This is a genomic window from Pseudomonas sp. GYB4201, assembly GCF_056312595.1.
Genome location: NZ_JBWGIG010000044.1, coordinates 1 through 53,082 on the forward strand (window position 1 = coordinate 1; position 53,082 = coordinate 53,082).

46 protein-coding genes and 3 pseudogenes are annotated in these 53,082 nt (G+C 66.3%); 16 read left to right on the forward strand and 33 right to left on the reverse strand.

The genetic code is table 11. From position 1 onward, the window contains the following. Positions 1-129 (forward strand): annotated as a pseudogene (locus tag AC0Z2B_RS27935) (IS110 family transposase); the annotation flags it as partial. 101 nt (positions 130-230) lie between these two features. Here the strand turns inward: AC0Z2B_RS27935 and AC0Z2B_RS27940 are convergent. Together AC0Z2B_RS27940 and AC0Z2B_RS27945 are read right to left on the reverse strand one after the other, a co-directional pair. Continuing rightward, positions 231-1,229, reverse strand: a complete 999-nt coding sequence (locus AC0Z2B_RS27940) for an ABC transporter substrate-binding protein (protein ID WP_476300959.1) — start codon at positions 1,227-1,229, stop codon at positions 231-233. 53 nt (positions 1,230-1,282) lie between these two features. Then, a complete protein-coding gene (locus tag AC0Z2B_RS27945) occupies positions 1,283-1,750 on the reverse strand; it encodes a hypothetical protein (RefSeq protein WP_473006184.1) in 468 nt (155 codons plus the stop codon). Between the two features lie 354 nt (positions 1,751-2,104). Between AC0Z2B_RS27945 and AC0Z2B_RS27950 the strand changes: the two genes are divergently transcribed. From AC0Z2B_RS27950 to AC0Z2B_RS27960, 3 genes are all read left to right on the forward strand, one after another. Further along, positions 2,105-2,383, forward strand: coding sequence for a hypothetical protein (locus tag AC0Z2B_RS27950; RefSeq protein ID WP_473006182.1), 279 nt, complete (start codon positions 2,105-2,107; stop codon positions 2,381-2,383). A 25-nt stretch (positions 2,384-2,408) separates the two neighbouring features. Then, on the forward strand, positions 2,409-2,798 hold the full coding sequence (locus tag AC0Z2B_RS27955) for a hypothetical protein (protein ID WP_476300961.1): 390 nt from the start codon (positions 2,409-2,411) through the stop codon (positions 2,796-2,798). 75 nt (positions 2,799-2,873) lie between these two features. After that, positions 2,874-3,113, forward strand: coding sequence for a DUF2789 family protein (locus AC0Z2B_RS27960; RefSeq protein WP_473006179.1), 240 nt, complete (start codon positions 2,874-2,876; stop codon positions 3,111-3,113). On the opposite strand, the gene AC0Z2B_RS27965 is transcribed toward AC0Z2B_RS27960, so the two are convergent. The 12 genes from AC0Z2B_RS27965 to AC0Z2B_RS28020 form a co-directional block, all read right to left on the reverse strand. Beyond that, a complete protein-coding gene (locus AC0Z2B_RS27965) occupies positions 3,101-3,316 on the reverse strand; it encodes a hypothetical protein (protein WP_476300963.1) in 216 nt (71 codons plus the stop codon). The two genes, AC0Z2B_RS27960 and AC0Z2B_RS27965, sit on opposite strands and share 13 nt — an antisense overlap. A gap of 118 nt (positions 3,317-3,434) precedes the next feature. Further along, positions 3,435-4,928 (reverse strand): methyl-accepting chemotaxis protein, encoded by a 1,494-nt coding sequence (locus AC0Z2B_RS27970; RefSeq protein WP_476300965.1) that lies wholly within the window; start codon positions 4,926-4,928, stop codon positions 3,435-3,437. Positions 4,929-5,608: 680 nt separating this feature from the next. Then, complete coding sequence (locus tag AC0Z2B_RS27975; RefSeq protein WP_027979546.1) at positions 5,609-6,013, reverse strand: TraR/DksA family transcriptional regulator; 405 nt, start codon at positions 6,011-6,013, stop codon at positions 5,609-5,611. A 349-nt stretch (positions 6,014-6,362) separates the two neighbouring features. Next, positions 6,363-7,388 (reverse strand): ABC transporter permease, encoded by a 1,026-nt coding sequence (locus AC0Z2B_RS27980; RefSeq protein WP_416423617.1) that lies wholly within the window; start codon positions 7,386-7,388, stop codon positions 6,363-6,365. Between the two features lie 11 nt (positions 7,389-7,399). Continuing rightward, entirely contained in the window at positions 7,400-8,956 is a 1,557-nt protein-coding gene (locus AC0Z2B_RS27985) for a sugar ABC transporter ATP-binding protein (RefSeq protein WP_476300967.1), read from the reverse strand. 30 nt (positions 8,957-8,986) lie between these two features. Beyond that, positions 8,987-9,871: a sugar ABC transporter substrate-binding protein gene (locus AC0Z2B_RS27990; protein ID WP_476301030.1), complete on the reverse strand. Its 885-nt coding sequence runs from the start codon at positions 9,869-9,871 to the stop codon at positions 8,987-8,989. 227 nt (positions 9,872-10,098) lie between these two features. After that, positions 10,099-11,115, reverse strand: a complete 1,017-nt coding sequence (locus AC0Z2B_RS27995; RefSeq protein WP_476300969.1) for a Gfo/Idh/MocA family protein — start codon at positions 11,113-11,115, stop codon at positions 10,099-10,101. 24 nt (positions 11,116-11,139) lie between these two features. Then, positions 11,140-13,077, reverse strand: coding sequence for a 3D-(3,5/4)-trihydroxycyclohexane-1,2-dione acylhydrolase (decyclizing) (iolD, locus tag AC0Z2B_RS28000; protein ID WP_476300971.1), 1,938 nt, complete (start codon positions 13,075-13,077; stop codon positions 11,140-11,142). Positions 13,078-13,187: 110 nt separating this feature from the next. After that, on the reverse strand, positions 13,188-14,033 hold the full coding sequence (locus AC0Z2B_RS28005) for a TIM barrel protein (protein ID WP_476300973.1): 846 nt from the start codon (positions 14,031-14,033) through the stop codon (positions 13,188-13,190). 51 nt (positions 14,034-14,084) lie between these two features. Further along, positions 14,085-14,894 carry a 5-deoxy-glucuronate isomerase gene (iolB, locus tag AC0Z2B_RS28010; RefSeq protein WP_473006173.1) on the reverse strand — a complete coding sequence of 270 codons (810 nt, stop codon included), beginning with the start codon at positions 14,892-14,894 and terminating at the stop codon, positions 14,085-14,087. Further along, positions 14,891-15,799, reverse strand: a complete 909-nt coding sequence (gene iolE, locus AC0Z2B_RS28015; RefSeq protein ID WP_416423612.1) for a myo-inosose-2 dehydratase — start codon at positions 15,797-15,799, stop codon at positions 14,891-14,893. The genes iolB and iolE overlap by 4 nt, the downstream gene beginning before the upstream one ends. A 35-nt stretch (positions 15,800-15,834) precedes the next feature. Beyond that, a complete protein-coding gene (locus AC0Z2B_RS28020) occupies positions 15,835-17,778 on the reverse strand; it encodes a bifunctional 5-dehydro-2-deoxygluconokinase/5-dehydro-2-deoxyphosphogluconate aldolase (RefSeq protein WP_476300975.1) in 1,944 nt (647 codons plus the stop codon). A gap of 274 nt (positions 17,779-18,052) precedes the next feature. Between AC0Z2B_RS28020 and AC0Z2B_RS28025 the strand changes: the two genes are divergently transcribed. Beyond that, entirely contained in the window at positions 18,053-18,961 is a 909-nt protein-coding gene (locus AC0Z2B_RS28025; RefSeq protein ID WP_476300978.1) for a MurR/RpiR family transcriptional regulator, read from the forward strand. 332 nt (positions 18,962-19,293) lie between these two features. Beyond that, the gene (locus AC0Z2B_RS28030) at positions 19,294-19,650 is read left to right on the forward strand and encodes a hypothetical protein (protein ID WP_476300981.1); all 357 of its coding nucleotides are present in this window, start codon (positions 19,294-19,296) and stop codon (positions 19,648-19,650) included. On the opposite strand, the gene AC0Z2B_RS28035 is transcribed toward AC0Z2B_RS28030, so the two are convergent. Together AC0Z2B_RS28035 and ercA are read right to left on the reverse strand one after the other, a co-directional pair. Next, on the reverse strand, positions 19,635-20,957 hold the full coding sequence (locus AC0Z2B_RS28035) for a hybrid sensor histidine kinase/response regulator (protein WP_476300984.1): 1,323 nt from the start codon (positions 20,955-20,957) through the stop codon (positions 19,635-19,637). The two genes, AC0Z2B_RS28030 and AC0Z2B_RS28035, sit on opposite strands and share 16 nt — an antisense overlap. Continuing rightward, positions 20,941-22,104: an alcohol dehydrogenase-like regulatory protein ErcA gene (ercA, locus tag AC0Z2B_RS28040; RefSeq protein ID WP_476300987.1), complete on the reverse strand. Its 1,164-nt coding sequence runs from the start codon at positions 22,102-22,104 to the stop codon at positions 20,941-20,943. The genes AC0Z2B_RS28035 and ercA overlap by 17 nt, the downstream gene beginning before the upstream one ends. A gap of 178 nt (positions 22,105-22,282) precedes the next feature. Between ercA and AC0Z2B_RS28045 the strand changes: the two genes are divergently transcribed. Beyond that, the gene (locus AC0Z2B_RS28045) at positions 22,283-22,414 is read left to right on the forward strand and encodes a hypothetical protein (RefSeq protein ID WP_476300990.1); all 132 of its coding nucleotides are present in this window, start codon (positions 22,283-22,285) and stop codon (positions 22,412-22,414) included. Positions 22,415-22,460: 46 nt separating this feature from the next. Further along, positions 22,461-23,126, forward strand: a complete 666-nt coding sequence (locus tag AC0Z2B_RS28050) for a response regulator (protein WP_476300993.1) — start codon at positions 22,461-22,463, stop codon at positions 23,124-23,126. Between the two features lie 47 nt (positions 23,127-23,173). On the opposite strand, the gene AC0Z2B_RS28055 is transcribed toward AC0Z2B_RS28050, so the two are convergent. After that, positions 23,174-24,496, reverse strand: coding sequence for a putative bifunctional diguanylate cyclase/phosphodiesterase (locus AC0Z2B_RS28055; protein WP_476300996.1), 1,323 nt, complete (start codon positions 24,494-24,496; stop codon positions 23,174-23,176). Between the two features lie 176 nt (positions 24,497-24,672). Here AC0Z2B_RS28055 and AC0Z2B_RS28060 point away from each other — a divergent pair, with 176 nt between their 5' ends. Further along, on the forward strand, positions 24,673-25,335 hold the full coding sequence (locus AC0Z2B_RS28060) for an HAD-IA family hydrolase (RefSeq protein ID WP_473006163.1): 663 nt from the start codon (positions 24,673-24,675) through the stop codon (positions 25,333-25,335). Positions 25,336-25,338: 3 nt separating this feature from the next. On the opposite strand, the gene AC0Z2B_RS28065 is transcribed toward AC0Z2B_RS28060, so the two are convergent. The 3 genes and pseudogenes from AC0Z2B_RS28065 to AC0Z2B_RS28075 form a co-directional block, all read right to left on the reverse strand. Next, complete coding sequence (locus tag AC0Z2B_RS28065; protein ID WP_476301033.1) at positions 25,339-26,106, reverse strand: methyl-accepting chemotaxis protein; 768 nt, start codon at positions 26,104-26,106, stop codon at positions 25,339-25,341. Positions 26,107-26,271: 165 nt separating this feature from the next. Continuing rightward, a pseudogene (locus AC0Z2B_RS28070) lies at positions 26,272-27,036 on the reverse strand (methyl-accepting chemotaxis protein); the annotation flags it as partial. Beyond that, positions 26,975-27,313 carry a hypothetical protein gene (locus tag AC0Z2B_RS28075; RefSeq protein ID WP_476301038.1) on the reverse strand — a complete coding sequence of 113 codons (339 nt, stop codon included), beginning with the start codon at positions 27,311-27,313 and terminating at the stop codon, positions 26,975-26,977. The pseudogene AC0Z2B_RS28070 and the gene AC0Z2B_RS28075, both read right to left, overlap by 62 nt. A gap of 699 nt (positions 27,314-28,012) precedes the next feature. Here AC0Z2B_RS28075 and AC0Z2B_RS28080 point away from each other — a divergent pair. Next, positions 28,013-28,495 carry a GNAT family N-acetyltransferase gene (locus tag AC0Z2B_RS28080; RefSeq protein ID WP_416423602.1) on the forward strand — a complete coding sequence of 161 codons (483 nt, stop codon included), beginning with the start codon at positions 28,013-28,015 and terminating at the stop codon, positions 28,493-28,495. Positions 28,496-28,528: 33 nt separating this feature from the next. Beyond that, on the forward strand, positions 28,529-29,068 hold the full coding sequence (locus AC0Z2B_RS28085; protein WP_476300999.1) for a YbhB/YbcL family Raf kinase inhibitor-like protein: 540 nt from the start codon (positions 28,529-28,531) through the stop codon (positions 29,066-29,068). A 105-nt stretch (positions 29,069-29,173) separates the two neighbouring features. Here the strand turns inward: AC0Z2B_RS28085 and eutC are convergent, their stop codons facing one another. The 3 genes from eutC to eat are packed head-to-tail and all read right to left on the reverse strand — an operon-like array spanning position 29,174 to position 32,770. Beyond that, complete coding sequence (gene eutC, locus AC0Z2B_RS28090) at positions 29,174-29,989, reverse strand: ethanolamine ammonia-lyase subunit EutC (RefSeq protein ID WP_476301002.1); 816 nt, start codon at positions 29,987-29,989, stop codon at positions 29,174-29,176. Between the two features lie 9 nt (positions 29,990-29,998). Beyond that, the gene (locus AC0Z2B_RS28095) at positions 29,999-31,393 is read right to left on the reverse strand and encodes an ethanolamine ammonia-lyase subunit EutB (RefSeq protein WP_476301005.1); all 1,395 of its coding nucleotides are present in this window, start codon (positions 31,391-31,393) and stop codon (positions 29,999-30,001) included. Positions 31,394-31,408: 15 nt separating this feature from the next. Next, positions 31,409-32,770: an ethanolamine permease gene (eat, locus tag AC0Z2B_RS28100; protein ID WP_416423598.1), complete on the reverse strand. Its 1,362-nt coding sequence runs from the start codon at positions 32,768-32,770 to the stop codon at positions 31,409-31,411. Positions 32,771-33,156: 386 nt separating this feature from the next. Here eat and qhpR point away from each other — a divergent pair, with 386 nt between their 5' ends. Continuing rightward, positions 33,157-34,212, forward strand: coding sequence for an AraC-like transcriptional regulator QhpR (gene qhpR / locus AC0Z2B_RS28105; protein WP_476301008.1), 1,056 nt, complete (start codon positions 33,157-33,159; stop codon positions 34,210-34,212). A gap of 8 nt (positions 34,213-34,220) precedes the next feature. On the opposite strand, the gene AC0Z2B_RS28110 is transcribed toward qhpR, so the two are convergent. The 3 genes from AC0Z2B_RS28110 to AC0Z2B_RS28120 form a co-directional block, all read right to left on the reverse strand. Continuing rightward, entirely contained in the window at positions 34,221-35,429 is a 1,209-nt protein-coding gene (locus AC0Z2B_RS28110; protein ID WP_476301011.1) for a hypothetical protein, read from the reverse strand. 110 nt (positions 35,430-35,539) lie between these two features. After that, on the reverse strand, positions 35,540-36,013 hold the full coding sequence (locus AC0Z2B_RS28115; protein WP_476301014.1) for a GFA family protein: 474 nt from the start codon (positions 36,011-36,013) through the stop codon (positions 35,540-35,542). Between the two features lie 59 nt (positions 36,014-36,072). After that, on the reverse strand, positions 36,073-37,227 hold the full coding sequence (locus tag AC0Z2B_RS28120) for an MFS transporter (RefSeq protein WP_476301017.1): 1,155 nt from the start codon (positions 37,225-37,227) through the stop codon (positions 36,073-36,075). A gap of 260 nt (positions 37,228-37,487) precedes the next feature. Here AC0Z2B_RS28120 and AC0Z2B_RS28125 point away from each other — a divergent pair, with 260 nt between their 5' ends. Continuing rightward, complete coding sequence (locus tag AC0Z2B_RS28125; RefSeq protein WP_476301020.1) at positions 37,488-39,506, forward strand: mechanosensitive ion channel family protein; 2,019 nt, start codon at positions 37,488-37,490, stop codon at positions 39,504-39,506. Here AC0Z2B_RS28125 and AC0Z2B_RS28130 read toward each other — a convergent pair whose 3' ends face one another. The 3 genes and pseudogenes from AC0Z2B_RS28130 to AC0Z2B_RS28140 form a co-directional block, all read right to left on the reverse strand. Beyond that, on the reverse strand, positions 39,507-39,959 hold the full coding sequence (locus tag AC0Z2B_RS28130; protein WP_476301036.1) for a methyl-accepting chemotaxis protein: 453 nt from the start codon (positions 39,957-39,959) through the stop codon (positions 39,507-39,509). Positions 39,960-40,052: 93 nt separating this feature from the next. After that, positions 40,053-40,823: pseudogene (locus AC0Z2B_RS28135) on the reverse strand (PAS domain-containing protein); the annotation flags it as partial. A 345-nt stretch (positions 40,824-41,168) separates the two neighbouring features. Then, positions 41,169-42,095: a hypothetical protein gene (locus AC0Z2B_RS28140; protein ID WP_475506719.1), complete on the reverse strand. Its 927-nt coding sequence runs from the start codon at positions 42,093-42,095 to the stop codon at positions 41,169-41,171. A gap of 249 nt (positions 42,096-42,344) precedes the next feature. Between AC0Z2B_RS28140 and AC0Z2B_RS28145 the strand changes: the two genes are divergently transcribed. After that, positions 42,345-42,839 carry a DUF1003 domain-containing protein gene (locus tag AC0Z2B_RS28145; RefSeq protein ID WP_416423590.1) on the forward strand — a complete coding sequence of 165 codons (495 nt, stop codon included), beginning with the start codon at positions 42,345-42,347 and terminating at the stop codon, positions 42,837-42,839. 350 nt (positions 42,840-43,189) lie between these two features. Here the strand turns inward: AC0Z2B_RS28145 and AC0Z2B_RS28150 are convergent, their stop codons facing one another. Genes AC0Z2B_RS28150 through AC0Z2B_RS28160 form a run of 3 tightly spaced genes read right to left on the reverse strand, consistent with a single transcriptional unit; the run spans position 43,190 to position 45,596 of the window. Beyond that, positions 43,190-44,062, reverse strand: a complete 873-nt coding sequence (locus AC0Z2B_RS28150; protein WP_416423588.1) for a metal ABC transporter substrate-binding protein — start codon at positions 44,060-44,062, stop codon at positions 43,190-43,192. An 8-nt stretch (positions 44,063-44,070) separates the two neighbouring features. Beyond that, entirely contained in the window at positions 44,071-44,931 is an 861-nt protein-coding gene (locus tag AC0Z2B_RS28155) for a metal ABC transporter permease (protein WP_416423587.1), read from the reverse strand. Then, positions 44,931-45,596: a metal ABC transporter ATP-binding protein gene (locus tag AC0Z2B_RS28160; RefSeq protein ID WP_416423586.1), complete on the reverse strand. Its 666-nt coding sequence runs from the start codon at positions 45,594-45,596 to the stop codon at positions 44,931-44,933. Before AC0Z2B_RS28160 ends, AC0Z2B_RS28155 begins: the two co-directional genes overlap by 1 nt. 227 nt (positions 45,597-45,823) lie before the next feature. Here AC0Z2B_RS28160 and aroQ point away from each other — a divergent pair, with 227 nt between their 5' ends. Both aroQ and AC0Z2B_RS28170 read left to right on the forward strand, forming a co-directional pair. Then, positions 45,824-46,261: a type II 3-dehydroquinate dehydratase gene (gene aroQ, locus AC0Z2B_RS28165; protein ID WP_416423585.1), complete on the forward strand. Its 438-nt coding sequence runs from the start codon at positions 45,824-45,826 to the stop codon at positions 46,259-46,261. Between the two features lie 215 nt (positions 46,262-46,476). Continuing rightward, positions 46,477-47,565 (forward strand): enoyl-CoA hydratase/isomerase family protein, encoded by a 1,089-nt coding sequence (locus AC0Z2B_RS28170; protein ID WP_476301024.1) that lies wholly within the window; start codon positions 46,477-46,479, stop codon positions 47,563-47,565. A gap of 9 nt (positions 47,566-47,574) precedes the next feature. On the opposite strand, the gene AC0Z2B_RS28175 is transcribed toward AC0Z2B_RS28170, so the two are convergent. Further along, the gene (locus AC0Z2B_RS28175) at positions 47,575-52,893 is read right to left on the reverse strand and encodes a dermonecrotic toxin domain-containing protein (RefSeq protein WP_476301027.1); all 5,319 of its coding nucleotides are present in this window, start codon (positions 52,891-52,893) and stop codon (positions 47,575-47,577) included. Positions 52,894-53,082 lie beyond the last annotated feature (189 nt).

A 53,082-nucleotide genomic window follows, 5' to 3' on the forward strand; every position in this document is an offset into this window, starting at 1 on the left:
TTTAAGGCGCGGTATGAAGGGCTATGTGGCAAAGGCAAGAGCGCGAAAGTCGCTCTTGTGGCGTGCATGCGAGTGCTGCTGATCCGGCTCAACGCCATGCTGCGCGACGGCACAGCATGGCGGGCATGAATAACTGGGCAAGACAGTTGCTGCTACGGGCGCGCGCACCCCTTTGCATCGCGGCCAAGGCCGGCTCCAACCACACGCGGCGTTGGGTTACAGGCACAGCGTCAGAGGGCTGCGGCAACTTTCTCGGCCACCGGTGCCGGCACCCAGCTGCGCCACAATTGCGGGTGATCCTTCAGGAACGCCGTGGCCACCTGGCGTGGCGGCAAATGGCCCTCGCTCATGGTCGCCAGCGCCTTGTTGAGGTCGTCGATGGGCAGCTGCACCTGCTGGAAGAACGCCACCAGCTGCGGGTACTGCTGGGCGAACGCCGACGACACCCCTACCGACAAAATCGAGGGCGGTGACCGCGTTGGCTTTGGCGCCGGGTTGTCGGCCTGGGTCAGGGTCTTCCAGGCCTCGGGGTCGAACGGCGGTTCCTGCAGCTGCACCAGCTTGTAGCGGCCCAGCAGCGGCGTCGGCGACCAGTAGTAGAACAGCACCGGCTGGCCGCGCTTGATCTGCGAGGTGATCTCGGCGTCCAGCGCCGCGCCACTGCCGGAGCGGAAATTGCTGTAAGTGTCGGTCAGGCCATAAGCCTTGAGCTTCTGGCCGTTGACCACTTCGGAGGTCCAGCCGATGGGGCTGTTGAGGAAACGCCCCTTGTCGGGGTTTTCCGGGTCGCGGAACACCGCCTTGTAGCGTGGCAGGTCGCTGACGCTGCGCAGGTCCGGCGCCAGCGGCTTGAGGCCGCGCGCGGGGTCGCCCTTGATCACGTATTCAGGCACCCACCAGCCTTCGGTGGCGCCGGCCACCAGGTTGCCCAGGCCCTTGACCTGGCCCGCTGCCTCGGCCTTGACCCACACGGGGCTGCGCCCCGCCCACTCCTCGGCGATCACCTGGATGTCGTTTTTCGCCAGCGCGGTTTCCAGGGTGATGGTAGTGCCCGGCAGGGTGTCGGTGGGAATGTCGTAGCCTTTTTCCACCACGATGCGCAGCAGTTCGGTGATCAGGCTACCGCTTTCCCAGTTCAGGTCGGCGAAGTGCACAGGCGCCGGGGCCGCGCGCAGGGGCGCCACCACCAGTGCCAGGCACCAGAATACAACGGGAACGATCAGTTTCATTGGGCACGGCCTCTACAGTCAGGACTCACTGACTATAGACCAGTGCCAACGGCTTATTCGCTGGGCTTGAAGGTCAACTCGCCCTTGCGCCACTTGGCGGCCTTGGACGAGGCGGCCTTGAGGGTCTTGGCCAGGCCTACCTGCAACTGCTCCTTGGCAGCGAAGACCATGACCACGGTCTGGCTTTCCTTGAACACGATGCCTTCGCCGTCCGCGGTGCTGACAAACGCATATTCACCCAGGCCATACACCGCCAACTTGATCTCGCGAAACTTGATTTCAAACTTGCCGCCTTCGCGGCTGGGCAATACTGCGGCGCGGAAGTGGTCGCCGACCTTGAGTTCCAGGCGCTGCTTGTCATCGACCACCAATGCACTTTCAGTGTCGATCTCGGCCATGTAGATACCTTCGGCCGTTTGCTCGGTGACATACACGAAACGCGATTGAAAGAGTTTCACCAGTTTGGCGCGAAGATCGCCCAGCACGAACAAGGCGTGCATTTCCAGATTACTTACTGCCAATTAAAAAATCCTCGAAATGAAAAACCGCCCGTGAACACGTGGGCAGCTGAACTGAACCTGTCCACACCCGATAACCAAGGTGCGGAACAACATGAAAACAAGTCCATGGGCAGGCGCGCGGCGCAAGCCTACAAGAAAGCCCCCCGGCTGGGACGCTCACGGATAGAGACTGCCCTTGAAGGAAAAGGCACAGGAACGCGTCGGCCATTGCCCAACTGCTGGAATCAGCAATACGCCGCAGGTTAAAGCGCCATTTCCTACATCGTGACGAAGTAAAAAGTGCGATAGCTATGCAACTCGCTCGACCATGAGGGTCAACGCGACAGCAGACAGTCCCCACAGGAAGGAACGAATATGCACGAATCAATGGAAAGCCGTCGAGGGAATATCGACACGGCTGACGCGGCTATCGACTTCGGCGCTGCATTGTACCGGCTGGAGGTCCCGCAGGGCTACCGTAACACGCTGCGTTGTCACGTGATTCCCGCCGGTCGCGACTTTTTTCATATACGCGAACTGGACTCGGGCCGCACCCTGGGGTTTCGCTGCGGGCACCTGGCCGCCTGCGCGCTGGCACGGCAACTGGAAAACACCACGGGCCTCAAGGAGTTTGTAATGACGCCGATACAATGAGCGAACCCCAAGGAGGTGGTCGCCCATGATGGATATCAATCCCGTCGCCGCGCTGTTCGGCCTTGCCCCCGATGACCCGGCCAAAGTGCGCGCCGAAGCCGAGGCGGCCGCCGACAAGGCTGCGGCCGCCAAGCGCCAGGCGCAACAGGCGGCCGCCAACCGGCGCGCGCGCAAACACAACCAGCAGATCGCCGACCTGAAGAGCCAGGCGCGTCATGAGCAGCATGAGTTCATGGCGGTGCAGAACGCCGAGTACCACAGCGTGGCCGAGCGCAACCTGGCGCTGATTCGCGCCAAGGCCAGCATGATGGCCGCCCGCATCGCCAGCAACCTGGCAACCTCGGTGCCCGCCCGGCCGCAGCAGAATGCGCCCATGCAGAACATCGATTCGCGCAGCATCGATACCGACGCGTAGCGTGCAGCGGGGTGAACTCCTGGCTCGCCGACCTTTCAGAGGATAGGTACGGCACCACACAGCCAAGGAGATGACATGGAAACCGAACACACCAACCTGGGTACGCTATTCGAGCAACTGGGCCTGGACGGCGACCCCGCCAGCATCGACCGCTTCATCGCCGCCCACCCTCTGGCGGCGGACGTGAAGCTCATCGATGCCCCCTTCTGGAACGAACGCCAGGCCAGCTTCCTGAAAGAGGAACTACGCGCCGATGGCGGCGACTGGGCCATTCCCATCGACGAACTGAACGTGCGCCTGCATCAGCAGGCCTGACGCGCCGGCATCAGGCTGGGGTCCACCGCCAGCTGCGCCAGCCAGGCCTCGCGGCACTCCACGGCTTCGGCGCGGCTGGCAAAGGCGGTGCCGCGGCGCTCGCCGTTGACCAGCACTACCCAGCACACGCGCTTGCCGATGGCCTGGAGGTTGGCCGGTACACCACTGCCGATCATCACGGCCACATCAACTTGGGTTTGCATGATTTCCCTCCCGAGATTTCATTAGCAACCTAACAATATGGCCATCTTAATGCCTCCATTGCTCAAGAAACAGCCAAACCTGGTACAGCTTCGTTACAGCAACGGTAACAAACGGCCGTTATCCTCGAGCCTTTTGCGGTGTATATCCCAGCCGCAGCCCGCCCCAATGCCGCCCCTTTACGGTTATCGGCACGGACAAGTCGTGCATGAGCTCACCGGTGTCACGGGTGTAGGTTTGCAGCAGTAGCGGCTGCTGATGGCTGCCGCAGCGCGCCCCGGTGCGGTCGTCGAAACGGCGCTTGGTGCGGTTGTGCAACGCATCGTGGGCGACGTCGCCGGTCAACGGCTGGCTGAACGCCCGGTTATGCGTGGGCACGTAGCCCTGGGGCGTACAGGCGATGGCGAACACCAGCCCTTCATGACGCGCCAGCAACGGCTCCTGGATCGCCGGCAGCACCTGGTCGGCGTAGCGGTCGAAACGGGTGTGGAATTTCGTCGGGTGCGTGTTGGCGATGGGCTGGTACTGACGGTCGAACAGCTCGTCGAGGCTGATGCGCCCCTGCTCCACGTCCTGCTCGAAACGCTCGCCAATCTGCCGCGCGCCTTCGCGGGCCAGGTCATAGATGCGCTGGTGGTAGTCATCCATGCCCACCTCGGCCAGGCGCTCGCTGATGCGCTCGGCCTGGGCTTCCATCTGCACGGCGGCGTCGGCCAGGCTGCGGGTCTGGCCGTCGCTCACCGCCAGGTCGCCGCGCACCTGCTCTACCGCCTGGAACAGGCTGGCCAACTGCACGCGGTTGGTCTCGGCGCCGCGGGCAATCTCGCCGACCTGGGTCTCCACCCCGGCGGCCAGCGCCGCGATGGTTTCCAGTTGCTCGCCCGTGCGCTCGACCTGCACCACGCCGGCGCCCAGGTCGCTGGCAAGCTCCCGGATCTGCTCCACCACCTGGGCGGTGCGCAGCTGGATGTCGGCGACCATCTGCCCCACTTCTTCGGTGGCGGTGGCCGTGCGCCCGGCCAGGCCGCGCACCTCATCGGCGACCACGGCGAAGCCACGGCCGTACTCGCCGGCGCGGGCCGCCTCGATGGCGGCGTTGAGGGCCAGCAGGTTGGTCTGGCTGGCGATGGACTGGATCACAGCAGTCACCCGCTGAATGTCTTCGCTGCGCTGGCTCAGGGCCTCGATCAGCTCGCGGCTGGCAGTCGCCCGTGCGCTGAGCTGGTGCATGCGGCTGATGGATTCGGCCAGCACCTCGCGGCCGGCCACGCTGTGGCGGTGGGCTTCGCTGGCGGCGCCCAGGGCTTGCTGGCTGAGTTGCGACGTAATCTGTTCGGTGCCGATCATCACCTCGGCGCTGCTGACGATCTGCGCTGCGGCGCCCAGCTGGGACTGCACGCGCGCGGCCAGCTGGCGCACGGCAAAGGCCACGCCGGCGGCGGACAGGGCGTTGTGGCTGGTGCTATGGGACAGGTCGCGGGTCAGCGCGGCCAGCGGGTCGGGCCCGGCGGCTAGCGGTGCGCTGGCGGGCCTGCGCAGGCGCGACAGCCAGGCGAAAACGCCCCCTGGGGCCGAAGGCCGGGCAGCGTCGAGCAGAGATCCGTCTCTCGTCATGGCAAGTACTCCATAGCTATTGTCGTTGTTTTGACGTCATTAAACGTCAAGTGATGGCAATTAGCTATGACCACTTGGGAGCAACGGGTGGGCGTGTTATGCCCTTTTGACGCGGCCTGCGGCCGCTGCTACGGGGCCCCGTGTACCTCGACGATCGCGTCGCCTGCATCGCGGCCAAGGCCGGCTCCTACCACGGACGGCGTAGGAGCCGACTTCAGTCGCGATGCAGACGGCGCCGTTTCAAGACAGTTGCTGCTACAGGGCCCCGTGTACCTCGTCGAACGCGTCGCCTGCATCGCGGCCAAGGCCGGCTCCTACCACGCACGGCGTAGGAGCTGACTTCAGTCGCGATGCAGACGGCGCCGTTTCAAGACAGTTGCTGCTACAGGGCCCCGTGTACCTCGTCGATCGCGTCGCCTGCATCGCGGCCAAGGCCGGCTCCTACCACGCACGGCGTAGGAGCCGACTTTAGTCGCGATGCAGACGACGCCGTTTCAAGACAGTTGCTGCTACAGGGCCCCGTGTACCTCGTCGAACGCGTCGCCTGCATCGCAGCCAAGGCCGGCTCCTACCACGCACGGCGTAGGAGCCGACTTTAGTCGCGATGCAGACGACGCCGTTTCAAGACAGTTGCTGCTACAGGGCCCCCGTAGCAGCGGCCGCAGGCCGCGTCCGAGGCATCAAGCCTGGCGCTGGTGCTTGTCGATCTGCTCGTGACGTTCCTGCGCTTCAATGCAGTACTTGGTGGTCGGGCTGATCAGCAGGCGTTTCAGGCCGATTGGCTCGCCGCTGTCGTCGCACCAGCCGAAGCTTTCGTCGGCGATACGGCCCAGGGCCTGCTCCAGTTGCGGCAGCGAACGCTGGTCGCGGTCGATGACGTTCACCAGCCAGTGGCGCTCTTCTTCCACGGAAGCGGCGTCGGCCGGGTCAGCCGGGGTGTCCAGGCTTTCGATGGCGATGCGGCTCTGCTCGATGCGCTCGTGGGTTTCCACCTTCAGCGCCTGCAGCAGCTCGGTGAAGAATGCCAGTTGCTCAGCATTCATGTAGTCATCGGCCGGCATGGCCAGCAACTTTTCCTTTGTCATTGATTTCTCTATAAAAAATACGTGCATTAAGGCGAATCAAAAGGTGTGACCGGGCCTTGCCCGACCTCACGGAATTCTTCAAGCGCCAGCTGGCACTCAATTTATGAGGGGCGGCAGTCTAAGGCCGGTTTTCGCGCGCAGCAACTGAATTGACGGTAGATTTGACCAATAACCGCTATATAAACGCAATCGGGTGGATGGCGGAGGCCAAAAATACACCCCACGGGCGAATTGTGCTTGGGAAATTTGCCGGAATTGACGGCGATCAGGCCGGTAACACGTGGCCAAATGTAAAAAAGCCCGCGAGGCACCGGGAGCGGTGCGACGCGGGCGAAAAGCCGCAGCGAAGTCAGCGTTTGAGTATGCGCTTGTTGCGATACTGGTCGATGACCACCGCCACCACGATGATCACGCCCTTGATGATGTCCTGCACGTAGGCATCCACCCCCACGAAGGTGAAGCCCGACGCCATCACCCCGAGGATCAGCGCGCCGATTACCGTGCCGCTGATGCGCCCTACCCCGCCCACCAGGCTGGTGCCGCCGATCACGGCCGCGGCAATGGCGTCCAGCTCGTAGGACATGCCCATGCCGGCCTGGCCGGTGGCCGCCCGCGCCGAGGCCACCACGCCTGCCAGCCCGGCCAGCAGGCCGGCGATGCTGTAGACGATGATCAGGTGGCGCTTGACGTTGATGCCGCTGGTGCGCGCCGCCTGCATGTTGCCGCCGATGGCGTAGGTGTACTTGCCGTAGCGGGTGTAGCGCAGGGCGATGTGGAAGATCACCGCCACCACCAGGAAGATGATCACCGGCATGGCCCCGCGGCCGATGGCCGTGTAGCTGTCCGAGAGCATGCTGATGGGCTGGCCTTCGGTGTACAGGCGCGCCAGGCCGCGGGCCGAGACCATCATGCCGAGGGTGGCGATGAACGGCGGGATGCCGGTCATGGCGATGATGCTGCCGTTGATGGCCCCCGCCAGCAGTCCCACCGCCAGGCCGGCGATCACCGGCGCCCACACGGGCAGGTCGGTGAGGTGCGGGAACACTGCCCGGGCGTAGTCGGAACTCTGCGCCAGGCTGGCGGCGACCATGGCCGACAGCGCCAGCACCGAGCCCGACGACAGGTCGATGCCGGTGGTGATGATCACCTGGGTCACGCCGATGGCGATCAAACCGATGATGGACACCTGCAGAATCATCAGCACCAGGCGCTGGGAGTTCATCAGGAAGCTCTGGTCGCGCACGATCCAGCCGAACACCTCGAACACCAGGCCAATGCCGATCAGCACCAGCAGGATGCTCAGCTCGGTGGGCATGCGGCGCCGCGAGCGGCTGGGCGGTGCGGCGACAGGTTTGTTTTCAGTCAGGGTAGTCATGGGCAGGGTTCCTATTGGGCGTGCGCAGGCGCGGCAGGGTTAGTTGCCGCTGCGGTCACGCCGGAGGCCAGGTGCATGATGCGCTCCTGGGTCGCGTCGGCGCGGTCGAGGATGCCGGTCATGTGGCCTTCGTGCATCACCAGCACACGGTCGCTCATGCCCAGCACTTCCGGTAGTTCCGAAGAGATCATGATCACCGCCAGGCCTTCGTCGGCCAGCTGCGCGATCAGACGGTAGATTTCAGCCTTGGCGCCGACGTCGACGCCACGGGTGGGCTCGTCGAGGATCAGCACCCGCGGGTTGGTCATCAGCCAGCGCGCCAGCAGGGCCTTCTGCTGGTTGCCACCCGAAAGGCTGTCGATGCACTGGTCCAGCGACGGCGTCTTGACCCGCAAACGCTTGCACATGTCCTCGCACAGCAACCGCAGGGTCTTCTCGTGGACGAAACCGTGGCCCACATGGTGTGGCAGCACCGCCACCTGCATGTTCTCCAGCACCGACAGGCACGGGAACAGCCCGGTCAGCTTGCGGTCCTCGGTCAGCAGCGCCAGGCCCAGGTGAATGGCCTGGCCCGGGTCGCTCATGCGCACCGCCTTGCCGTCGACGAAAATCTCACCCTGGGTGGCGGGGGTGATGCCGAACAGGGTCTCGGCGATGTTGGTGCGCCCTGCGCCCATCAGCCCGGCGATGCCCAGCACCTCGCCGGCGTGCAGCTCGAAGGACACGCCCTCGAACACCCCGGCCAGGCCCAGGTTCCGGGCGGCCAGGCGCACCGGCCCCAGCGGCTGGTTGCGCTGGGGGAACAGCTGGGTCAGCTCGCGGCCGACCATCAACGTGATCAACTGATCGCCATCGAGGCTGTGCGCCGGGTACTGGCCGATGAAGCAGCCGTCGCGGAACACCGCCACCTGGTCGGCGATGGCGAACACCTCGTCCATTTTATGGGTGATGTAGACGATGGCCTTACCCTGGGCCTTGAGGTCCTGGATGATGGAGAACAGGTGCGCCACTTCCTTTTCGGTAATGGCCGAGGTGGGCTCGTCCATGATCAGGATGTCGGAGTCGTAGCTCACCGCCTTGGCAATCTCGACCATCTGCCGGGCGGCGATGCTCAGCTCGCCTACCAGGTCGTCGGGCGACAGCGAGATGCGCAGGCGCTCCAGCAGTTGCGCAGTGGCGCGGTGCATGGCGCCGTGGTCCACCAGGTGCCAGGGGGTCAGCGGTTCGCGGCCGATCCAGATGTTCTCGGCGATGCTCATGTGCGGCATCAGGTTGAGTTCCTGGTGGATCATGGCGATGCCGGCCAGCTGCGCCGCCAGCGGGTTGTCCATCACCAGCGGCTCGCCGCGCAGGCGCAGCTCGCCGCTGTCGGGCTGGTGGATACCGGCGATGATCTTCATCAGCGTCGACTTGCCGGCGCCGTTCTCGCCCATCAGCGCCAGCACCTCACCGCGGTGCACGCTCAGGCGGACGTTGTCCAGGGCGGTGACGCCGGGGAAGCGCTTGGTCACGCCGGTCACTTCCAGCAGGCATTCGTGTTCGATTGGATCGTTGGCAAAGGCAAGCATCGAGGTGCACTCCACAGGCTGGGCGGGCGATCAGTGTTTGAACTGGTCGGCGTTGTCCGCGGTAATCAGCTGGTACGGAACCATGAGCCGGGGCGCCACGGTTTCCTTGTGGGCCATTTTCACCGCGGCTTCCACCGAGGCGTCGGCCTGCCCTTTCGCGTCCTGGTACACGGACACGGCCAAGTCACCCTTCTTCACCGCGTTGAGGCCGTCGGGCGTACCGTCGACCCCGCCGATCAGCACCTTGCCTTTCTCCACGCCCGCCTGCTTGAGCGCCATGGCGGCGCCGATGGCCATCTCGTCGTTGTTGGAGAGCACGGCGTTGAATTCGCGGCCCTGGGTGATCCAGTCATTGACCAGGTCCATGCCTTTCTGGCGCAGCCAGATGCCGGTCTGTTCCTGGTCGATCTTGATGCCGGGGTATTTGGCCAGCACTTCCTTCACGCCCTTGGTGCGGTTCTGGGTGGAGTTGTTGGCCAGGTCGCCCAGCAGGATCACCACGTTGCCCTTGCCGCCCATCTTGTCGGCCAGGTACTGGGCCTGCATTTCGCCGGCCTTGATGTCATCGGAGGCCACCACAACCACGCCCTTGGGCTGGTTGGGGTCGTCGGGGCTGCGGTTGACGTACACCAGCGGGATGCCGGCCTGGGTGGCTTCGTCGGTGATGCGCTTGGTGGCGGCGGTGTCCACCGGGTTGACGATGATGGCGTCGACCTTCTGGCTGATGAAGCTTTCCACCTGGCTGAGCTGCTTGACCACGTCGCCGCGGGCGTCTTCGAACTGCAGCGAGACGCCGTCGGGCATGGCCTTGGCCTTGGCGCCCATGGCTTCACGCAGGTAGGTCAGCCAGGTGTCATCGAACTGCGACATGGCCACGCCGACCTTGATGTCGGCCAGGGCCACGCCACTGGCCATGGTCAGGGCAATTGCCAGGCAGAGACGGCGAACGGGGGACGTGCGGGTGGAGCGCAGCCGGGAGGCTTGCGGGGTGAAGGTTTTCATCGACGGCACCTTTTTATTGTTGTGCTTGGTTTTTTTCATCCGCCGCGCCGGTTGGGCGGCGGATGTGAAAGTCGGAACCTGCAATTGACTCTAGTAGAAAATAAATTCCATATCAAATGAATTTAGAATTTTATTGCATCTTATAATTTCACTACCTCACCCAGGGTTGCGCTGCGCCGCGCGGCGTCCAGCACTACCAGCGCCTGCACCGCGTCGCGGGCGTCCACCGGCAGCTCCGCGCCCTGGTCCACGGCCGCCTGCAACTGCTGGTAGAACTGCAGCCAGTTGCCGCGTTCCGAGGGCACCTTCTCGCGTTCCGCGCCCTGCTCGAACCAGCCCCAGCGCCGGTGCTCTTCCACGCCCCAGTTGTCCCCGGCACTGGCCGGGGTGAGCCCGGCCTCGGCCTGCTCGCTTTGCACGTCCAGGCCCTCGACACTGTAGCTGCCATGCTCGCCGCACACCCGGAAGCGTGGGCGTGGCGCGCTTTGCAGGCCGTTGCCGTGCAGGTGGCTGATGGTGCCGCTGGCGTGGGTAAGGGACACGAAGAAACCGTGGTCGACGGTCTGCCCGGGCGCCAGCGCCAGCTCGGCGTACACTTGGGTCACCGGGCCGAACAGCTGCAGCGCCTGGTCCACCAGGTGGCTGCCCAGGTCACGCAGCCAGCCGCCGCCACTGTCGTTGCCCAGGTTCTGCGGCTCGTAGCGTTCCACCGCCGACTCGAAGCGCTGCACCCGCCCCAGCACGCCGCTGTCCAGCAGCTTGCGCACGGTGAGGAAGTCCGAATCCCAGCGGCGGTTCTGGTAGACGCTGATGGGCACGCCCTGGCGCTCGGCCGACTCCACCAGCACCTGCGCCTGCTGGGCATCGGCGGCGAAGGGCTTGTCGCTGACCACCGCCACGCCATGCTCGATGGCCTCCAGCACCAGCGCCGGGCGGCCCTTGAGCGAGGTGGAGATCACCACCGCGTCAACGCCTGCCTCCACCAGCTGCGCCAGGCTGTCAAAGGCCGGCACGCCGGGGAAATCCGCCGCCAGCTGCGCGCGGCGCTCGGCCGAGCGCGTCACCACGCCCACCCACCGGGCGCCGCCCAGGCTGGCCAACAGCGGTGCATGGAACACGCGGCCGCCGCGGCCGTAACCTACTAATCCGATACGCATGATTCGCTTCTCCTGTGCCACGACTCAGTACTGGCGCGCCTTGGCCAGCTGTTCGTCGAGCGCGCGCCTGGCCTCGGCCGTGCGTGCGCTGGTGGATACTTCGGCCACGCCCACCCGCCACCAGGACAGGTAACCGTGGATCATGGTCTTGGGCAGTACCTTGATATCGATCAGCGTCGACACCGTCTGCTGGCGGGCGTCACGCAGCGCCGCGTGCAACTGCTCCAGGGTGCTGACCTTGTAGGTCTTGCAGCCGTAGGCCGCTGCGCTCATGGCGAAGTCCACCGGCACGAAGCCGCCGTCCAGGTTGCCGGTCTCGGCGTTGCGGTAGCGGAACTCGGTGGCGAAACTGTCCATGCCATGGCCCATCTGCAGGTTGTTGATGCAGCCGAAGGTCATGTTGTCGAGCAGCAGCACGTTGATCTTGCGGCGCTCCTGGATCGAAGTGGCCAGCTCCGAGTGCAGCATCAGGTACGAGCCATCGCCCACCAGTGCGTACACCTCGCGCGCCGGCTCGGCAAGCTTCACCCCCAGCGCCGCGTTGACCTCGTAGCCCATGCACGAGTAGCCGTATTCCAGGTGGTAGCTGTTGACGCTGCGGCTTTGCCACACGCGCTGCAGGTCGCCGGGCAGGCTGCCGGCGGCCGCGACGATCACCGCATCGGCGTCCAGCTCGCGGTTGATCACCCCCAGCACCTGGCTCTGGGTCAGCGCCGAGCCGGTCAGCTCGATGAATTCGCGCAGCACCGCCGGGTCCAGGTGGTCGGTGATTTCGGGGCTGAAGTCCTCGCTACTGTAGTGCGCCGCATACACTCGCTCGACCTCGGCGTGGTACTGGCCGCGCGCCTCCATTACCTGGTTGCCCCAGCCGGCCCGGTAGCCTTGCCGCGCCAGCGCTTCGGCCAGTTGCTGCAGGCCCAGCTTGGCGTCGGCCAGCAGCTGTATGGCGTCGAGCTTGAGCACGTCGCCGCCGTTGATGTTGAGGTTGATGAACTGCACCTCGGGGTGCTGGTACAGCCACTTCGACGAGGTAGTGAAGTCGGTGTAGCGGGTGCCGATGCCGATGATCAGGTCGGCCTCCCTGGCCAGCAGGTTGGCCGCCAGGCAGCCGGTCTCGCCAATGCCGCCCACGTTCAGCGGGTGGCTGGAGACGATGGCGCTCTTGCCCGCCTGGGTCTCGGCGAAGGGAATGTCGAAACGTTCGGCGAAGGCCTGCAGGGTGTCGGCGGCGCCAGAGTACTTCACCCCGCCACCGCAGATGATCAACGGCTTGCGCTTGCCGGCCAGCAGCGCCACCGCATCGGCCAGCGAGGCCTCGCCCGGCTGGCGCCGCTCCACGCGGTGCACGCGCCGGGCCAGGAAGCTGTCGGGGTAGTCGTGGGCTTCGGCCTGCACGTCCTGGGGCAGCGCCAGGGTGACCGCGCCGGTCTCGGCAGGGTCGGTGAGCACGCGCATGGCCTGCAGGGCGGCGCTGATCAGCTGTTCGGGGCGGTTGATGCGGTCCCAGTATTTGCTCACGGCCTTGAACGCATCGTTGGTGCTGATGCTGAGGTCGTGGAACTGCTCGATCTGCTGCAGCACCGGGTCGGGCTGGCGGCTGGCGTAGACGTCGCCGGGCAACAGCAGCAAGGGAATGCGGTTGGCCGTGGCGGTGGCCGCGGCGGTGAGCATGTTCGCCGCGCCAGGCCCTACCGACGAGCTGCAGGCGTAGATCCTGCGGCGCAGGTGCTGCTTGGCGAAGCCGATGGCGGCGTGGGCCATGCCCTGCTCGTTGCGGCCCTGGTGCACCACCAGCTGGCCGCGGTCCTGCTCCAGGGCCTGGCCCAGGCCCAGCACGTTGCCGTGGCCGAAAATGGTGAACACGCCTTCGACGAATTTGCTCTGCACCCCGTCGACTTCAATGTACTGGTTGTCCAGAAAGCGCACCAGGGCCTGGGCCATGGTCAATCGTGTCGTGCTCATGCTTGCACCTTATTATTGTTCAAGAGAAGTGCCCTGGTAGGAGCCGAGCTTGCTCGCGATGAGCCTCCCCGCTCGTTACGCGTAACGGCCATCGCGAGCAAGCTCGGCTCCTACGGGGCGACGTGCGAGGGCGCCAGGGTATCCATCTGGCGATTGAGGTACGCCATGCTCTGCCCCAGCGCCGTGCGGATGTCGGCCAGGTCGTGGACGCTGTCGGCGAACGGCTCCCACGACACGTAGCCGTCGTAGCCGCTGCTGAGCAGGCTGTCGAGCTGCTCGGCGTTGCCAAGGATGTCGCCGTCGCCGATCAGCACCCGGTGGCCGTCGAGAATGCTGGCCAGCGGCGCCTGGCGGTCTTCCACGCCGCTGATGTGCACCAGGCCCGTCAGCGCCGGGAAGAATTCCTGCTCGCCGGCCAGGTGGTGGTGGAAGGTGTCATGCACCAGGCGGAACACGTCCAGGCCGCCGATGGCCTTGATCGCCTCCACCGCAGTGCGCTTGCGGCGCAGGGCCGATTGTTCGAAGCCCAGCGGTTCGACAAAGCCCAGCAGGCCATGCTCGCGCAGGATCGGCGCCAGCTCGGTGAGCGCCGTGCGCAGGCCGGCGGCGCGTTCGGCGCTGCTGCGGCTGTCGGCCTCGTTGAACGGGCACAGCACCAGGCCACGGGCACCGCAGCCACGGGCATAGGCCGCCAGCTTCAGGGCCTGGGCGCGGCGCTGGTCGTTCCAGACATCGAAGGGGTACAGGGCGTTGATCGACAGCACGCTGATGCCCTCGGCCGCGCACAGCTGGCGCACGGTCTCGGCGGGCGTGCCGTCTTCGATCTCGACACCCTTGAGGTCGTTGCGGATCTCGATGGCATCGGCCTTCAGCGCCACCGCCAGCTGGATGAACTCCACCAGGGGCAGGCGCGGGGCAACCATGCGGTTGAGGGCGAAACGCAGGGGCTGGCGCATTCTTGTTGTTCTCCTGAGTTGGCAAACCGTGTGTGGGTCAAGCGGGCGCAGTCAGAGGTCCAGCAGCCATTCGTGCTGCGGGTCATTGTTGAATTGCCATACCCGGCGCGGGCCGGCCATGACGTTCAGGTAGTAGCTCTCGTAGCCATACGGCACGCTGACCGGGTGGTAGCCCTCGGGCACCACCACCAGATCGTTGTTCTCCACGGCCATGGCCTGGTCGATGCTGCGGTCGTCGGTGTACACGCGCTGGAACACGAAGCCCTGGGGCGGGTTGACCTGGTGATAGTAGGTCTCTTCCAGGAAGCTCTCGGCGGGCAGTGCGTCGCGGTCGTGCTTGTGCGGCGGGTAGCTGGAGCTGTGCCCCGACGGCGTGCGCACCTCCACCACCAGCAGCGAATGGGCCACCTCGGTATCCGGCAGGATGTCGCAGACGTAGCGGGTGTTGGCGCCCTTGCCGCGGGTGCTGCGCTTCATGCTCTGGGCGCTGATGACCCGCGCCTGCAACTCGCCGGCCGGCGCACCGGGGGCGGCGCACACCGCCACCTGCACATCGCTCAGCGCCTGCAGGCGCGCCTGGCTGCCGCTGGGCAGGTACACCGCCCACGGCGATTTGTCCTCGAACACCGACTGCCGCTCACCCAGGTTGTCCCAGCTGAACGCGCCCTGCACCGGCGCCTCGCCGGCCACGCTGGCGCGGCCGCTGAGCAGCACCACGCACAGTTCCTGGCTGCCGGCGTGCAGCGGCAGGCTTTCGCCCAGGCTCAGGCGGTGGGCGCTGAAGCCCACGTATTCCAGGGCGCCCTCGGCCAGGCGTACCACTTCCTGGCCCTGCTTATTACTCTTGACCAACAGGCTCATGCTGCGGTCCTCCGTTGCCGGGCCTGGGCAAGCAAGGTGCTCAGGGTGTCGTAGCCTTTCTTGGCGTAGAAGTAGCTGGGGGCCACGGCCGGGTCCTGCTCGGCCTCCACCACCAGCCAGCCGTTGTAGTCCACCGCCAGCAACTCGTCGAGCAGCGGCGCGAAATCGATGTCGCCATCGCCCGGCACGGTGAAGGTGCCGTTGACGATGCAGTCGGGGAAGCTCCAGAGGTTATTGCGCGCCAGCTGCACTACTGGCTGGCGCACGTCCTTGAAGTGCACGTGGCAGACGCGCTTGATGTGCTTGCGCAGCACCGCCAGCGGGTCGCCGCCGCCCATGAAGCAGTGCCCGGCGTCGAACAGCAGGCCCACCTGCTCGCCAGTCAGCGCCATCAGCGTGTCGATGTCCTCGGGCGCCTCCACATAGGCGCCCATGTGGTGGTGGTAGGCCAGGCGCACGCCCTGGCTCAGGGTGTAGCTGGCCAGCTCGTCGAGCTTGGCGGCGTAGGCTTTCCAGGCCGCTTCGCTGTGGAAGCGCGGGCGCTCCACCAGCCGGATGCGGCTGCCCTGAATGGAGTCGGCCACCTCACCGTACACCAGCACATTGGCGCCGTTGGCGGCCAGCAGCTGCACGTGGCTGGCGATGGCGTCGATTTCCTCGGCGGCCGAACGCTGGGCCAGGCGCCCCGAATACCAGCCCGACACCAGCGCCAGGTCATAGGGCTTGAGCACCTGGGCCACGCCCTGGGCGTCCTTGGGGAATTTGCCGTTGAGTTCAAAGCCTGCGTAGCCGATGGCCTTGCCCTCGCTCAAGGCCGTGCTCAGCGGGGTTTCGCCGCCCAGGGACGGCAGGTCGTCGTTGCTCCAGGAAATCGGGTTGATGCCGATACGAATCGCGGATGGCATGGCTGCACCTGTTGTTGTTATCGGTGGGGTGACGCTCAGCGGCCGTGACGGGCCGAGCGCCAGGCTTCGATCAATTGGCTGAACCGCTGGCGCACCGCGGCTATCAGGCCGGCGTCGTCCAGTTCGCCCTGGAACCAGGCGCGGCTGGGCTCATGGAAAATCGTGCGGCCCACGGCAAAGCCGCGGCAGGTGGTGCTGGCGGCCGCCTGGGCAAAGCCCTCGGCAAGGTCGCTGGCCGGCGCGTTCAAGCCCAGCAGCACCAAGCCGCGGCAATAGGGGTCGCGCTCGTTGATCAGCGCGTCGAGGGCCTGCCACTGCGCGGCGTCCTGGGCCTCGATTTTCCACCAGGCCGGGTAGATGCCCAGGTTGTACAGGCGCTTGATGGCGCGGTAGAGCACGTCGGGGTGGGCGCCGGGCAGGTCCTTGGGCGGGATGACTTCCAGCAGCAGCTCGTGGCCGCTGGCGATGGACGCCTCGTACAGGCCGCGAATCTGCGCCTCCTGTTCCAGGCGCAGCAAAGGCTCGTCGTCCGGATGGAATTGCACCAGGCACTTGATGATCTGCTCGCTGGGCCAGGCAATCAGGTTGCTGGCCACCGAACGGCCGTGCTCGAAGGCCAGCGGCCGCGAGCCCTGCACCTCCACCGGCCGGGCCACCCACCAGCCACGACCGGTGGCGGCGTTGAGGCTGTCCTGGCCGAAGCGCTGGTCCGCCAGCAGGCCGACGTCGGCGGCGATGCCGCGCTTGGCCAGGTCGGCTTCCACTTCTTCAATAGCGCGCAGGAACAGCTGCTTCAACGCGGGAATGGTCGCCAGGTCGCGGCCGGCCTGCTGCGCCAGTTCCACCAGCTGGCCGCGGTGGTCGAAGGCGAAGATGAACAGCTGTTGCCACTGCTTGCGCGGCACCGTGACCCGGTGCAGGCGTTGCAGGGTTTCGTCCTTGTCCGGGCGGGTGATGGGCACCGGGCTGTTGAACAGGTAGTCCAGCTCGGCAGGCGTCGGCATGGCCGGGGCGCAGGCGTGGCGCGACACCACCAGGCCACCGCAGGCGTTGGCCAGCTGGCAGCAGCGGGCGTCGTCGGCATCGTTCAGCCAGCCGCTGAGGAAGCCGGACATGAAGGCGTCGCCGGCGCCCAGCACGTTGAGCACTTCGACACGGGTGCCGGGGTGGATCTCGCCGTCGTCAAGGCGCGCCGGAATGGCGCCGTGGATCACCGTGCAGCCCTGGGCGCCGAGCTTCACCACCAGGGTGGCGGCGCTCAGTTCACGCACGGTGCGCAGCGCGGTGAGCAAATCGGTGCTGCCGCCGGCGATGAGGAATTCCTCCTCGGTGCCGACGATCAGGTCAAAGCGCGGCAGGATGCGCTGCACGTGGGCGCTGACCTTGTGGTCGGCGACAAAGCGCGTCTCGCCATCGGCCTTGCCCGCCAGGCCCCACAGCACCGGGCGGTAGTCGATGTCGAGGATGCGCTTGACGTTGTGCCGCTCGGCGTAGTCCAGCGCCTGGCTGCTGGCCTTGAACACGCCGTCGGTGGAGAAATGCGTGCCGGTGATCAGCAGCGCCTTGCTGGCGGCGATGAAGTCCTCGCGCACGTCTTCGGCACGCAAGGCCATGTCGGCGCAGTTTTCGCGGTAGAACACCAGGGGGAAGGTTTCGCGGTCCTTGAGGCCCAGCAGCACCATGGCGGTGAGGCGCTCGGGGTCGACCTTGATGGCCGAGGTGTCGCAGCCCTCACGCTGCAGCGACTCCACCAGGAACCGGCCCATGTGGTCGTCCCCTACCCGGCTCAGCATGGCGGACTTGAGCCCCAGCCGCGCGGTGCCGAAGGCGATGTTGGCGGACGAGCCGCCCAGGTACTTGGCGAAACTGGCGACGTCTTCCAGCCTGGCGCCCACCTGTTGGGCGTAGAGGTCGACGCCCAGGCGCCCCAGACAAATCAGATCCAATTGACGCCCAGTGGCAAAACGAGTCTGGCCCATGCTGGCTCCTGTTATTTTTATCAGCCTGCGCACCGGCCAATGGCGGCCGATGTCGTTGTCTTGGGTCCAGATTAGAACGGCTTTTCCATCGGATCAACTTTTTTTCCATAAAAATTTTATGCGGAATTTATTTTCTATTTTCTATCGCGCATACTGGGCTTGAGCGTTTCTGGCGGGTTTGCCACGGGAACTGGACCTTTTGCTCAGGTTTTTTTTCTTGCCTACCCTGTAGACTGCGCGAGCCAATAGCTCCAACCCCAAGAAGGATAAGCACATGTCCCGCCCCGATCAGCCGGCCCTCAGCGAGCCAACCGCCGCCAGCGCCCCGGCCACCGCCGAGCAGCTGCTGCAACTGATCACCCGTGAGTACGAAGGGCTGCCGCGCCAGCTCAAGCGCATCGCCAGCTACATGAGCCAGCAGAGCGACCGCATCATGGTCGACCGCATCAGCGACATCGCTGGCGAATGCGAGGTGCACCCCTCGGCCATCGTGCGCTTTTCCCAGCGCTTCGGCTTCAGCGGCTTCAGCGAAATGCAGGCGTTGTTCCGCGAGGCCTACACCCACAAGGCCACGCCGGTACAGAATTACCAGCAGCGCATTCGCAACCTGATCGCCAACAAGTCGCAGAAGACCAGCGGCGCCGACCTTGCCCGCGAGTGCATCGACGCTACCTTGTCGGGCATCGAGCGCCTGGGCGGCGAACTGGACGACGTGGCCTTCGAGAAGGCCGTCGACCTGGTGGTCAACGCCGAGAACATCTACGTGGTGGGCGTGCGCCGCTCGTTCGCGGTGGCCGACTACCTGGTCTATAACCTGCAGCACACCAACAAGCGCATTCACCTGGTGTCCGGCCTGGGCGGCAGCTACCGCGAGCAGATGCGCAGCGTGCGCCAGGGCGACCTGGTCATCGCCATCAGCTTCACCCCATACGGCAAGGAAACCCAGCACTGCCTGCGCATTGCCCAGCACCACCTGGCCAAGACCCTGATCATCACCGATTCCAACCTCTCGCCGCTGGCCAAGCGCGCCAACAGCGTGCTACTGGTGAATGAAGGCAGCTCCTTCGCCTTCCGCTCCCTGAGCGCCACGCTGTGCCTGTGCCAGGCGCTGTTCATCGCCGTGGCCTACCGGCTGGAGTTGAAAGTGGACGAGATGCATGAGCAGGTGGGCTTCGAGGATTAACGCGGGGCGGGGGTGCGCGCCCCTGTAGCAGCCGCCGCAGGCGGCGTCCGGATCCGCTGCGGTGTGCCAGGAACACCACGGCGCCTCGGACGCGGCCTGCGGCGGATGGCCGCCCCGCCGCTGCTACAGAAACCGCGTTGCGTGCGGGGTAGGAGCCGGCCTTGGCCGCGATATGGCATATGCGCATTCGCATAGCAGCTGCCGCCAGACAGCGTCCGCGCCATTGCCCCAGCAAAAGTGTAGTCATTTGTATCCGTCGGGTTGACCCGTTCAACAAACATCAACACGCTATCGCACCCGAAAATAAAACTTACTCACGGTGCAGAACGGTGATGCACAACCCAATTAACGGTAACGCTCCTCCCGCCCCGTCGCTGCCCCCCGCAGAAGTCGACACCATCCTCAACTACTACCGCATCACCCACCCCAGCGCACAGGCCCCGGATATCGATGCCTTGAAAAGTACTCTGGAGCGCTTCGAGCCACCTGCAAACGCCCCGGAGGTCGACCCTCACATCGCAACCCGCCTGGCGACCGCGCTGAGCGGTGGCGCAGCGGCAGGGCTGGCGGCCGCGTTGATTGCACCGATGATGCCGCTGGTCATGCTTGCCAGCGCGCTGGCCGGCGGGTGGTTGGGTTGGCGAATGGGCAAGCCGCCGGCGGCCGGCCCCGCTCACCCCAACAACTGACTCAACACCGCCCGCAACTTCCCCGCCTTCACCGGCTTGTTCAACAGCGGCGCGCCCAGCCGCTGCAACTGCCGGCGGCACTGGTCGCTGCGCTCGGCGGTGATCACCACCACCGGGATCGCCTGGGCGAAGTGTTCGCGCAGGTGGCGGGCCACTTCGCAGCCGGTGACGCCATGGTCCAGGTGGTAGTCGGCGATGATCAGCTCCGGGGCCTGGCCGTGCAGGGCCGCCAGGGCGGCGGTCTCGTCGGTGGCGGTGATCACCTGGCAACCCCACTGGCCGAGCAGGTCGGCCATGCTGCGCAGAATGTCCGGTTCGTTGTCCAGCACCAGCAGGCGCCGCCCCGGCAGCGGGTTGCCCAGGCGCGGCTGCGGCACCGGGTTGGGCGCCGGCGGTTGGGCAGCCAGGGGCACCAGCAGGCTGAAGCACGAGCCGCGCCCTGGGGTGGAGCGCACCTGCACGCCAGTGTCGAGGATGCGGGCGATACGCTCGACAATGGCCAGGCCCAAGCCGACGCCCTTGCGCTCGGCGGCGCGGCCCACTTCCAGCTGGTTGAACTCGAGGAAGATCGCTTGCAGCTGGTCGGCGGCAATGCCGCGCCCGGTGTCCCACACTTCGATGCGCAGCTGGTCGCCGCGCCGCCGCGCGCCCAGCAAAATGCGCCCCCGTTCGGTGTAGCGGCAGGCGTTGCTGAGCAGGTTGCGCAGGATGCGCGCCAGCAGGCGCAGGTCGGTGCGCACGGCGAAGCGCCCGCAGCGCAGGCTCAGGCTTAGCCCGGCGGCTTCGGCCACCGGCTGGAATTCCGAGGCCAACGGCGCGAGTACTTCCTCCAGGCGGTACACATCGACATCCGGTTTGATCGCGGCCTGGTCCAGGCGCGAGATGTCCAGCAGGTCGGTGAGCAGGTCCTCGGCGCCTTCCAGCGCCTGGTGCGTGCGTTCCACCAGGCCCTTCTCGGCGCTGGGCAACGAACGTTCACGCAAGGTGGAAATCAGCAGCCGTGCCGCGTTCAGCGGTTGCAGCAGGTCGTGGCTGGCGGCGGCCAGGTACTTGTCCTTGCTGAGGTTGGCGGCCTGGGCGGCGTCGCGGGCCTCGCGCAGTTCCTCGGTGCGTTCGCTGACGCGCCGCTCCAGCTCGTCGTTAAGCTCTTGCAGGCGCAGGGACAGCGCCTGGTAGCGGTTGCGCTCGGTTTCCAGTTCCTGCAGGCGTGCGGCCAGCTCTGGGTAATGGCTTTTGCGCACCGAATGGTTGGTCAGCCCCAGCAGCCCGGCCAGGGCCTGTTGGCGCGGGTCAGAGGGCTTCGCCAAAGACCACCTCGACGTCGCGCTGGCTGGACTGGCGCGGGTTGGTGAGGATGCACGGGTCGTGCATGGCATGGTGCGACAGGAACGGAATGTCCGCCACCCGCACGCCATGCAGGCCCAGGGTCTCGTGGAAGCCGATGGCGTGCTTCAGGGCAATCAGGTGCTCCACCAGGCGCTGGCGAATCTGCGCGTGGTTGAGGCCGCGGCAGTCGATGCCGCAGGTCTGGGCAATGACCTGGAAGCGCTCGGGCGCGGCGCTGTAGTTGAAGGCCACCACGTGCTCCACCAGCACGGCGTTGCACAGCCCGTGCGGCAGGTCGAGAAAGCCGCCCAGGCTGTGGGACATGGCGTGCACCGCGCCAAGAATGGCGTTGGAGAACGCCAGCCCGGCCTGCATGCTGCCCAGCATGACCTTTTCGCGCAGGGCCAGGTCGCGGGGGTTGGCGATCATCTGCACCAGGTGGCCGTTGATCAGGCGGATGGCTTCCAGGGCATGGGGGTCGGTGAGCGGCCCGTGGCCGGTGGACACGAAGGCTTCGATGGCGTGGACCAGCGCGTCAATGCCGGTGCAGGCGGACAGGAAAGGGTCCATGCTCAGGGTGGTCTCGGGGTCGATCAGCGCCACGTCGGGCACCGCGCCCTTGCTGACGATGGAGATCTTCATGCGCCGCTCCTGGTTGGACAGGATGACGAACTGCGAGACGTCCGCCGAAGTGCCGGCGGTGGTGGGAATCAGGATCAGCGGCGGGCTGGGCACGCGCAGGGTATCCACGCCCTCGAACTCAAGGATGTGGCGGTCATGGGCGACGACGATGCCGATGGCCTTGGCGCAGTCCATGGGGCTGCCGCCGCCCACCGCGACAATCACGTCGCAGTGCTCGGCGCGGTAGCGTTCGGCGCCCAGCATCACCTCTTCCACCCGCGGGTTGGGCGACACCGTGCTGTACAGGCAGTAGTCGATGCCCTCGCCGGCCAGGCTGGCCTCGACGTCGGCGACCCAGCCGGCGGCCACCACCCCCGGGTCGCTGACCAGCAGCACCTTGCGGGCACCGAAGTTCTTCGCGTAATTGGCGACGTGGTGGCGGCAACCGGCGCCGAAGATGATTTCCGGGGAGACGAATTTGCGCAGTTGGCTGATGGCAGGGCTCATGTCTGTTCTTCTGGCAGGGACAGTTGGCGTCAGGGTAATGCATTGCCGGGCCAATGCGCAGCCTGGCCAGCCCTGCCCGCCTACTACTTTGGTACTGGTTCGGCAGGCCCAAAGGAGCATTTTCAAAGCCTGCGATGCGCCCTGTAATGCGCCCATAACTAGAAAGAGCATCGCCGCCATGATTCGCTTCCTTGCCCCCCTGCTCTGCCAAGCCGCGCTCGGTCTGGCGTTCGGTTGCCTCCTCGCCAACGTTGCCCACGCTAAAACCCCGCCGCCCGACCACCGCGGCAAGCTTCTGCGTGCCCTGTGATACCCTGTTCCAGGCCCTTTGCCCACAACAAGAACAGCCGACCCCCATGTACCGATTCCTGATTGCCGACGACCACCCGTTGTTCCGCGAAGCCATGGCCCGCGTGCTGCTCGATGCCTTCGAGGGCTGCGAAGTGCTGGAAACCGCCGACCTGGACAGCACCCTGCAATTGACCCAGCAGCACGATGACCTGGACCTGATCCTGCTGGACCTGAACATGCCGGGCATGCACGGCCTGGGCGGCCTGCTCAACCTGCGCAACGAGGCGCCGACCATTCCGGTGGTGGTGGTGTCGGCCGAACAGGACAAGCAGGTGGTGCTGCAGGCCATCACCTATGGCGCCGCCGGCTTCATCACCAAGTCCTCGCCGCGGGCGCAGATGACCAGCGCCCTGACCCAGGTGCTGGAGGGTGACGTGTACCTGCCGGCGGACATTATCCGCAGCGGTGCCGGCCGCCCGGCGCAGGCCGGCACGCCGACGCCGGGGTTGTCGGTGGCATTATTGGAGGCGCTGACCCGCAAGCAATTGCAGGTGCTGGAGCGCATGACCAAGGGCGAGTCGAACAAACAGATCGCCTGGCACCTGGAAATCGCCGAGACCACGGTGAAGGCCCATGTGTCGGCGATCCTGCGCAAGCTCAACGTGCATAACCGGGTGCAGGCGATTCTCAGCGCTGGCGAGATCGACTTCGCGGCCTACTTGCGGCGTTGAGCCCCTGACGCGGCCTTCGGCCGCTGCTACGGGGGCCGTGCCGGCCCTCAATACGCCAGCGGAAACTCGCCGCACTCGCTCCACGCCAGGAACTGCGCCTCGTCCATCGGCCGGGCGAAGAAATACCCCTGGGCCTCGTCGCAACCGTATTCACGCACCAGTTGCAGGCAGCGGAACGTCTCCACGCCCTCGGCCACCGTGCGGTAGCCCAACTCGCTGGCCAGCTTGAGAATCGAACGGGCGATCTTCTGGTAGCGCGGGTTGTCCTCGATGCCGGTCACCATGGAACGGTCGAGCTTGACCACGTTCGCGGGAATTTCGTGCAGGTAGGAGAAGTTGCTGTAGCCCGAGCCGAAATCGTCGATGGCCACGTCCATGCCCAGCCCGCGAATCTGCGCCAGCTCGCCCAGCACCTTGGGGTTGGAGCGCAGCCATTCGCCCTCGGTGATCTCCACTTCCACCCGCTGCGGGTCGATGCCGTGCTGCTGGCACAGCCGGCGCAGGGTGCCGCTGACATCGTGGCCGTCGAAGTCCATGGGCGACAGGTTGATGGACAGCTGGCTCAGGGTCTGGCCGCGCCACTGGGCGAGCTTGCCCAAGGCGGTGTCGATGACCCAGCGGGTGACCTCGTGGATCATGCCGTTGCGTTCCAGCACCGGGATGAACTCGGCCGGTGACACCCGTCCCAGGCGCGGGTGCTGCCAGCGCAGCAGCACCTCGGCGCTGACCTGGGCGCCGTCGCCAATGGCGAAGCGCGGCTGGAAGTGCAGGCTCAGCTGCCCGTCGGCCATGGCCTCGGTGATGTCGGCGGCCAGGTAGAAGCTGCGCCGGTACTCGGCGTCGCGCACCGGGTCATACGCCGCCCAGCGCTGGCCAGCCAGCACCGCCAGCTCGGTGGCGTACATGGCCTTGCGCAGCACGTCGCGCAGGGCCTCGGCCTCCAGCGCGAAGTCAACGCTGCCGGCGCGCACCGTGGGGTGGATCGGCACGGTGTCGAGCAGGGCCGGCTGGCGCAGGGTGTCCACCAGGCCTTCGATGAACGCAGGGAAGTCATCCAGGCCGGCGCTGATCACGAAGGCGAAGCGCTTGACGCCGATATGGTACAAACGTGCCACACCGTCCAGTTGTTGGTTCAACCGCGCGGAAATGCAGCGGATGATGCCCTCGAACGGCGCCAGGCCCATGGCCAGGGTCATGTCATGGGCCCAGTGCATGTCCAGCGCATCGATCAACACCAGGGTGCGTGCCTCGCCCGGGTGCTGGCTGGCCAATACGCCCAGGTCGAGGGCGAACTGTTCGCGATTGGGCAGGCCACTGATGGGGTCCAGCCGCGAAGCCGCCGAGGGCTGGGCGTAAGCGTGTTGAAGCATGTGTAACTCCTGCAGGGCCGGTCAGGCAACGAACGGTCGTCACATAATAGCGAATTAACATCACCACAAACTGATCGGTGACAAGGTTTTATCGGCCGCCTTCGCCCTGACGTTAGGGTAATCACCTGATAGGATTACGCGCTTAAAGCTTTCAGCCACCCTGAATGGATATCGCGATGCTCACCGCCTTGCTGTTTGACCTTGATGGCACCCTGACTGACACCGACAAGCTGCACCTGCTGGCCATCCAGCAATTGCTGGCCGAAGAAGGCCGCGACTTTACCGAGGAAGACTTCGTCAAGCACTGCAGCGGCCAGGCCAACCCGAACATGTGCCGCAACCTGTTCCCGGAGCGCTCGGTGGCCGAGCACCAACTGTTCGCCGACCGCAAGGAAGCGCGCTTCCGCGAGCTGTCGCCGCAACTGGCTCCCCTGGCCGGCCTGCCGCGCCTGCTGGACTTCGCCGAAGCCCAGGGCATCGGCAAGGTGGTGGTCACCAACGCCCCGCGCGCCAATGCCGACCACATGCTGGGCGCGCTGGGCATTGCGCCGCGCTTCCACAGCGTGGTGGTGGCCGAAGAGCTGCCACGGGCCAAGCCCGACCCGCTGCCCTACCTCACCGGCCTGGAACGCCTGGGCGCCCGCGCCAGCGACGCCATTGCCTTCGAGGACTCGGTGCCGGGCCTGACCGCGGCGGTCAAGGCCGGCATTTTCACCGTGGCCCTGACCACCAGCCAGAGCCGCGAGACCCTGCTGGCGGCCGGCGCGCACCTGGTGATCGAGGACTTCAACGACGAGCGCCTGTGGCAGGCCATCGGCGAGTTGCAAGCCGCGAACTGAGGCTTATGCCCCCAGCCGCGCGGTCACCTCGTTGAGTTGACGCGACAGGTCGTGCAGCCGGCGGCTGGCCACTTCGGTGCGCTGCACGTTGCCCTGGTTGGTGCTGGCGATCTCGGTGATGTCGGTGAGGTTGCGCGAGATGTCCTCGGCCACTGAGGTCTGCTCCTCGGCCGCCGTGGCGATCTGCCGGTTCATGTCGCGGATCGCCTCCACCGCCGAGGTGATCTGGCGCAGCATGTCACCGGCCTGGGTCACCTGGGCCACGCCCTCCTCGCTACGCGCCTGGCCGCTCTGGATCGCTTTCACCGCGTCGCTGGCACCGGCCTGCACGGCGTTGATGATCTGGTTGATCTCGATGATCGACGCCGCCGTGCGCTGGGCCAGGCTGCGGACCTCGTCGGCGACCACGGCAAAGCCACGCCCTGCCTCGCCGGCGCGGGCGGCCTCGATGGCGGCGTTGAGGGCCAGCAGGTTGGTCTGCTCGGCGATGCCGCGAATCACTTCCAGCACCTTGCCGATGCGTGCGCTGTCGTTTTCCAGGTTGCCGATGACCTGGGCGGTGGTGGTGATCTCGCCGCGCATGTGAGTGATGGTCTCGATGGTGGCGCGCATCACCTGCTCACCCCGGTGCGCGGAGGCATCGGCCTGGTCGGCCGCCTGGGCCGCGTCCACGGCGTGGCGCGCCACTTCCTGGGCGGTGGCGGACATTTCGGTCATGGCCGTGGCCACCTGGTCGGTGCGGTTGAACTGGTCGTGGGTGCCTTGCGACATCTGCCCGGCAATGCCATGCAGGTCGGCGCTGGCGCCGTCCAGGTCACCGGCGTTGCGCTTGAGACCGGTGAAGGTCTCGGCGAGGAAGTCGCGCAGGGTATTGGCTGCCACGGCAAGGCGGCCCAGCTCATCCTGGCGATGGCTGTCCACGCGCTGGTTGAACTGGCCGCGGCTGAGGTCGGCCACGTACTCGATCAGCTGCTGGATAGGCACCACCAGGTAGCGGCTGACCAGCACCAGGCTCAGCAGGCCGATCAGCAGCCCGGACACCACCAGCACCAGCAGGCCGCCCCACACCGTGGTGTCGGCCGAGTCACGAATGGCCGCAGCCTGCTGCTCGCCGGCCTTGCGGATCTGGCTCACCAGCGCGCTCATCTGCTCGCTCACGGCGCGGTCCACGCCCTTCACCGCGGCATCGCCGGCGGCCGGGTCGGCGCCCGCAGCCACGAAGGCATCGCGGCCACGCTGGTAGTCCTGCTCCAGCGCCCGGTGCTTGTCACGCAGGCCTTGGATGTCGGCTTTCAGGTTGGCATCGATGCCCGGCTGGGCCACCAGGCGGCCAAGAATCTCCTGCACGTCACGCTGGCGGTCTTCGAACTGGCCCCAGTACTTGGCCAGGTCCGCAGGTTGCTTGCCGCGCAGCAGCACGTCTTTCCATTCCTGGACCTGGATCTTGAATTGCAGGTTGGCCTCATCGATCAGTTGCGAGGTGCGCAACGGGCCTTCGATCAGCTGGTGATAGTCCTTCACACCATTGGCCAACAAGTGAAAGCAGGACAATGCGATCAGCAGCATGGCCAGCAGGCTGCCGCCGATCAGGGTGAGCATTTGGGCTTTCAGGGATTTGCGCACGACCATCGAGAGGTACTCATGACAGGGATAAACCACCGCGCCAAGGGTGCGCGGTGTCGAAGACGTCCCTTTCTTCATGCAGTAAAAAACGATGCTTCATGCCACGCATCGGCGGCGTTGCCGAGGACTTGAATGCAGTTCGTCGGCAGGCCATTTGCCATCCTTGGCTGGGAAATTTATATGGCAAATCAATGACAAATTGATGACAGAACAAACTTCTTCGGACACCACCCAGCAGGCTTGTGATCTGCTGTTGATCTGGCTTGTGATCTGCTTGTGATCTGCTGTTGATCTGGCTTTTGATCTTGATTGTATGCCCCGTAAAGCGCCCGGGCCGACTGGAGGCGTCGATCAACGGGCTGCCCGAAGGGCCGAGGCCGCAGGCCGAAGAGACGGTAACCCGCAGGCTTCTATAGCGGGTGCCGTCTGCCCGTTGAGCGGCGCCGGAAGGAGGGGACCCGTAGCGCAGCGGAGGGCCCAAGCAGGGGCAAGCCCTTTTTGGTGACTTTTTGGGGCGACTGCCAAAAAGTTACTCGCCGTAAGGGCGAAACGGTCAGTGGTCGCCCCGCGAAAATGGATATGTTCGAAATCGCCGAAGCAGGATACGGAATCCGCGAGCATATCCATTATCAAGGGTGATGCAGAATCACCTTTCCGGCCTTACGCCGGCTCACTTTTTGTCAAACGCCACAAAAAGTAAGCAAAAAAGGCTTGCCCCTGCTTGGTCCCTACGCTCCGCTGCGGGTCCCCTCCCTCCGGCGTCGTCCAAGCGGCCGACGGCCCGGAATAGAAGCGCCTCCGGTTCCGTCTTCCCCGGCTACGCCGTGGACCGCTTGGCCGCCGCCTCCAGTCGGCCCTGGCGCTTTACGGGGCACACAATCAAGATCAAAGGCCGCACGGGATCAAGATCAAGATCAACAGCTGCCTCGCTTGAGTGTTGTGGTGATGGGGGCGGCCAGCGCAGCCTGGCGGCAGCGGCTACGCGATAGCGTGATGCGCAGCCCTGACGCAGTCAGGCACAATGGCAGTTTTCCCTGGCCCGAGGAATACGCCCTTGCCCCTGCACATCCGCCCCGCCACCCCCGCCGACGCCGAACTGATCCTGGGCTTCATCACTGAACTGGCCATCTACGAAAAAGCCGAGCACGAGGTCGTTGCCAACGTCGACGATATCCGCCGCAGCCTCGAAGACCCCGAAGGCTACGCCCGCGCCCTGGTGTGCTCGCTGGACGACGAGCCAGTCGGCTTCGCCCTGTACTTCCTCAGCTACTCCACCTGGCTGGGCCGCAAGGGCATTTACCTGGAAGACCTGTACGTGTCGTCGAAACACCGCGGCGTGGGCGCCGGCAAGGCGCTGCTCAAGCACCTGGCGCAGATTGCCCACGACAGCGGCTGTGGCCGCCTGGAATGGAGCGTGCTGGACTGGAATGAGCCGGCGATCAAATTCTACGAATCCATCGGCGCCGCCGCCCAGCCCGAGTGGATTCGCTACCGCCTGGCCGGCGATTCGCTCAAGGCTTTCGCCCAGGCCGACTAGACTGGCTGGCAACGGGATAAAAGGAGAGGTTCCATGTTGCCACGCTCGATTGCCCTTGCTGCCTGCCTGTGCTTGCCATTGCTGGCCCAGGCAGCGCCGTTCACGCTCAGGACCCCGGATGGCGACGACAACGCCCTGCTGCGCCAGGCCAATGCCGGCAACACCGGGGACTGCGGCGGTGAGAACGTCTCGCCGGCGCTGAGCTGGAGCAACGTGCCCCAGGGCACGCAAAGCTTCGCCGTGACCATTCACGACCCCGACGGCCAGAAAGGCCTGGGGGTGGACCACTGGGTGCACTATGGCATCAAGGCCAGCACCCATGAGGTGGGCGCCGATGCCAGCCTCAAGGGCAAGATCGAAGGCGTGGGCGGCAGCAACAGCAAGGGCCTGGCCACCTACAGCGGGCCGTGCCCGCCGGTAGGGGAAAACCCGCACCACTACGTGATCCAGATCTATGCGCTGGACCTGGCGCCGGATGCGCTGCCGGCCGGGTTGACCCGTGACGACCTGCTGGCGCGAATCAAGGGGCATATCCTGGCCAACACCAGTGTGGTGCGGCGCTACGGTCGTTAGCGCAACACCGCACGCGCTGTAGCCGCTGCCGCAGGCTGCGCTGGCCGGTGTGAACCCAGGAGATCTTCAGCGAGGCGTAGGGCCCGCGCAGCCTGGCGGCAGCGGCTACGGGGCGTGGGTGGGGCCGAGCAGGAAGTTGCCTGGGCCGGTTCCGCCCTCCACCACCGGCACCACCGCCTCATCCTTGAGGTTCACCCCCGACAGCTGCCGCCGCCACGCCTCGCGCATCAGGTACAGCAGCTTGTGTGCCGCCATGGCGTAGCTCATGCCCTCCAGCCGCACGTTGGAGATGCAGTTGCGCGACGCGTCGTTAAGCCCGACCCGCGGCGCGTAGGTGAAGTACAGCCCCAGGCTGTCGGGGGAACTGAGGCCCGGCCGTTCGCCGATCAGGATCACCACCATGCGCGCGCCCAGGCGTTCGCCAATCTCGTCGGCCACCGCCACCCGCCCCTGCTCCACCAGGCTCACCGGCGCCTGGCGCCAGCCTTCGGCGGCGGCCATTTCGTCGATGAACTGCAGCATCAGCACGCTATGCCGGCGCACCGCCAGTGACGACAGGCCGTCGGCGATCACCACGGCCAGGTCATAGCCGTCGGGGTTGAGCTGGCGATGTTCGTCCAGCAGCGTGGCCGAGGCACTGTCCAGCCGCCGCCCCAGGTCCGGGCGTTGCAGGTAGACGTGGCGGTCGCTGGCGGCGCTGTGCAGCAGCAGCGCCTGGCCATTGAGGCTGGCGGCCAGCAGCTCGCGGTCGAACGGCGTGTGCACCGCGTCCCGGGCCTGGGCGTGGGCGTACTGGAAATCCAGCTGCGCGTCGGTGGGCAGGCTGGTGCCGGCGCGGCCCAGGGCGATGCGCGCCGAGGTCAGGCTGCGCAGTTGCTGCCAGGGGTCGGCCTGGGCCGGTTGCTTGCGGTCATCGCTCATGGCTTGCCCTCACTTCAACTGTGCCAGCGCCTGGCGAAACGCCGGCGGCAAGCCCTTGCCCAGCTGCAGCGTGCCGTCGCCCTGGGTCATGATCTGCATGCGCGCCAGCCATTCCTCGTACTCTGGCGCCGGGCGCAGGCCCAGGGTCTTGCGCGCGTACAGGGCGTCGTGGAACGAGGTGGTCTGGTAGTTGAGCATGATGTCGTCGGAGCCGGGGATGCCCATGATGAAGTTGATGCCGGCCACACCCAGCAGGGTCAGCAGCATGTCCATGTCATCCTGGTCGGCTTCGGCGTGGTTGGTGTAGCAGATGTCGCAGCCCATGGGCACGCCCAGCAGCTTGCCGCAGAAGTGGTCTTCCAGGCCGGCGCGGATGATCTGCTTGCCGTTGTACAGGTATTCTGGGCCGATGAAGCCGACCACGGTGTTCACCAGGAACGGCTTGAAATGCCGGGCCACGGCGTAGGCGCGGGTTTCGCAGGTCTGCTGGTCGACGCCGTGGTGGGCGTTGGCCGACAGCGCGCTGCCCTGCCCGGTCTCGAAATACATGAGGTTCTGGCCGACGGTGCCACGCTTCAGGCTCAGGCCGGCCTCGTAGCCTTCGCGCAGCAGTTCCAGGCTGATGCCGAAGCTGGCGTTGGCCGCCTCGGTGCCGGCGATGGACTGGAACACCAGGTCCAGCGGCACGCCGCGTTCGATGGCGGCTATGGACGAGGTGACGTGGGTGAGCACGCAGGACTGGGTGGGAATCTCGTAGCGCTGGATGACGCCGTCGAGCATGCGCAGCAGGTCGCTGATGGCGCTGAGGCTGTCGGTGGCCGGGTTGATGCCGATCATGGCGTCGCCGTTGCCGTACAGCAGGCCGTCGAGCACGCTGGCAGCGATGCCGGCGGGGTCGTCGGTCGGGTGGTTGGGCTGCAGCCGCGTGGACAGCCGCCCGCGCAGGCCCACGGTGTTGCGGAATCGGGTGACCACGCGGATCTTCTGCGCCACCAGCACCAGGTCCTGCACGCGCATGATCTTCGACACCGCCGCGGCCATCTCCGGGGTAAGCCCCGGGGCCAGGGCGCGCAGCGTGGCTTCATCGGCCTCGTCGCCCAGCAGCCAGTCGCGCAGGCCACCCACGGTCAGGTGGCTGACCGGGGCGAAGGCGGCGGCGTCGTGGCTGTCGAGGATCAGCCGGGTCACCTCGTCACTTTCGTAAGGGATCAGCGCCTCGCTGAGGAAGCGCTTGAGCGGCACGTCCGCCAGGGCCATCTGCGCCGCCGCACGCTCGGCATCGCTGCCGGCGGCGACTTCGGCCAGGTAGTCGCCGGACCGGGCCGGGCTGGCCTTGGCCATCAGCTCCTTGAGGCTGTCGAAACGCCAGGCCAGGCCACCCACGGTATGCACGAAACCACTCATTTCAGGACTCCTTTCTCAAGCGTTGCCAGCCAGGGCGACACGGGCGGCGCCGCGGCCCAGCACGACCTTGCAGAAGACCGCGCCTGCAATCATCAGGCCGGCGAACACACAGGCGATCTGGCCGTTGAACCAGACCATGGCGATCAGGCACACCACAGCCAGCACCAGGGCGATGCCCGGCACCACAGGATAGCCCGGGGCGCGGAAGCTGCGTTCCAGGTTCGGTTCGATCTTGCGCAGGCGGAACAGGCTCAGCAGGCTGATGATGTACATCACGATAGCGCCGAACACCGACATGGTGATCATCGCCGCCGTCAGGCTCATGCCCTGCAGGTTGACCAGGCCGTCGCTGAAGATGGCGGCGATGCCGATCACGCCGCCGGCCAGGATGGCGCGGTGCGGGGTCTGGAAGCGTGACAGCTTGGCCAGGCCGGCAGGCAGGAAGCCGGCACGGGCCAGGGCGAAGAACTGGCGCGAATAGCCCATGATGATGCCGTGGAAGCTGGCCACCAGGCCGAACAGGCCGATCCACACCAGCATGTGCATCCAGTTGGAGTTGTTGCCCACCACGGTCTTCATGGCCTGGGGCAGCGGGTCGTTGAGGTTGGACAGGGCTTTCCAGTCGCCCACGCCGCCAGCGAAGACCATGGTGCCGATGGCCAGCACCACCAGGGTGAGGATGCCGGTGATGTAGGCACGCGGAATGGTCTTCTTCGGGTCCTTGGCTTCTTCGGCAGCCATGGCCGCGCCTTCGATGGCGAGGAAGAACCAGATGGCGAACGGGATGGCCGCGAACACGCCGGACAACGCGCCCAGGCTGAAAGTGTCACTGCCGGCCCAGCCGCCCAGCACGAAGTTGCTGAAGCTGAAGCCAGGTGCCACCACCCCCATGAACACCAGCAGTTCCAGCACCGCCAGCACCGTGACCACCAGTTCGAAGGTGGCGGCGATGTTGACGCCGATAATGTTCAGGCCCATGAACACCAGGTAGGCGCCGGCGGCGGCCCACTTGGGGTCCAGCCCCGGGAACTGCACGTTCAGGTAGGCGCCGATGGCCATGGCGATGGCCGGTGGCGCGAACACGAACTCGATCAGGGTGGCCAGGCCGGCGATCATCCCGCCGCCCACGCCAAAGGCACGCAGGCTGTAGGCGAACGGGCCGCCGGCGTTGGGGATGGCGGTGGTCAGTTCGGTGAAACTGAAGATGAAGCAGGTGTACATCACCGCCACCATCAGCGTGGTCACCAGGAAGCCCAGGGTGCCGGCGGTGCCCCAGCCGTAGCTCCAGCCGAAGTACTCGCCGGAAATCACCAGGCCCACGGCGATGCCCCACAGATGGAGGGTGCCCAATGTCGGTTTGAGTTGCGTGCTGCTCATTGTGTCGTACCTTCGAGAGGATGCCTGGGGCCCAGCATATCGAAGCATTTGCTTACAAGACTTGACCGGTAAAACCGGCTTTTGTGCCCTGCGGTCAAGTTTGGCGAAGGGTGCGCAATGGCGGGGCATGACGCGCGCCAAGTGCACCATGAAGCAGCGGCCGCCAGGCCGCGTCACGGGCGCTGCGGTAGTGCAGGTACGCCGCGTGGGGGGGCAGGACGCAGCCTTCGGCAGCTGCTACGGGGGTGGTTACCGGAATTCCCAGTCAGGGGGCGGGTGATTGCAGCCTATCGGCCGTTCAGGCCTCTACACCGCCGGAAGCATGAACCCGGAACAACTCTTGCTTGAAGTTTTTTCATGATGCCCCCGCTGACAAGGTAACCGCCATGACCCCTTCGCTGTTTTCCCCCGCCTTGCACCCTGGCTCCCGGGCGAACAACCGTGGGGTGTTGTCGGCGGCGGCCAACGGCCTGGACCAGTTCATCACCCACCACGGCGGCGACCTGGACCGGGTATTCGGCCATGCCGGCATCGACGCCGAACAGCTGCGCCACCCCACGCTGAGCCTGGCCCTGCCCAACTATTGCCAGGTGCTGGAAGAGGCCGCACGGCAGACCGGCTGCGACAACTTCGGCCTGCGCTACGGCGAACAATTCAAGCCCCAGGCCCTGGGCCTGCTGGGCTACGTGGGCCTGTGCTCGGCCACCCTGGAGGAAGCGCTGGTGAACTTCGCCCAGGCCTTCCCCTTCCACCAGCACAGCACGCTGATCCAGTTGGTGGACCAGGGCGAGTGTTACCGTTTCGACTACCAGGTGCGCCACGGCGCCATCCTCGAGAAGCGCCAGGACGCCGAACTGACCATGGGCATGGCCATGAACCTGGTGCGCCACGTGCTGGGGCAGCATTGGGCACCGCGCGAAGTGCAGTTCGAGCACGCACGGCCCATGGACTGGCAGGAGCACCGCGCGGTGTTCGACGCGCCGGTGCGTTTTGACCAACCGTGCAACGCCATCCTGATTCCCAAGCAGGACCTGCAGGGCAAACCCATGCCCGGCCATGACCCGGTGCTACTGATGCTGGTGATGGATGCCATTCGGCAACTGGGCGACGCCGACGCCGGCCCGGACCTGCTGGAGCAGGCCCGCCAGGCCATTCGCGCGGTACTGCACCAGGGCGAACCGGTGCTGGAACTGATTGCCGAACAACTGGAACTCACCGATTCGGGCCTGCAACGCCGGCTGCGCGAGCGCGGCATCAGCTTCAGCCAGCTGATTGACGAAACCCGCCAGTTGCTGGCCCGCCAGTACCTGCGCCAGCCCAACCTGTCGATCAGCGACCTGGCGCCCCTGCTGGGCTACTCGGAAACCAGCGCGTTTTCCCGCGCCTTCAAGCGCTGGTTCGGGATGAGCCCGCGGCAGTGGCGGCAGGCGGCAAGTCACTGACACGTGGGTCAGAGAAAATAACGTTGCAATTCCCCGCTATTGTCCCCGCGATTGAAGATGACGACCAGCCCGTCACCCTGCACAAACATATCGTGGATCTGGTCCTTGGAGCGGCCAAAGTCGCCAATGACCACCTTGCCTTCCTCCCCGAAGTTCGCGTCCCACTCGAAGTTAGCGTCAATCCGGCCAAACGCTGGCAATGTCAACTCAACGTTGGAGTCGATACGATAGCCCGCCGCGATCAGGCTGGAACCCTCGCCTTGCACCCCTCGCGTCCAGACGAGCGTGTGGCGTTCAAAGGGAAACCACAGCGGCTTGCCGTCATTGAAGTCGAGGTCCGGGCTGCCGTCGCGGTTCAGGCTCATCACCATGGGTGAACCGTCCAGCAGCCCGTGATCGCTTGCGGCGCCCAATCCCACCACGGCTTCCACCACCTGCTGCTTGCGCATGGAGCCAAAGACCCGGAGACCGAATTCGTTCAGGTTTGGCCAGATGAAACCGTCCTCACCGAAGGTTGAATCAAGCACCCCGGCACGGGTTACGCCCACATAAACCCCCACTTCGACATCTTGCTGGGGCTTGATGGCATCCCCTACCAGGATGATGCGGCTATCACTCTCAGCCGTCTCGAATGACTTCAGCCGCACGTCTGAACCGGGCACCCCGCTGATCTCCAGTGTTCCCGTGCCATTGAAACTGGGGTCGAGCAAGCCGGTGCTGAGCATTAGCCGCGTGAGCAGGTTGGGCCGTCCGCCACCGCCGGGGGTGAGGATGTAGATGTGCTCGGCCGTTACCCGCGCGACCAGGGTGGAGGGGTCCACCACGCCCGGCGTCGGTACGACGCTGTTGCCAGGCGTCGAGGGCGCACCGAAAGAGTTGTCCAGGCTCATTGCATGGCTGTAGCGGGCCAACGCCGGGCGATAGCTGGCCGTGGCGCGGTCAAAGTCAGCACCGAACAAGAGCACTTGATCGCCGAGCAGGAATACTTTCAACCCCCAGGACTGGACCGCGCCTGGGAAAACGTGGTGTTGCGCAGGGAACATACTCGTTCCATCGCCTGCGCGCCGTTCGATGTAACACAGATTCCTGGCATGCCCGGCAAGCCAGATCATTGGCGGCGATGCCGTGGCATCCCACGTCGCCCCATAGGGCGCATAGGGCAGCCCTGCGGTGGGGTTAAACCCGGGATCTCTATCACCTGCGCGGCGGCTGGCCATGGTACTCACCTTCAATGCTCGTGTATTGGAGGTGCCATTTAGAGCCCTACGGCCAACCCTGCCAACTGACAGAACTGACAGGAGCGAAATGGCCATCAGTCCCGCAGGTATCAGCTTTCCAACCCCAACCGCTCATGCCACTGGGCAATCGACTCCTGCGGGTAGCCCTGGAACTGCTGGTCCCCCTTCTTCACCTGCACCTCCACCCAAGGCGCCTTGGAATCGAGCAGCAGGTGCGTGTGCTCCGGCGGCACCGGCAGCGGCGTGTCGATGGCGCTGGCGAAGGGGTGGATCAGCTCCGGCCACTCCGGGCTGAACAGCCACAGCCCGCTGCCGCACTGGCTGCAGAAGTGGCGCTCGGCGCTGCTGACCTCGGTCTGGTTCATGCGCGCATGGTAGATGCTGATGTGCTTGCGCCCCTTGACCTGCAAGGACCCGGCGTCGCCGCCCAGGTTGATGGCGTAGCCGCCACCGCCCTGGGTCTTGCGGCAGATGGAGCAGTAGCAGCGCTGGTACGGATAGGGGTGCTGGCTTTCGAGGCTGAACGTGACGGCGCCGCAGTGGCAGGAACCTTCGAGCAACATGGCGGGACTCCCCGGTGGTTGAGCGTTGCTACTCTAGACCACCGGGCAACCCCCGCCGTTCACACCGTGCGCAAGGCTCGGCCACTGGCGGCGACGAACGCCAGCAACAGCACCATCACCCCCAGCGCCACCGCCAGGCTGCTGGCGTGGGCGATGAAGCCGATGGCCGCCGGGCCGATGAGGATGCCGGCGTAGCCCAGCGAGGTCATGGCCGGGATGGCCACGCTCTGGGGCATGGTCTTCTGCCGGCCAACGGCGGTGAACAGCACCGGCACGATGTTCGAGCAGCCGGCGCCCACCAGCGCGTAGCCGACCAGGGCCAACGCCCAATTCGGCGCCAGGATCGACAACGCCAGGCCGGCCGCCGCCAGTGCGCCGCCGACGATCACCACGCGGGCGCCGCCCAGGCGGGTGACGATCACATCGCCGGTCAGGCGGCCGATGGTCATGGTGGTGGCGAACGCCGCGTAGCCAAGGCCGGCGTAGCGCGGGTCCATGCCATGGTCACCGACCAGGAACACCGCGCTCCAGTCCAGCACCGCGCCCTCGGCCTGGAACACGATGAAGCACAGCACGCCCAGGAACAGCACGATGCCCCGGGGCCGCGCCAGCAGCGGGCCGGGTTCGCCGTTGCCGCTGGTGAGCAGGTGCGGGGCGGCGGCCCACAGCGCCAGCACGGTCAGCGCTACCACGCACAGCACCGCGGGCAGCGCCTCAAGGCCCAAGCTGAGCAGGCCGGTCATGCCGGCTGCCCCGGCAATGCCGCCAACGCTGAACAGGCCGTGGAAACCCGACATCATCGCCCGGCCGCTGGCGCGCTCCACCAGCACCGCCTGGATGTTCATGGCGCAGTCCAGGGCGCCGATGCCGGCGCCGAAGCAGAAGATCGCCGCCATCAGCAACCATGGGTTAGCCACGGTGGCCAGCAGCGGCATCACCAGGCACATCACCGCGCTGCCCACCAGGATCACCCGGCGGCAGCCGACCCGGGCGGTGAGGTAGCCGGCCACCGGCATGGTCAGGATCGAGCCGGCGCCCAGGCACAGCAGCAACAGGCCGAGCATGCCGTCGTCAAGGCCGGCGCGCAGCTTGGCCAGGGGCACCAGCGGCGCCCAGGACGACATGGCGAAACCGGCGATGAAAAAGGCCACGCGGGTGGAAAAGAATTCCTGCTTGCCAGGCTCCGCCTGGATTGCCGAAGAAGTGGAAGACATGGGGAGACAGCCTTATCTCGCTGAACGGAAATGTGCGAACTACCTTGGTGGCCACCCAAAAAAATTGCAACCCCCGTCCCAGGCGTTACGCCCCGACGCAGCCTGGCGGCAGCTGCTACGGGCAATTTGCGCATTTTCCCCGTAGCAGCGGCTGCAGGCCGCGTCCCGCGGTTACACAAATGTCTTGCGAACTTGCAGGGATTTTGTCGATCAGTTCCTAAGACCCCTGTCGGCAAGCAAGGAGAAATCGGGTGCTATCCATGAAGGCCAAATCATTACTGCCATGGGTTCTGGGCCTGCTGCTCAGCATAAATCTGGCCACGGCGGCGACCGCAGCGGCCCCTGCCCCGGCGAAACCCGAGGTGCTGGTGCAGGGCGGCCTGCTCAGTACCCTGTCGTCGGGGATCGACGAGGTGCAGGACAGCCTCGACCTGGACGGCCACCTGGCCGACAGCTGGCGCCTGCGCGCCGACCGCGCCGCCGATGAAGTCGGCGACCTGGTCAACCAGCACTCGGCGCGCTCGGCCCTGAGCCTGGCCGGCGACTTTGCCCTGCTGACCCTGTGCTGGGTGGGTATCTTCGCCGTACTCAGCCTGCTGGGCCGCTGGATCGCCCGGCGCGCGGCGCGCCAGCGCTTCATCCACCAGCGCCCGCGGGTGCAGGGCCTGCTGGACTACCTGCTGCCGTTCACCGTGCCGGCGCTGATCAGCCTGCCCCTGACCCTGACCATCAGCCACAACCTCGACGGCTCCGTGGCCCGCGCCCTGGCCCTGTGCCTGGCCTACGCCACCAGCAGCGGCCTGGTCTCAAGCTCGATCATTCTGTGCCTGATCGTGTTGTTCGACAGCGGCCACCGCCGCACCGCCGTGCGCATCCTGCGCCAGCGCGCGCCGCGGCGGCTGTTCGTGATCGGCTTCCTGGCGGCCTTGGGCGATGCCCTCAACAGCCCGCAGATCGCCCGCCAGCTGGGCGGCAACATCACCGCCAGCCTGGCGGTGTTGTGCGGCCTGCTGGCCACCCTGGCCTTTGCCGTGCTGGTGATTCGCATGCGCCGCCCGGTGGCCCACCTGATCCGCGACCGCTCGCTCAAGCAACGCCTGGAACACCGCGCCGTGCAGGAGTCGCTGCGCATATTCTCCGGGGTGTGGTACCTGCCTATCCTGCTGATGATCCTGGTGTCCATGGTGCACCTGATCGGCGCCGGGGCCGAGAGCCAGCAGGCGCTGCAAAGCGCCCTGCTGACCACCTTGCTGCTGGTGGGCACGGTGTTCCTCAGCACCTTGCTGCAGCACCTGTTCAAGCCCGGCGAAAACGCCCCGCGGCAGAGTCGCCGGCCCTACCTGGAACTGCTGCGCAGCCTGGCCCACGCGCTGTCGCGCATCGCCATGGCCATCGCCTTCATCGAACTGCTGGGGCGCATCTGGGGCGTGTCGATCCTCACCTTTGCCGCGCAGAACTCCCTGGGCCGGGCCATCAGCGACTCGTTGAGCAGCATCGGCCTGATCCTGCTGGTGACCTGGCTGCTGTGGGTGGTGATCGACACCGCGATCCAGGAGGCGCTGACCCCGGCAGTGGGCAAGCGCGCTGGCCGCGAGCCCAGCACCCGGGTCAAGACCATCCTGCCGATGCTGCGCAACGCCACCAAGATCGTGCTGGTGGTGATCTGCGCCATCACCACCATGGCCAACCTGGGCATCAACGTCGCGCCGCTGCTGGCGGGCGCCGGGGTGGTGGGCCTGGCCATCGGCTTCGGCTCCCAGCAACTGGTGCAGGACGTGATCACCGGGCTGTTCATCCTGATCGAAGACACCATCGCCATCGGCGACTGGGTGGTGCTCGACTCCGGCCACGCCGGCACGGTGGAAAGCCTGACCATCCGCACCCTGCGCCTGCGCGACGGCAAGGGCTTCGTACACTCGGTGCCGTTCGGGCAGATCAAGGCCGTCACCAACCAGTCGCGGCAGTTCGCCTACGCGTTCTTCTCGGTGCAGGTGAGCTACGACAGTGACATCGACACCGCCCTTGAACTGATCCGCGAGGCCGGGCGGTCGATCAGCGAAGACATCGTGCTGAAACACAACCTGCAGGGCCCGCTGCAGGTGTTCGGGGTGGACAAGATGGACCTCAACGGCATTTCCCTGACCGCCCAATTCCGCACCATATCCGGGGGGCAATACGGCGTGAACCGGGCGTTCAACGAGCGGTTGAAGAAGCTGGTGGACCAGAGCGACAACGTGCGGTTCGCGCAGTATTCGCAGCCGGTGCTGGCGGTGTCGTGATCAGGGCTGCTCTCCGGCGAACACGCTCACCGCGTCCACCGCCCTGCTCGCGCCGTCGCAGATCTGCACGATCACCTCGCCCGCCTGGTCGGCCAGGGCCACGCTGCGGCCGGCCTGCTCACGGGTGGCGTCCATGCTGGCGATGGCCGAGCGGGTCTCCTGCTGGATGCGCTCGATCATCGCCGAGATCTCCGCCGTGGAGCCGCTGGTGCGCCCGGCCAACTGCCGCACTTCGTCGGCCACCACGGCGAAGCCACGGCCCATGTCGCCAGCGCGCGCCGCCTCGATGGCGGCGTTCAGGGCCAACAGGTTGGTCTGGTCGGCGATGCCGCGGATGGTGTTGACGATGGTGGTGATCTGCTCGGAGCGCTGGCCCAGGTGGCCGAGCATCTGCGAGGAATGGTCGATGTTGCTGGCGATCTCGCGCATCTGCCCGGCGGCCTGGTGGATCACCTCGGTGCCCTGCTCCGCCGCCCGGCGGGTGTCACGGGAAATGTGATAGGCACGGGCGGCGCTCTGGCCGTCTTCGGCCTGCTTGAGGATGCGCGCGGTGATGTCGGAGGCGAACTTGACCACCTTCACCAACCGCCCGCTGGCGTCGAACACCGGGTTGTAGTTGGCCTCCAGCCACAACACCTGGCCGCGCTTGCCCACGCGCTCGAACTGGCCACTGAAGAACTCGCCCTTGTTCAGGCGCTGCCAGAAACTCTGGTAGTCCTTGCCCTTGAGCACCGCGGGCGGGCAGAACAGGCCGTGGTGCTTGCCACGGATTTCCCCCAGGCTGTAGCCGGTCACGGCGAGAAAGTTGTCGTTGGCGCTGATCACCCGGCCGTCGGGCTCGAACTCGATCACCGCCATCGCCCGGTCGATAGCATGCAGGCGGCCCTGGGCGTCGTTGTCGCGCTGCACGCGGCCGGTCACGTCGGTGGCGTATTTCACCACTTTCACCACCCGCCCCTGGGCGTCGCGCACGGCGTTGTAGGTGGCTTCCAGCCAGATCGGCGCGCCGCTGGCGTCCACGCGCTGGAAGGTGTCGGCAATGAATTCACCGGCCCTCAGGCGCGCCCACAACTGGCTGTACCCGGCGCTACGGGCGTAGTCGGGGCTGCAGAACAGGCGGTGGTGCTGGCCGATGACCTGCTCGGCGCGGTAGCCCAGGGTGCGGAGGAAGTTGTCGTTGGCGCGCAGCACCACGCCGTCGAGGTCGAACTCGACCACCGCCATGCTGCGTTCGATGGCGGCCAGCAGGCTGGTCTGCTGGGCCAGGCGTTGTTCCAGGTCGGCATTGGCCTGCCGCAGGCGGGAGCTGAAGAACATGGTCGCATCTCGTATACGCAAGGTGAGGTTGATGCTCGACCTTGAGCAGACAGACGTACATGTCGATCGCTGGCCCGGGGGCCACTGCAGCGTCGTGTCAGGGAGTTGATAGCAATGTGCCAATACTCACCAGATCCTATACAAGACCTGTACAAAGCTCAACGCCCCGTCAATAAAAAATGGTACGGACGTGCCGCGCCGCACGAAAAAAAACCGCCCCCTGAAACAGGAGGCGGTCGCGGGTTACGGCATTGAACTCAGTGCATGAACAGCGCGATCAGGATGATGACCGGGATCGGCACGCCGAGGAAAAACAGCAGTAGTGAGCGCATGGTGGTTCTCCTGTTAGCGGATCGGGGCGGTGGTGGTGTACGCGGTGGCGGGGATGATCACCACGGCGTCACGGCGGCGACCGCCGTAGGTAGCGGCCAGGCTGGCGAAGAAGGCACCGCACAGCAGGGCGACGAACATCCACAGCGAGGTGTAGGCGGCGACCTTGGCGGCAGCGTCAGCGGCTTTCTGCGCGGCGACCTTGGCGTCTTCCACGGCCTGGCGGGCCTGGCCATAGACCTGGTCCACGCGCTGCTGGGCCTGCTCGGGGGTCAGGTTGGTGCGTTGGGCCACAAGCTGTGCCAGGTAGGCACGGTCCTCGGCGCTCAGTTGCCCGCCGTTGTTGACGGTGCGGGCGAACACGCGGGTGACCTGGGCGTGGGCGGCATCATCGCTGACAGCGGCAGGGCGGTCGTCGCGGAACAGGGTGTCGACGAAGTAGCCGAACGGGTCGCTGTTGCCCGAGGCCTGGGCGCCGGCAGAGGCACTGGCGGCAGTCACGGCGCCGGACGCCATGGTGGCGCCGGCTTTCACCCCGCCACCGACCACGCCACTGACCGAACCCACCACCAGGGTGGCGGTCACCAGGGTGGCCACGGCCCAGGCCAGGAAGCCGTGGGCGGTGTCGCGGAAGTACACCTCGTCACCGTGCACCGTGGCCCACTTCACCCGCAGACGGCCGGCGATATAGCCGCCCATGCCCGAGGCGATGATCTGGGTCAGGGCCAGCCAGACGATGGCCGACACCCCCAGGGTCTTGGCGCTGGCGCCCTCCCCGGCCCACGGCGACACCGCCGAGAAGCCAAGGCCGAAGCCCAGCAGCACGAGTATCAGCGACAACGCGGCGGCCGCGGCGGCCCCGGCGAATATCGCTGCCCATGAAACGCCCGAGTGGTTGGACCCCTCGGCGGCAGTGGTAGCAAGTTCAGCGTTCGTGATCATTATTGTGGTGCTCCCGGCAAACAGTCAGTGAGACATGCACAGGGAGTGGTGCAGCCCTCATGCCAGCAGCGCCGGAAACTTGTTGTCTTTTAATTCAAGCACTTACTAATCCCGTCGGGAAAAGCGTCATGCAAAGTGCATGATTGGCACCCGCGGCGGCAGGCGTAATGCATCCCCATGGCTTCATGATGAGCGTGGTGGCGCTGTGCTTAGATGAGGGCTGTGCCCATTAGCCTTGCCGGAGCTGCCATGTCCTCGTCCCTCAAAGACCACCTGCGCTTTCACCGCGAACACGATCACCTGAACACCACGTTCGGCAACGACACCTTCGCCCTCAAGGCCGAGGCGTTCGCGCGCTTCTTCGGCACGCCGACCTTCCTGGGCGCGCAGACCCTGGTGGTGGCGCTGTGGGTGCTGGCCAACGTCACCGGGCTGACGACCTTCGACGTCTACCCGTTCATTCTGCTGAACCTGGCGTTCAGCCTGCAGTCGGCCTATGCCGCGCCGCTGATTTTGCTGGCACAGACCCGCCAGGCAGCGCGGGACAAGGCGCAATCGGAAGCGGACGCGTTGCACCGCGAGGACCTGGCCAAGGCCAACGTCGAGCGCCAGGAACGGGCGGAAAAGAATACCGCGTTGCTGCTGCAGCTGATGGATCAGAACACCCAACTGACCGAGACCACCCGCCAGTTGGCCGAGCGGGTGGAGACGTTGACCAAGCAGATTCACGAAAAGCTGGTGTGAGCCGTGGCCGTGTTCGACGCGGCCCAAGGGCCGCTGCTACAGGTTCTGTAGCAGCTGTCTTGAAACCGCATTGCCTGCATCGCGGCCAAGGCCGGCTCCTACCGAGCACGGCGTAGGAGCCGACTGTAGTCGCGATGCAGACGACACCGTTTCAAGACAGTTGCTGCTACGGGTGCGGTGTGCGCGATTGCTGTAGCCGCTGCCGCCAGGCTGCGCTGGTCCCGGCGTGCACTGAAGATTTTCAGCGTGGCGAGGGACCAGCGCAGCCTGCGGCAGCGGCTACACCGAATCCGCGTAGCAAGCTGCCGCAGGCGGCGTCCCGTCGCAAGACGGTGGCACGGCCTGTCGGCTTAATCCTTCAGAGCCTTGCCCAGGGTCTCGATGTTGGCGCGGTAGAAGCCCAGGTAGGTGCTGGCCGGGCCGCTGGCGGTGAGGGCGTCGGAGTACAGCGTGCCGCCGATGCGCGCGCCGCTTTCCTCGGCGATCTGCTTGAGCAGGCGCGCGTCCTCGATGTTCTCGATAAACACCGCCTTGATGTGGTCGGCGCGGATCTGGCGGATCAGCGCCGCCACCTCGCCAGCCGACGGCTCGCGCTCGGTGTTCAGGCCCTGGGGCGCCAGGAACTGGATGCCGTAGGCCTGGCCCAGGTAGCCGAAGGCGTCGTGGGAGGTGACAATGCGGCGGTTACCTTCGGGCAGGCTGTCGAAGGTCTGCTTGGCCACGGCCAGCAGCGCCTGGATCTGCGCCACGTACAGGTCGTGGTTGTGCTGGTACTGGCTGGCGTGGGCCGGGTCCACCTGGACCAGGCCACGCAGGATGTTGCCGGCGTAGATCTCGGCGTTGGCCAGGCTGTTCCAGGCGTGGGGGTCGGGCACCGTCTGGCCCTCTTCGTCGAGGGTGCGCGGCAGCACGCCCTGGCTGGCCTTGATCACCTTGGCGCGGGTCTCGCTGCTGGTCACCAGGCGGTCCAACCAGGGTTCGAACGACAGGCCGTTCTCGATGATCAGGTCGGCCTGCTGCACGTGCTTGGCGTCGTCGGGCGAGGTCTCGTAGACGTGGGCGTCCTGGTCGGCGCCCACCACGTTGTCCAGCTGGATGTAGTCGCCACCAATCTGCCGAGTCATGTCGGCAAGGATGCTGAAGCTGGTCACCACCTTCACCTTGTCGGCGGCCTGGGCGAAAACGGGCAACAACACGGACAACAGCAGGATCAACGCGCGCATGATTCGACTCACTGGGGGATGGGCGACCCGTCACGGCGCAGCACGCCATGCACCGGGCCAAACAGCACGGACAACAGGTAGCCGGCACCGGCCACCACGACAATCGCCGGGCCACTGGGCAGCGACAGGTAATAGGACAGCAGCAGGCCCAGCCACACCGACACCGAGCCGATCAGCGCCGCGCACAGCAGCAGCACCGGCAGGCGACGGCTCCAGAAGCGCGCGGCGGTGGCCGGCAGCATCATCAGGCCGACCATCATCAACGCGCCGATGGCCTGGAAGCCCACCACCAGGTTGAGCACCACCAGCCCCAGGAACAGGCCGTGGGCCAGCGGGCCGAAGCGGCTGACGCTGCGCAGGAACAGCGGGTCGAGGCTGTCGAGCACCAGCGCCTTGTAGATCAGCGCCAGCACCGCCAGGCTGCCGATGGCCACCCAGACCATGGCGTCGAGGGTGGTCTTGTCCACCGCCAGCGCCGAGCCGAACAGCAGGCCCAACAGGTCCAGGCGCTTGCCGGCCAGGCCCAGGATCAGCACCCCGGAGGCCAGGGAAATGGGGTAGATAGCCGCCAGGCTGGCGTCTTCGCGCAGGCCGGTGTTGCGGCTGATCCAGGCCGCCAGCCCCGCCACGGCCAGGCCGGCAGTGAGCCCGCCCAGGGTCAGGGCCGGCAGCGACAGGCCGGCGATCCAGAAGCCGGTGGCCGCGCCGGGCAGGATGCCGTGGGCGATGGCGTCGCCGATCAGGCTCATGCGCCGCAGCACCAGGAACACCCCCAGGGGCGCGGCGCTGGCGGCCAGTAGCAGGCCGCCGAACAGGGCGCGGCGCATGAAGGCGAATTCAACGAAGGGTTGCCACAGGTGCGCCAGCATCAGGCCACCTTGCGCAGGCTGGCGCCGGCGATCAGCTGTTCACTCTGGTCCAGCCGGCAGCCCTGGGGCGAGATCAGCAGGCATTGGTCGATGCGCTCGCGCACCGCCGCCAGGTCGTGGCACACCAGCACCAGGGTGCGGCCCTGGTGGTGCCATTGCAGCATCTGCTGCCACAGCAGGGTCTGGCTGGCCTCGTCCAGGCTGGCGTCGGGTTCGTCCAGCAACAGCAACGGCGCCTCGGTGAGGCTCAGGCGGGCCAGCAGCGCGCGCTGCAGTTCGCCGCCCGACAGCGCCTGCAGGTGGCGGTTTTCCAGCCCGCCCAGGCGCCAATCGTCCATGGCCCGGCCCAGGCGCACGCGGCGCTCGGCGCGGCTCAGGCGGCTGCCCCAGAAGCCGGCGCTGACCAGCTCGCCCAGGCTGATGGGAAACTGCCGGTCGATGGCCTGCTGCTGCACCAGGTAGCCGATGCCGCCGGTGCGCGCGTCAACCTTGAGGCTGCCCGCCAGGGGCCGCTGCAGGCCGGCGATGCACTTGAGCAGGCTGCTCTTGCCGCAGCCGTTGCCGCCGATGACCGCGGTCAGGCTGCCGGCCGGCAGGTGCAGGTCCAGGGGCGGGGTCAGCGGGCGCGCGGCCGGGCCCCATTGCAGGTGTTGGCAGGTGATCAAGGGCGGCCCCCGGAACGAAGCGGGCAATAGAAGAAGGGCAATGGCATGGGTCTGGGCAGTGTCAGCGGGCAATGTTGGTTATGATATAACATCTTTTGCCATCACAGATGAAAAATCTGTCATCCCCCCGACGGTTCGTATTGCCCTGCTTTTCCCGTTATCCTGAGCGTCGTTCGCGCGCTGCGCCACGCTTTTGCTTTTCGCCTGCCCATTACAAGGAACCCATAATGTCCAAGATCATCCTGGTACTCAACGGCCCCAACCTGAACATGCTCGGCCTGCGCGAGCCGACCGTGTACGGCCACGAGACCCTGGCCGACGTCGAAGCCATGGCCACCCGCCGCGGCGAGGAGCACGGCTTCACCGTGGAATGCAAACAGACCAACCACGAAGGCGTGCTGATCGACTGGATTCACCAGGCCCGCGGTCGCGTGGCCGGTATCGTCATCAACCCCGGCGCCTGGACCCACACCTCGGTGGCTATCCATGACGCACTGATCGCCAGCGAAGTGCCGGTGTTGGAAGTGCACATCTCCAACGTGCACAAGCGCGAAGCCTTCCGCCACCACTCCTATGTCTCGCTGGTAGCCCTGGGCGTGATCGCCGGCTTCGGCACCCAGGGCTACACCCTGGCCATCGACCGCTTCGCCACCCTTCTCAAGTAAGCCGCCACGTATCGTGCCTGTAGCAGCGGCCGCAGGCCGCGTCCCCGGCGCCGCGTGCTTTCAGGTACACCGTTGGCGGGCCCGGACGCTGCCTTCGGCAGCTGCTACGGGGGCGCGCGCCGCCAAAATCCGGTCTATGCTTGCTGGGCGCCGCTTCCTGAATGCCGTCAGGGCCGGCAAGCCATTGGAATGCTTACCAAAACAGGGAGTACGCGATGACCGCAGCGGCGTTTGGCACCCTCAATTTGAGCCTGGGCACCCTGGATGACCAGGTGATTGGCGAAGTGCGCAACCACATCGGCCACATCACCCTCAACCGCCCCGGCGAGCTGAACGCGCTGAACCTGGACATGGTGCGCACCGTGCAGGGCTACCTCGATGCCTATGCCGGCGACCCGCACATTCAGGCGGTGATGCTGCGCGGCACCGGCCGCGGCTTCTGCGCCGGCGGCGACGTGCGCTGGTTGTATGACAGCTACCTGGACGGCACCCAGCGCCACGAAACCTTCTTCACCGAGGAGTACGCCCTCGACCAGTGCCTGCACAACTACCGCAAGCCGGTGCTGGCGCTGATGGACGGCTACACCCTGGGCGGCGGCATGGGCCTGGCCCAGGGCGCCGACCTGCGCATCGTCACCGAGCGCAGCCGCATCGGCATGCCCGAGGTGGCCATCGGTTATTTCCCCGACGTGGGCGGCAGCTATTTCCTGCCACGCATTCCCGGCGAGCTGGGCATCTACCTGGGCGTCACCGGCGCCCAGATCCAGGCCGCCGATGCCCTGTATTGCGGCCTGGCCGACTGGTACGTGGACAGCGGCAAGCTGGCGACCCTGGACGAGCGCCTGGATAAAATCAGCTGGTCCGACTACCCGCTCAAGGACCTGCAAAGCGCCCTGGCCAAGCTAGGCGTGCAGACGCTACCGAACGCCCCGCTGGACCGCCTGCGCCCGGCCATCGACCACTTCTTCGCCCTGCCCGATATCGCCAGCATGATCGAGCAGCTGCATCAGGTCACGGTCGCCGACAGCCATCAATGGGCTGACGCCACCGCGCAGCTAATGAAGCAGCGCTCGCCCCTGGCCATGTCGGTCACCTTGGCAATGCTGCGCCGCGGCCGCCACTTGAGCCTGGAAGCCTGCTTCGCCATGGAGATGCACCTGGACCGCCAGTGGTTTGCCCACGGCGATCTGCTGGAAGGGGTGCGGGCCCTGCTGGTGGATAAGGACAAGCAGCCGCGCTGGCGGCCAGCAACCCTGGAGTTGCTGGACCGCAAGCAGGTGGAGCAGTTTTTCGAAGGGCTGTGAGGCCCGGCATCAATCGTCGGTGTCGTTCCCTTCAAGCCATGCCCGGGTGAGGCGCAGCAATTCGGCCTCATCCTGCACCCGCCGCTGCTCCCTGAACCAGTCGTAGATCTGCAGCACCAGGCCATCGCTCAGGACGATACGCAGGTGCTGCGCGGCCCCCTGGGCATTGCGCCAGGGGATGGGTGCCTCCAGCAGCGGCGAGGTGAACCGGCTGAGCACCTCCACCGCCTCGTCCAATTCGCTGCCGGACACGTCAAAACTGTCGACGATCGTGGCAGGGTCGAAATCCGGCGCCTGCAGGTTCTCCGACTCGCTGGTGGCATCAAGGAATACCGTCAGCACGTTGTCCCAGCGCAGTTGCACTGCCGCAAACGGCGCTGGCCGCACCCGGCGCCAGTAGCGGTCCCAGAACGGTTGCTGCTGCAGCCAGTCACCGAAGGCTGCGGCGCTGTCCTGCGCCCGCACCCATGCCCCGGCCCGGGCGATCATGGCCTCGGAGGCATGGGCGGCGTACAGTCGGGGCGGCTGTGGCCGCAGGTGCAGCTCGGTGGCCAGGGCATGCCGCAGGTACAGGCGCATCTCCACCTCGTCGGGGGTGTAGTCCAGCAGGTCTTCATCGCTGATGTCATCCAGGTGCTCCAGCGTCGCCTCCGGCCCTATGCCCCACAGCCACGTCCGGCGTCGCTCGCGCGCGGCTTCGATCACCCGGGCCAGGTCATCCACCAGGCGCTGGCGGAACAGTTGCCGGCCAAGGTGCGCCAGCGGTTCGATCAGCGCCTCGCCCCCCTCGATGGCCGACGACGCCGCCTGCCACGCCAGCAGGGTGGTTTCCAGCTCGTCCACCAGGGTACTGATACCGTCGCCGCAGGTATCGACCACCAGGTCGGCCTGGGCCAGCAGTTGCAGGCGCAGGTCCTCGATGCCCAGGCCATCACCGGGCAAGGCATCCGCCGCCGGCGCCACTGCCTCCACCAGCGCCCACATGCGGGTGCGCATGGCGTTGGGGTCCAGGGCGTAGCCGCGGGTACGGGGCACCTGGTCCAGCACCAGGTAGAAGTTCTGCGTTTCGGGCAGCAGGCGATCGGCTTCGCTGCGGGCCAGCAGGTCCGGGGGCGCGCCTTCCAGCCAGGCGCGGCTGAGGGCGGGGCCGGGTGGCGCGGCAGGCGCCGGGATCGCGACGCGAATCCTGGCGGTGCGCAAGGTCGCCAGGCTGGCCTCCGACCACGGGTTTCCATCCATCGCCATCTGGATGTTGCCGTGCATGTGGGCCAATAGCTCTGCGGGCAGCGGGCCCGCGTCCACAATTGAGTTCTCGGACAGGTTGACGTCGCGCAGCCGTATTGGCACCAGTTCCAATAGCTGGTCCAGGCCCGGCGGCATCTCGGTAATGCCACTGTTCCACAGCCCAAGGGTGTGCAGCTGGTGAAAGCTGCCGATATCAGGTGGGGACACCAGGTAGTTGTCGCTCAGGTCCAGGGTGGACAAATTCACCAGCCGGGCCAAGGAGGCCTGCCGAGACCCGTGCAGCTCGATCCAGGTGCGGCGAAGGCGCAGGTCGACCAGGGTATCCAGCTCACCCAGCGCCTCGAAGGCCGCGTCATCCAGGGTAATGGCATTGCTCGACAGATTCAGCCAGCGCAGCTGCCTGGCGCGGCGCAGCGGGGCCAATGCCGCGGCGCTCAGTGCGCGAGGCTGGGGATCTCCCTGCAGCATGATGGTTTCAAGGGCGTAGTCGAGGTCCAGCCGCACGATGCCGCTTTCACGTCCCTCCGGGAACAGCGTCTGGAACATTGTGTCGCTCACCTCCAGCACATTGCCGTCCAGACGCACGACGCGCAGCCGTTCCATGCTGCCCAGCGCCTCGGGCACCCGGGTCAGGCTGTTATCGCTCAGTGCAACATCCGTCACGTTGGGGAATTGCCGCAGGAACGCCGAAGGGTCTTGCGTCAGCCCCAGCCGGGTCATGCCCAGGCTGCGGGCATAGGCAAAGTCGGCGGTTACCACGGGCAGCCCCCCGCTGCCGGCCCGGCCACTGACGTGGAACATGCGCGACTCCCGGCGCCACACCCTCAACAGCTGCTCGCGAAAATGCTCCCGTACTGTGCGCTGGTGTTCCTGGGCACTGGCCTCTACCCACTCGTCCAGGCTTCGGTCCAGCACCCGGTATTCCTGCTCGAGGCCCGCCAACGCCACTTCGAAATCCACGTGGCGCGACTGTATCCACTCGTACAAGTCCGCCTGATACGCCTGCGCGACCCCTGGAAACAGGCGCCGCACGCGCATGCGCTGCCACCACCCCGCCTGCCCTCGCCCGCTCAACACATAACCAATGCGCTCGCCATGCCGGGTCGGCGCCTGGAACCACGGCCGTACCCGGCGCTGGTTGAGTAACAAACCTGCGCGCTCACGGTCGGTGGCGGCCTGGCGCAGCAGCTCCAGGCGCAAGCGCTTGGGGCCGGTGATGCCCATCGCGCCCCGGGCCTGCTGGGGCAATGCGCTGTTGAGCACGGTGAACACATCCTGGGCCGAGTACAAGGGGTTGCCTTGCGCATCGAACGCCTGGTACAGGTCACCCTGCAGTACCACGTGAATGACCTGGCTTGCGTCCTTGGGGCCAGCAGCGGCCACCAGGGACAAGTCTTCGCTCATGAGTTCCACCCGGACCTGCGCCGGCCAACCGGAAATCCTGTCCAGCAGGCCAAACACCAACAGGTCGCGGTCCGGCGCAACCGGGCCGGCGTCAATCAACCCTTCCATGGCCCGGTTCAAGCGCAGTTCCCGTAGTTCCAGCCGGGCCTGTTCCCCCAGGCGAGGTGCAACCTTGCGGTCGGTAACCAGCCGCCCAAGCTCCTGCTCGTTGGCCTGGGCCACGATTTCATTTGCCACCCGCGCCGGCAACCCCGGGAAGTCACGCAGCAAGGGCTCGGCCGCCGGCACCAGCGCTGGCCGCTGCCGGGCCACGAGGCCCGCGGCGATTTCGGCGCGAGCGCGCTCGGCTTGCCGGGCCAGCGCATCGGCCAGGGCCGCGGCCTGGGCCTGGGGCGTAGCCTCGACACCGGCCGGCAGCAGCTCGGCGCGCTGGGCAGGCGTGAGTTGGCTCAATACCTGCGGGGCCACTTCCCCGGACAGCCAATCCTGGCGCCTCAACACCACCCGCCCGCCGCCTTCGCCGGGCAAGCGATAGTCCAGCACCCGCCCGTCCTCCAGGGCAATGCTCAAGCCCATTGCCCGGGGCCAGGGCTGCAGCCGCGCGAGCAACGGCATCACGTAGTCGCTGCCCTCGCCCAGCGGCCGTTGGCCCGCCAGTTGTTCCACCAGCTGGTCCACCTGGCGCTGGCTGCGCAGGCGCACCAGGGTGTCCTCCAGCAGCGCGGGCATGGGCGCGCGGTTGACGTGCAACGCGCGCAACTCGTCATCGGCCACCCCGCAGGCACGGCGCATGCGGAACAGCTCGTTATCGGTGAAACCATCGGTCAGCGGCCCGAAGCGCCGCATCAGCGTCGCCCCCTCCCACTGCAGCGGGTCTTCCAGCACATGCTGCCAGCCACCGCCGCCGTTGTGGCGCAGCACCGGCCGGTAGCGCCCGGCCAGCCTGGGGTGCTCCAGCAGCCACTGGCCGCTCCGCGGGTCCCAGGTTTGCTGGTACAGCTGGTCATCCAGGGTGATGTAATGGCCACCGTTGATCTCGTACTGGCCTTGGGCGTTGGGCTGCACGCCCTCGGGCAGCGCCAGGTCGCTGGCATAAGGCGCCAGGTCAGGGTGCATCAGGCTGGTAGCGCCGCTGCTCTCCACCACGGGTGTCAGGCTTTCCATGAACGGCGAGCGGGCGATGGCCGCGCCGCCCACTACCCCCGCCGCCACCATGGCCAGGTTCTCTGCCACGCTGGCGAAATGCGCCATGGCCTCTTCGGTCTGGCCGTGCTGCCAGTCATCGACGCCCACGCAGATGTCCTTCACCAACTGCTCGGCGCCCACCACGGCCATCAGCGCGCCGACCCCGGGCACGGCGAAGGCCGCCAGGTTCAGCAGGTTCAGCCCCGCGCTTTCCCACCAGGCCACCCGCGCGCGGCGGGCCTGTTCATCGTGCTGGGCGGTGGGCACCATCTGCGCCCCGGCGTTGCGCTGCACCAGGTCGACGTACATCCTGAACAGCAACCGCGTCAGGCTGATTTTCTGCCCCGGCAGCGCCAGGCCGATGTCGGCCTCGGGGTCCGGGGTGCCGGGCCGCGGGAACTGGCCGGGCAGCAGCACCGGCGGCGGTGTCAGGGTGTTGTTCAGGCGTTCGAAGAAGCCCGCCGCCTGCTGGTGGTCGAGGAAACGTTCGAAATAACGCTGGTAGCCACGGTCGCGCAGCTTCTCGCGCAGGGCGTGCTCGAACGCCGTGCGGTTGGGGTATTGCTTCAGCGGCTGCTGGGGGTCGCCCGGCAGGTACAGCACGCACGGGCCAGGCACCTTGTCCACGTAGCGGCGGCTGATGCACAGGGCGCCCAACAGCTCCACCGGCTCGTGATAACGCGTGCGCAGCAGGCCGATCCTTTCCACGTAGGCCTTCTGCCCATCCCACATCGGCACCTGGTTAGCCGATTGCGGCTGGGTGAATTGCAACAGCATCTGATAAGCCGTCTCGGACAGGTCACCCTTCATGAACGCTGTAACCGCTTCCACTTCCAGGCGGTCGCGCAGGTGGAATTTGAGCAGCGTGCGTTGTTTTTGCGGCGCCAGGTCCTGGCCGGGCGCCTTGTAGCGGGCCTTGTAGCGCCCCATGCCACACACCGCCTCGACGTGGGCCTGGTACTGCTTGCCCAGGTCCAGGCGGCGGCACAGTTGGGCGAAGGCATGGGGCGCAAGGTCGACCACCTTCGATTGCGGGTAGGTGTAGCGCAGGCTGCCTTTATCGGTCACCTCGAAGCTGAACACGCCTGCGGGCAGAATCACCGAGCCGCGCTCGAAGCCATCCGCCTGGGCGTCGCCGGGGGCAAAGTTCTGCATCGCGGCTTCCAGCAGCGTCTGCCGTTGCGGGCGCAGGCGGCTGTACAGGGCGTCCACGTCACGGGTCATGCGCACCAGTTCATGCCCCGTGACGTTGAGCTTCAGCGCCGGGTACTGGCGGTCCAGCTCCGCCTGCAGCAACGGTGCGCAAAACGCCGCCGGGGCCTGGAGCTGGTCCATCAGCGGCCGGGCGGCGGCGGTCGAACGGAAACTCACGCCGCTGCTGTCGAAATAACGCTGGCGCAACGCCGCCGGGGCGTGGATCAGCCAGGCCGGAAGCGCGGCTTCTATGAGCGCGCGGTGTGGCGTGCGTTCGTTGGGAAGTAAATCAAGGGACATGCCGGTAGCTCCATCTGCCGGGCCTGCCGTGGAAGTACGGCAGGCGGGGTCAGCAGTGAAGCAGTTCACCGGGCAGGCCATGACATAAGTAATTAGTGAGGACGCACTACCGTAGCAGCGGCCGCCAGGCGGCGTCCGGCCCCGGCGCGGTATTCCCGGAACTGCGCGGCGCCTACGGACGCGGGCGGG

Coding starts and splice junctions, on each gene's coding strand:
- AC0Z2B_RS28125 (WP_476301020.1), top strand. CDS start 37,488: ATGAAGGCCAAATCATTACTGCCATGGGTTCTGGGCCTGCTGCTCAGC.
- iolD (WP_476300971.1), bottom strand. CDS start 13,077: ATGAGCACGACACGATTGACCATGGCCCAGGCCCTGGTGCGCTTTCTG.
- AC0Z2B_RS28120 (WP_476301017.1), bottom strand. CDS start 37,227: ATGTCTTCCACTTCTTCGGCAATCCAGGCGGAGCCTGGCAAGCAGGAA.
- eutC (WP_476301002.1), bottom strand. CDS start 29,989: ATGAGCGATGACCGCAAGCAACCGGCCCAGGCCGACCCCTGGCAGCAA.
- AC0Z2B_RS28030 (WP_476300981.1), top strand. CDS start 19,294: ATGCACAACCCAATTAACGGTAACGCTCCTCCCGCCCCGTCGCTGCCC.
- AC0Z2B_RS28005 (WP_476300973.1), bottom strand. CDS start 14,033: ATGCGCCAGCCCCTGCGTTTCGCCCTCAACCGCATGGTTGCCCCGCGC.
- AC0Z2B_RS28085 (WP_476300999.1), top strand. CDS start 28,529: ATGTTGCCACGCTCGATTGCCCTTGCTGCCTGCCTGTGCTTGCCATTG.
- AC0Z2B_RS27970 (WP_476300965.1), bottom strand. CDS start 4,928: ATGACGAGAGACGGATCTCTGCTCGACGCTGCCCGGCCTTCGGCCCCA.
- AC0Z2B_RS28025 (WP_476300978.1), top strand. CDS start 18,053: ATGTCCCGCCCCGATCAGCCGGCCCTCAGCGAGCCAACCGCCGCCAGC.
- AC0Z2B_RS28020 (WP_476300975.1), bottom strand. CDS start 17,778: ATGGGCCAGACTCGTTTTGCCACTGGGCGTCAATTGGATCTGATTTGT.
- AC0Z2B_RS28065 (WP_476301033.1), bottom strand. CDS start 26,106: ATGTCGCAAGGCACCCACGACCAGTTCAACCGCACCGACCAGGTGGCC.
- iolB (WP_473006173.1), bottom strand. CDS start 14,894: ATGAGCCTGTTGGTCAAGAGTAATAAGCAGGGCCAGGAAGTGGTACGC.
- aroQ (WP_416423585.1), top strand. CDS start 45,824: ATGTCCAAGATCATCCTGGTACTCAACGGCCCCAACCTGAACATGCTC.
- AC0Z2B_RS28140 (WP_475506719.1), bottom strand. CDS start 42,095: ATGATCACGAACGCTGAACTTGCTACCACTGCCGCCGAGGGGTCCAAC.
- AC0Z2B_RS28045 (WP_476300990.1), top strand. CDS start 22,283: ATGATTCGCTTCCTTGCCCCCCTGCTCTGCCAAGCCGCGCTCGGTCTG.
- AC0Z2B_RS28095 (WP_476301005.1), bottom strand. CDS start 31,393: ATGAGTGGTTTCGTGCATACCGTGGGTGGCCTGGCCTGGCGTTTCGAC.
- AC0Z2B_RS27990 (WP_476301030.1), bottom strand. CDS start 9,871: ATGGCCAGTGGCGTGGCCCTGGCCGACATCAAGGTCGGCGTGGCCATG.
- AC0Z2B_RS27985 (WP_476300967.1), bottom strand. CDS start 8,956: ATGCTTGCCTTTGCCAACGATCCAATCGAACACGAATGCCTGCTGGAA.
- AC0Z2B_RS28060 (WP_473006163.1), top strand. CDS start 24,673: ATGCTCACCGCCTTGCTGTTTGACCTTGATGGCACCCTGACTGACACC.
- eat (WP_416423598.1), bottom strand. CDS start 32,770: ATGAGCAGCACGCAACTCAAACCGACATTGGGCACCCTCCATCTGTGG.
- AC0Z2B_RS27950 (WP_473006182.1), top strand. CDS start 2,105: ATGCACGAATCAATGGAAAGCCGTCGAGGGAATATCGACACGGCTGAC.
- AC0Z2B_RS28055 (WP_476300996.1), bottom strand. CDS start 24,496: ATGCTTCAACACGCTTACGCCCAGCCCTCGGCGGCTTCGCGGCTGGAC.
- AC0Z2B_RS28150 (WP_416423588.1), bottom strand. CDS start 44,062: ATGCGCGCGTTGATCCTGCTGTTGTCCGTGTTGTTGCCCGTTTTCGCC.
- AC0Z2B_RS28110 (WP_476301011.1), bottom strand. CDS start 35,429: ATGGCCAGCCGCCGCGCAGGTGATAGAGATCCCGGGTTTAACCCCACC.
- AC0Z2B_RS27975 (WP_027979546.1), bottom strand. CDS start 6,013: ATGACAAAGGAAAAGTTGCTGGCCATGCCGGCCGATGACTACATGAAT.
- AC0Z2B_RS27995 (WP_476300969.1), bottom strand. CDS start 11,115: ATGCGTATCGGATTAGTAGGTTACGGCCGCGGCGGCCGCGTGTTCCAT.
- ercA (WP_476300987.1), bottom strand. CDS start 22,104: ATGAGCCCTGCCATCAGCCAACTGCGCAAATTCGTCTCCCCGGAAATC.
- qhpR (WP_476301008.1), top strand. CDS start 33,157: ATGACCCCTTCGCTGTTTTCCCCCGCCTTGCACCCTGGCTCCCGGGCG.
- AC0Z2B_RS28170 (WP_476301024.1), top strand. CDS start 46,477: ATGACCGCAGCGGCGTTTGGCACCCTCAATTTGAGCCTGGGCACCCTG.
- AC0Z2B_RS27940 (WP_476300959.1), bottom strand. CDS start 1,229: ATGAAACTGATCGTTCCCGTTGTATTCTGGTGCCTGGCACTGGTGGTG.
- iolE (WP_416423612.1), bottom strand. CDS start 15,799: ATGCCATCCGCGATTCGTATCGGCATCAACCCGATTTCCTGGAGCAAC.
- AC0Z2B_RS28175 (WP_476301027.1), bottom strand. CDS start 52,893: ATGTCCCTTGATTTACTTCCCAACGAACGCACGCCACACCGCGCGCTC.
- AC0Z2B_RS27965 (WP_476300963.1), bottom strand. CDS start 3,316: ATGCAAACCCAAGTTGATGTGGCCGTGATGATCGGCAGTGGTGTACCG.
- AC0Z2B_RS28050 (WP_476300993.1), top strand. CDS start 22,461: ATGTACCGATTCCTGATTGCCGACGACCACCCGTTGTTCCGCGAAGCC.
- AC0Z2B_RS27960 (WP_473006179.1), top strand. CDS start 2,874: ATGGAAACCGAACACACCAACCTGGGTACGCTATTCGAGCAACTGGGC.
- AC0Z2B_RS27980 (WP_416423617.1), bottom strand. CDS start 7,388: ATGACTACCCTGACTGAAAACAAACCTGTCGCCGCACCGCCCAGCCGC.
- AC0Z2B_RS27955 (WP_476300961.1), top strand. CDS start 2,409: ATGATGGATATCAATCCCGTCGCCGCGCTGTTCGGCCTTGCCCCCGAT.
- AC0Z2B_RS28145 (WP_416423590.1), top strand. CDS start 42,345: ATGTCCTCGTCCCTCAAAGACCACCTGCGCTTTCACCGCGAACACGAT.
- AC0Z2B_RS28155 (WP_416423587.1), bottom strand. CDS start 44,931: ATGCTGGCGCACCTGTGGCAACCCTTCGTTGAATTCGCCTTCATGCGC.
- AC0Z2B_RS28115 (WP_476301014.1), bottom strand. CDS start 36,013: ATGTTGCTCGAAGGTTCCTGCCACTGCGGCGCCGTCACGTTCAGCCTC.